64 protein-coding genes and 22 tRNA genes (1 of these 86 only partly in view) are annotated in these 52,246 nt (G+C 55.2%); 52 read left to right on the top strand and 34 right to left on the bottom strand.

What is annotated here, in order from left to right; translation table 11 throughout:
• Positions 1-78 precede the first annotated feature (78 nt).
• A complete protein-coding gene (locus tag C437_RS01385) occupies positions 79-1,389 on the top strand; it encodes an MFS transporter (protein ID WP_049919551.1) in 1,311 nt (436 codons plus the stop codon).
• A 111-nt stretch (positions 1,390-1,500) separates the two neighbouring features.
• Here C437_RS01385 and C437_RS01390 read toward each other — a convergent pair whose 3' ends face one another.
• Both C437_RS01390 and C437_RS01395 read right to left on the bottom strand, forming a co-directional pair.
• Positions 1,501-2,532, bottom strand: coding sequence for an aldo/keto reductase (locus C437_RS01390; RefSeq protein ID WP_004515097.1), 1,032 nt, complete (start codon positions 2,530-2,532; stop codon positions 1,501-1,503).
• 62 nt (positions 2,533-2,594) lie between these two features.
• Entirely contained in the window at positions 2,595-3,014 is a 420-nt protein-coding gene (locus C437_RS01395) for a disulfide bond formation protein B (protein ID WP_004515098.1), read from the bottom strand.
• Between the two features lie 99 nt (positions 3,015-3,113).
• Here C437_RS01395 and C437_RS01400 point away from each other — a divergent pair, with 99 nt between their 5' ends.
• Entirely contained in the window at positions 3,114-3,416 is a 303-nt protein-coding gene (locus C437_RS01400) for a hypothetical protein (protein ID WP_004515099.1), read from the top strand.
• Positions 3,417-3,435: 19 nt separating this feature from the next.
• Here the strand turns inward: C437_RS01400 and hpt are convergent, their stop codons facing one another.
• Positions 3,436-3,984 (bottom strand): hypoxanthine/guanine phosphoribosyltransferase, encoded by a 549-nt coding sequence (gene hpt / locus C437_RS01405; protein WP_004515100.1) that lies wholly within the window; start codon positions 3,982-3,984, stop codon positions 3,436-3,438.
• 97 nt (positions 3,985-4,081) lie between these two features.
• Entirely contained in the window at positions 4,082-5,605 is a 1,524-nt protein-coding gene (locus tag C437_RS01410) for a phytoene desaturase family protein (RefSeq protein WP_004515101.1), read from the bottom strand.
• 149 nt (positions 5,606-5,754) lie between these two features.
• Here C437_RS01410 and C437_RS01415 point away from each other — a divergent pair, with 149 nt between their 5' ends.
• Positions 5,755-6,819: a Brp/Blh family beta-carotene 15,15'-dioxygenase gene (locus C437_RS01415; protein ID WP_004515102.1), complete on the top strand. Its 1,065-nt coding sequence runs from the start codon at positions 5,755-5,757 to the stop codon at positions 6,817-6,819.
• A 78-nt stretch (positions 6,820-6,897) separates the two neighbouring features.
• A complete protein-coding gene (locus C437_RS01420; RefSeq protein ID WP_004515103.1) occupies positions 6,898-8,076 on the top strand; it encodes a GNAT family N-acetyltransferase in 1,179 nt (392 codons plus the stop codon).
• Positions 8,077-8,084: 8 nt separating this feature from the next.
• Here the strand turns inward: C437_RS01420 and C437_RS01425 are convergent, their stop codons facing one another.
• From C437_RS01425 to C437_RS01445, 5 genes are all read right to left on the bottom strand, one after another.
• Positions 8,085-9,464, bottom strand: coding sequence for a hemolysin family protein (locus C437_RS01425; protein ID WP_004515104.1), 1,380 nt, complete (start codon positions 9,462-9,464; stop codon positions 8,085-8,087).
• A gap of 56 nt (positions 9,465-9,520) precedes the next feature.
• Positions 9,521-11,110: an oleate hydratase gene (locus C437_RS01430; protein ID WP_004515105.1), complete on the bottom strand. Its 1,590-nt coding sequence runs from the start codon at positions 11,108-11,110 to the stop codon at positions 9,521-9,523.
• Positions 11,111-11,230: 120 nt separating this feature from the next.
• Positions 11,231-11,875, bottom strand: coding sequence for a bacterio-opsin activator domain-containing protein (locus C437_RS01435; RefSeq protein ID WP_004515106.1), 645 nt, complete (start codon positions 11,873-11,875; stop codon positions 11,231-11,233).
• 230 nt (positions 11,876-12,105) lie between these two features.
• Entirely contained in the window at positions 12,106-14,538 is a 2,433-nt protein-coding gene (locus C437_RS01440) for a methyl-accepting chemotaxis protein (protein ID WP_004515107.1), read from the bottom strand.
• Between the two features lie 6 nt (positions 14,539-14,544).
• Positions 14,545-15,564 carry a glycine betaine ABC transporter substrate-binding protein gene (locus C437_RS01445; protein WP_241431621.1) on the bottom strand — a complete coding sequence of 340 codons (1,020 nt, stop codon included), beginning with the start codon at positions 15,562-15,564 and terminating at the stop codon, positions 14,545-14,547.
• A gap of 326 nt (positions 15,565-15,890) precedes the next feature.
• Between C437_RS01445 and C437_RS01450 the strand changes: the two genes are divergently transcribed.
• The 5 genes from C437_RS01450 to C437_RS01470 all read left to right on the top strand — a co-directional run bounded on the left by C437_RS01450 (position 15,891) and on the right by C437_RS01470 (position 19,407).
• Positions 15,891-16,385 (top strand): hypothetical protein, encoded by a 495-nt coding sequence (locus tag C437_RS01450; RefSeq protein WP_004515109.1) that lies wholly within the window; start codon positions 15,891-15,893, stop codon positions 16,383-16,385.
• 2 nt (positions 16,386-16,387) lie between these two features.
• Positions 16,388-17,359 carry a tyrosine-type recombinase/integrase gene (locus C437_RS01455; protein ID WP_004515110.1) on the top strand — a complete coding sequence of 324 codons (972 nt, stop codon included), beginning with the start codon at positions 16,388-16,390 and terminating at the stop codon, positions 17,357-17,359.
• A gap of 144 nt (positions 17,360-17,503) precedes the next feature.
• Entirely contained in the window at positions 17,504-18,196 is a 693-nt protein-coding gene (locus C437_RS01460; RefSeq protein WP_004515111.1) for a metallophosphoesterase family protein, read from the top strand.
• A 52-nt stretch (positions 18,197-18,248) separates the two neighbouring features.
• A complete protein-coding gene (locus tag C437_RS01465) occupies positions 18,249-18,449 on the top strand; it encodes a hypothetical protein (protein WP_004515112.1) in 201 nt (66 codons plus the stop codon).
• Between the two features lie 46 nt (positions 18,450-18,495).
• Positions 18,496-19,407 (top strand): DUF6610 family protein, encoded by a 912-nt coding sequence (locus tag C437_RS01470; protein WP_074654865.1) that lies wholly within the window; start codon positions 18,496-18,498, stop codon positions 19,405-19,407.
• Between the two features lie 220 nt (positions 19,408-19,627).
• Here C437_RS01470 and C437_RS21270 read toward each other — a convergent pair whose 3' ends face one another.
• Positions 19,628-19,783 carry a DUF7837 family putative zinc-binding protein gene (locus tag C437_RS21270; RefSeq protein ID WP_449271425.1) on the bottom strand — a complete coding sequence of 52 codons (156 nt, stop codon included), beginning with the start codon at positions 19,781-19,783 and terminating at the stop codon, positions 19,628-19,630.
• 227 nt (positions 19,784-20,010) lie between these two features.
• On the opposite strand from C437_RS21270, the gene C437_RS01475 reads away from it, so the two are divergent.
• Positions 20,011-20,286 (top strand): hypothetical protein, encoded by a 276-nt coding sequence (locus C437_RS01475; RefSeq protein ID WP_004515115.1) that lies wholly within the window; start codon positions 20,011-20,013, stop codon positions 20,284-20,286.
• Positions 20,287-20,300: 14 nt separating this feature from the next.
• Here C437_RS01475 and C437_RS01480 read toward each other — a convergent pair whose 3' ends face one another.
• Positions 20,301-21,317: a hypothetical protein gene (locus C437_RS01480; RefSeq protein ID WP_004515116.1), complete on the bottom strand. Its 1,017-nt coding sequence runs from the start codon at positions 21,315-21,317 to the stop codon at positions 20,301-20,303.
• 147 nt (positions 21,318-21,464) lie between these two features.
• Here C437_RS01480 and C437_RS01485 point away from each other — a divergent pair, with 147 nt between their 5' ends.
• Positions 21,465-22,538, top strand: a complete 1,074-nt coding sequence (locus C437_RS01485) for a PDDEXK family nuclease (protein WP_004515117.1) — start codon at positions 21,465-21,467, stop codon at positions 22,536-22,538.
• Positions 22,535-23,242, top strand: coding sequence for a BsaWI family type II restriction enzyme (locus tag C437_RS01490; protein WP_004515118.1), 708 nt, complete (start codon positions 22,535-22,537; stop codon positions 23,240-23,242). Before C437_RS01485 ends, C437_RS01490 begins: the two co-directional genes overlap by 4 nt.
• On the opposite strand, the gene C437_RS01495 is transcribed toward C437_RS01490, so the two are convergent.
• Together C437_RS01495 and C437_RS01500 are read right to left on the bottom strand one after the other, a co-directional pair.
• A complete protein-coding gene (locus C437_RS01495) occupies positions 23,235-23,867 on the bottom strand; it encodes a DNA cytosine methyltransferase (protein ID WP_004515119.1) in 633 nt (210 codons plus the stop codon). The two genes, C437_RS01490 and C437_RS01495, sit on opposite strands and share 8 nt — an antisense overlap.
• 53 nt (positions 23,868-23,920) lie before the next feature.
• Entirely contained in the window at positions 23,921-25,279 is a 1,359-nt protein-coding gene (locus C437_RS01500) for a DNA cytosine methyltransferase (RefSeq protein ID WP_004515120.1), read from the bottom strand.
• A gap of 116 nt (positions 25,280-25,395) precedes the next feature.
• On the opposite strand from C437_RS01500, the gene C437_RS01505 reads away from it, so the two are divergent.
• Genes C437_RS01505 through C437_RS01520 form a run of 4 tightly spaced genes read left to right on the top strand, consistent with a single transcriptional unit; the run spans position 25,396 to position 27,154 of the window.
• On the top strand, positions 25,396-25,650 hold the full coding sequence (locus tag C437_RS01505; protein WP_004515121.1) for a helix-turn-helix domain-containing protein: 255 nt from the start codon (positions 25,396-25,398) through the stop codon (positions 25,648-25,650).
• Complete coding sequence (locus C437_RS01510) at positions 25,647-26,441, top strand: HhH-GPD family protein (RefSeq protein WP_004515122.1); 795 nt, start codon at positions 25,647-25,649, stop codon at positions 26,439-26,441. Before C437_RS01505 ends, C437_RS01510 begins: the two co-directional genes overlap by 4 nt.
• 2 nt (positions 26,442-26,443) lie before the next feature.
• Positions 26,444-26,893: a hypothetical protein gene (locus tag C437_RS01515; protein ID WP_004515123.1), complete on the top strand. Its 450-nt coding sequence runs from the start codon at positions 26,444-26,446 to the stop codon at positions 26,891-26,893.
• Between the two features lie 24 nt (positions 26,894-26,917).
• Positions 26,918-27,154: a MarR family transcriptional regulator gene (locus tag C437_RS01520; protein WP_004515124.1), complete on the top strand. Its 237-nt coding sequence runs from the start codon at positions 26,918-26,920 to the stop codon at positions 27,152-27,154.
• 5 nt (positions 27,155-27,159) lie between these two features.
• Here the strand turns inward: C437_RS01520 and C437_RS01525 are convergent, their stop codons facing one another.
• Positions 27,160-27,528: a hypothetical protein gene (locus tag C437_RS01525; protein ID WP_004515125.1), complete on the bottom strand. Its 369-nt coding sequence runs from the start codon at positions 27,526-27,528 to the stop codon at positions 27,160-27,162.
• Between the two features lie 64 nt (positions 27,529-27,592).
• On the bottom strand, positions 27,593-28,186 hold the full coding sequence (locus C437_RS01530; protein ID WP_004515126.1) for a DUF6884 domain-containing protein: 594 nt from the start codon (positions 28,184-28,186) through the stop codon (positions 27,593-27,595).
• A 249-nt stretch (positions 28,187-28,435) separates the two neighbouring features.
• Between C437_RS01530 and C437_RS01535 the strand changes: the two genes are divergently transcribed.
• Positions 28,436-28,933 carry a hypothetical protein gene (locus C437_RS01535; RefSeq protein WP_139175279.1) on the top strand — a complete coding sequence of 166 codons (498 nt, stop codon included), beginning with the start codon at positions 28,436-28,438 and terminating at the stop codon, positions 28,931-28,933.
• A 516-nt stretch (positions 28,934-29,449) separates the two neighbouring features.
• Here the strand turns inward: C437_RS01535 and C437_RS01545 are convergent.
• The 5 genes from C437_RS01545 to C437_RS20285 all read right to left on the bottom strand — a co-directional run bounded on the left by C437_RS01545 (position 29,450) and on the right by C437_RS20285 (position 31,349).
• On the bottom strand, positions 29,450-29,809 hold the full coding sequence (locus tag C437_RS01545; protein WP_004515128.1) for a hypothetical protein: 360 nt from the start codon (positions 29,807-29,809) through the stop codon (positions 29,450-29,452).
• The gene (locus C437_RS01550) at positions 29,793-30,146 is read right to left on the bottom strand and encodes a hypothetical protein (protein ID WP_004515129.1); all 354 of its coding nucleotides are present in this window, start codon (positions 30,144-30,146) and stop codon (positions 29,793-29,795) included. The genes C437_RS01545 and C437_RS01550 overlap by 17 nt, the downstream gene beginning before the upstream one ends.
• Positions 30,146-30,352: a hypothetical protein gene (locus tag C437_RS20015; protein WP_139175281.1), complete on the bottom strand. Its 207-nt coding sequence runs from the start codon at positions 30,350-30,352 to the stop codon at positions 30,146-30,148. The genes C437_RS01550 and C437_RS20015 overlap by 1 nt, the downstream gene beginning before the upstream one ends.
• A gap of 269 nt (positions 30,353-30,621) precedes the next feature.
• Positions 30,622-31,200 (bottom strand): hypothetical protein, encoded by a 579-nt coding sequence (locus C437_RS01555; RefSeq protein WP_004515130.1) that lies wholly within the window; start codon positions 31,198-31,200, stop codon positions 30,622-30,624.
• The gene (locus C437_RS20285) at positions 31,197-31,349 is read right to left on the bottom strand and encodes a hypothetical protein (protein WP_160163003.1); all 153 of its coding nucleotides are present in this window, start codon (positions 31,347-31,349) and stop codon (positions 31,197-31,199) included. The genes C437_RS01555 and C437_RS20285 overlap by 4 nt, the downstream gene beginning before the upstream one ends.
• A 436-nt stretch (positions 31,350-31,785) precedes the next feature.
• Here C437_RS20285 and C437_RS01560 point away from each other — a divergent pair.
• From C437_RS01560 to C437_RS19710, 24 genes are all read left to right on the top strand, one after another.
• Positions 31,786-31,861: transfer RNA gene (locus C437_RS01560), tRNA-Tyr, on the top strand.
• A gap of 317 nt (positions 31,862-32,178) precedes the next feature.
• A tRNA-Phe gene (locus C437_RS01565) sits at positions 32,179-32,253 on the top strand.
• A gap of 13 nt (positions 32,254-32,266) precedes the next feature.
• Positions 32,267-32,343, top strand: a tRNA-Asp gene (locus tag C437_RS01570).
• Positions 32,344-32,452: 109 nt separating this feature from the next.
• Positions 32,453-32,528: transfer RNA gene (locus C437_RS01575), tRNA-Trp, on the top strand.
• 263 nt (positions 32,529-32,791) lie between these two features.
• Positions 32,792-32,867: transfer RNA gene (locus tag C437_RS01580), tRNA-Arg, on the top strand.
• Between the two features lie 3 nt (positions 32,868-32,870).
• Positions 32,871-32,944 (top strand) — tRNA-Arg (locus tag C437_RS01585).
• A gap of 16 nt (positions 32,945-32,960) precedes the next feature.
• A tRNA-Ala gene (locus C437_RS01590) sits at positions 32,961-33,034 on the top strand.
• A gap of 11 nt (positions 33,035-33,045) precedes the next feature.
• A tRNA-Lys gene (locus tag C437_RS01595) sits at positions 33,046-33,139 on the top strand.
• 98 nt (positions 33,140-33,237) lie between these two features.
• Positions 33,238-33,313 (top strand) — tRNA-Val (locus C437_RS01600).
• Positions 33,314-33,324: 11 nt separating this feature from the next.
• Positions 33,325-33,400: transfer RNA gene (locus tag C437_RS01605), tRNA-Ile, on the top strand.
• A gap of 9 nt (positions 33,401-33,409) precedes the next feature.
• Positions 33,410-33,483: transfer RNA gene (locus tag C437_RS01610), tRNA-Ile, on the top strand.
• A gap of 12 nt (positions 33,484-33,495) precedes the next feature.
• Positions 33,496-33,567: transfer RNA gene (locus C437_RS01615), tRNA-Gly, on the top strand.
• A 343-nt stretch (positions 33,568-33,910) separates the two neighbouring features.
• A tRNA-Leu gene (locus tag C437_RS01625) sits at positions 33,911-33,997 on the top strand.
• Between the two features lie 16 nt (positions 33,998-34,013).
• Positions 34,014-34,098, top strand: a tRNA-Leu gene (locus C437_RS01630).
• Between the two features lie 14 nt (positions 34,099-34,112).
• Positions 34,113-34,188: transfer RNA gene (locus tag C437_RS01635), tRNA-Pro, on the top strand.
• 14 nt (positions 34,189-34,202) lie between these two features.
• Positions 34,203-34,280: transfer RNA gene (locus tag C437_RS01640), tRNA-Glu, on the top strand.
• Positions 34,281-34,506: 226 nt separating this feature from the next.
• Positions 34,507-34,582 (top strand) — tRNA-Gln (locus tag C437_RS01645).
• 7 nt (positions 34,583-34,589) lie between these two features.
• Positions 34,590-34,664, top strand: a tRNA-Met gene (locus C437_RS01650).
• 14 nt (positions 34,665-34,678) lie between these two features.
• Positions 34,679-34,752, top strand: a tRNA-Thr gene (locus C437_RS01655).
• A gap of 15 nt (positions 34,753-34,767) precedes the next feature.
• Positions 34,768-34,841: transfer RNA gene (locus C437_RS01660), tRNA-Thr, on the top strand.
• Between the two features lie 60 nt (positions 34,842-34,901).
• A tRNA-Asn gene (locus C437_RS01665) sits at positions 34,902-34,975 on the top strand.
• Positions 34,976-34,983: 8 nt separating this feature from the next.
• Complete coding sequence (locus C437_RS20020; protein ID WP_139175282.1) at positions 34,984-35,253, top strand: hypothetical protein; 270 nt, start codon at positions 34,984-34,986, stop codon at positions 35,251-35,253.
• 26 nt (positions 35,254-35,279) lie between these two features.
• A tRNA-Cys gene (locus C437_RS01670) sits at positions 35,280-35,354 on the top strand.
• A gap of 47 nt (positions 35,355-35,401) precedes the next feature.
• Positions 35,402-35,791 (top strand): hypothetical protein, encoded by a 390-nt coding sequence (locus tag C437_RS19710; RefSeq protein WP_004515131.1) that lies wholly within the window; start codon positions 35,402-35,404, stop codon positions 35,789-35,791.
• Here C437_RS19710 and C437_RS01675 read toward each other — a convergent pair.
• Positions 35,780-36,034 carry a hypothetical protein gene (locus C437_RS01675; protein ID WP_139175283.1) on the bottom strand — a complete coding sequence of 85 codons (255 nt, stop codon included), beginning with the start codon at positions 36,032-36,034 and terminating at the stop codon, positions 35,780-35,782. The two genes, C437_RS19710 and C437_RS01675, sit on opposite strands and share 12 nt — an antisense overlap.
• Position 36,035: 1 nt before the next feature.
• Here C437_RS01675 and C437_RS01680 point away from each other — a divergent pair, with 1 nt between their 5' ends.
• Positions 36,036-36,758, top strand: a complete 723-nt coding sequence (locus C437_RS01680; RefSeq protein WP_139175285.1) for a hypothetical protein — start codon at positions 36,036-36,038, stop codon at positions 36,756-36,758.
• Entirely contained in the window at positions 36,755-37,312 is a 558-nt protein-coding gene (locus C437_RS01685) for a hypothetical protein (RefSeq protein WP_049919554.1), read from the top strand. The genes C437_RS01680 and C437_RS01685 overlap by 4 nt, the downstream gene beginning before the upstream one ends.
• Before the next feature lie 5 nt (positions 37,313-37,317).
• Here C437_RS01685 and C437_RS01690 read toward each other — a convergent pair whose 3' ends face one another.
• The 3 genes from C437_RS01690 to C437_RS01695 form a co-directional block, all read right to left on the bottom strand.
• Positions 37,318-37,713, bottom strand: coding sequence for a hypothetical protein (locus tag C437_RS01690; protein WP_004515135.1), 396 nt, complete (start codon positions 37,711-37,713; stop codon positions 37,318-37,320).
• 221 nt (positions 37,714-37,934) lie between these two features.
• Positions 37,935-38,060 (bottom strand): hypothetical protein, encoded by a 126-nt coding sequence (locus C437_RS21015; protein WP_275040366.1) that lies wholly within the window; start codon positions 38,058-38,060, stop codon positions 37,935-37,937.
• Between the two features lie 47 nt (positions 38,061-38,107).
• The gene (locus C437_RS01695; RefSeq protein ID WP_004515137.1) at positions 38,108-38,560 is read right to left on the bottom strand and encodes a helix-turn-helix domain-containing protein; all 453 of its coding nucleotides are present in this window, start codon (positions 38,558-38,560) and stop codon (positions 38,108-38,110) included.
• A 131-nt stretch (positions 38,561-38,691) separates the two neighbouring features.
• Between C437_RS01695 and C437_RS01700 the strand changes: the two genes are divergently transcribed.
• The 4 genes from C437_RS01700 (at position 38,692) to C437_RS01715 (ending at position 42,350) form a co-directional block, all read left to right on the top strand.
• A complete protein-coding gene (locus tag C437_RS01700) occupies positions 38,692-39,402 on the top strand; it encodes a hypothetical protein (RefSeq protein ID WP_074654869.1) in 711 nt (236 codons plus the stop codon).
• A gap of 290 nt (positions 39,403-39,692) precedes the next feature.
• Positions 39,693-40,514, top strand: coding sequence for a DUF932 domain-containing protein (locus tag C437_RS01705; protein WP_275040368.1), 822 nt, complete (start codon positions 39,693-39,695; stop codon positions 40,512-40,514).
• 95 nt (positions 40,515-40,609) lie between these two features.
• Positions 40,610-41,083 carry a hypothetical protein gene (locus C437_RS01710; protein WP_004515140.1) on the top strand — a complete coding sequence of 158 codons (474 nt, stop codon included), beginning with the start codon at positions 40,610-40,612 and terminating at the stop codon, positions 41,081-41,083.
• A gap of 661 nt (positions 41,084-41,744) precedes the next feature.
• Positions 41,745-42,350, top strand: coding sequence for a hypothetical protein (locus C437_RS01715; RefSeq protein ID WP_004515141.1), 606 nt, complete (start codon positions 41,745-41,747; stop codon positions 42,348-42,350).
• On the opposite strand, the gene C437_RS20290 is transcribed toward C437_RS01715, so the two are convergent.
• Both C437_RS20290 and C437_RS20295 read right to left on the bottom strand, forming a co-directional pair.
• Positions 42,347-42,511, bottom strand: a complete 165-nt coding sequence (locus C437_RS20290; protein WP_160163004.1) for a hypothetical protein — start codon at positions 42,509-42,511, stop codon at positions 42,347-42,349. The genes C437_RS01715 and C437_RS20290 overlap by 4 nt on opposite strands.
• Before the next feature lie 159 nt (positions 42,512-42,670).
• Entirely contained in the window at positions 42,671-42,838 is a 168-nt protein-coding gene (locus tag C437_RS20295; protein WP_160163005.1) for a hypothetical protein, read from the bottom strand.
• A gap of 468 nt (positions 42,839-43,306) precedes the next feature.
• Between C437_RS20295 and C437_RS01720 the strand changes: the two genes are divergently transcribed.
• Complete coding sequence (locus C437_RS01720; protein ID WP_004515142.1) at positions 43,307-44,713, top strand: ATP-binding protein; 1,407 nt, start codon at positions 43,307-43,309, stop codon at positions 44,711-44,713.
• Between the two features lie 4 nt (positions 44,714-44,717).
• Here the strand turns inward: C437_RS01720 and C437_RS01725 are convergent, their stop codons facing one another.
• From C437_RS01725 to C437_RS01750, 6 genes are read right to left on the bottom strand one after another with little or no spacing between them, the layout of a single operon-like run.
• On the bottom strand, positions 44,718-46,772 hold the full coding sequence (locus C437_RS01725) for a hypothetical protein (protein ID WP_004515143.1): 2,055 nt from the start codon (positions 46,770-46,772) through the stop codon (positions 44,718-44,720).
• A gap of 12 nt (positions 46,773-46,784) precedes the next feature.
• Positions 46,785-47,162 carry a hypothetical protein gene (locus tag C437_RS01730; RefSeq protein ID WP_004515144.1) on the bottom strand — a complete coding sequence of 126 codons (378 nt, stop codon included), beginning with the start codon at positions 47,160-47,162 and terminating at the stop codon, positions 46,785-46,787.
• A 6-nt stretch (positions 47,163-47,168) separates the two neighbouring features.
• On the bottom strand, positions 47,169-47,966 hold the full coding sequence (locus C437_RS01735; protein WP_004515145.1) for a hypothetical protein: 798 nt from the start codon (positions 47,964-47,966) through the stop codon (positions 47,169-47,171).
• Positions 47,963-48,694, bottom strand: a complete 732-nt coding sequence (locus C437_RS20300) for a hypothetical protein (protein WP_004515146.1) — start codon at positions 48,692-48,694, stop codon at positions 47,963-47,965. Before C437_RS20300 ends, C437_RS01735 begins: the two co-directional genes overlap by 4 nt.
• Before the next feature lie 12 nt (positions 48,695-48,706).
• Positions 48,707-49,006 carry a hypothetical protein gene (locus C437_RS20025; protein ID WP_004515147.1) on the bottom strand — a complete coding sequence of 100 codons (300 nt, stop codon included), beginning with the start codon at positions 49,004-49,006 and terminating at the stop codon, positions 48,707-48,709.
• A gap of 12 nt (positions 49,007-49,018) precedes the next feature.
• On the bottom strand, positions 49,019-49,705 hold the full coding sequence (locus C437_RS01750; RefSeq protein ID WP_004515148.1) for a hypothetical protein: 687 nt from the start codon (positions 49,703-49,705) through the stop codon (positions 49,019-49,021).
• Positions 49,706-49,835: 130 nt separating this feature from the next.
• On the opposite strand from C437_RS01750, the gene C437_RS01755 reads away from it, so the two are divergent.
• Positions 49,836-50,321: a winged helix DNA-binding protein gene (locus C437_RS01755; RefSeq protein WP_004515149.1), complete on the top strand. Its 486-nt coding sequence runs from the start codon at positions 49,836-49,838 to the stop codon at positions 50,319-50,321.
• A 225-nt stretch (positions 50,322-50,546) separates the two neighbouring features.
• On the opposite strand, the gene C437_RS01760 is transcribed toward C437_RS01755, so the two are convergent.
• Complete coding sequence (locus C437_RS01760) at positions 50,547-50,822, bottom strand: hypothetical protein (protein ID WP_139175286.1); 276 nt, start codon at positions 50,820-50,822, stop codon at positions 50,547-50,549.
• Positions 50,823-50,948: 126 nt separating this feature from the next.
• Positions 50,949-51,278 (bottom strand): hypothetical protein, encoded by a 330-nt coding sequence (locus tag C437_RS01765; protein WP_004515151.1) that lies wholly within the window; start codon positions 51,276-51,278, stop codon positions 50,949-50,951.
• 221 nt (positions 51,279-51,499) lie between these two features.
• Here C437_RS01765 and C437_RS01770 point away from each other — a divergent pair, with 221 nt between their 5' ends.
• The 3 genes in view from C437_RS01770 to C437_RS01780 are tightly spaced (each overlapping or abutting the next) and all read left to right on the top strand, a layout consistent with a single transcriptional unit that may run on beyond the window.
• Positions 51,500-51,838 (top strand): hypothetical protein, encoded by a 339-nt coding sequence (locus C437_RS01770; protein ID WP_139175288.1) that lies wholly within the window; start codon positions 51,500-51,502, stop codon positions 51,836-51,838.
• Positions 51,838-52,023, top strand: a complete 186-nt coding sequence (locus C437_RS01775; protein ID WP_004515153.1) for a hypothetical protein — start codon at positions 51,838-51,840, stop codon at positions 52,021-52,023. The genes C437_RS01770 and C437_RS01775 overlap by 1 nt, the downstream gene beginning before the upstream one ends.
• Positions 52,020-52,246, top strand: the 5' portion of a protein-coding gene (locus C437_RS01780; protein ID WP_004515154.1) for a hypothetical protein. It continues 67 nt past the right edge of the window; 227 of the gene's 294 nt are visible here — the first part of the coding sequence; it begins with the start codon at positions 52,020-52,022; its stop codon lies off the right edge, out of view. The genes C437_RS01775 and C437_RS01780 overlap by 4 nt, the downstream gene beginning before the upstream one ends.

Below are 52,246 nucleotides of genomic sequence, written 5' to 3' on the forward strand. Positions count from 1 at the left end.
TAGACTCTCTCGTATCAGAGACCGAACTGAAGTACGTTTCAGGAAGACGTTTAGTTACCTGATAGTGACACGTTCCGTATGCTCGGACCGGTATCCGACAGTGGATTAGTGCGCCGGTACTACCTGTACCGTGCCACGATTGCTGTCGGATTCATAACACCTGTTTTCACCCTGTTTCTCCTGCGAACGCTGACCTTCACACAGGTCGGTGCCCTCTCAGCGACCTACTCAGCGTTCTCAGCCGTTGGCGAGATACCAACAGGCTACGTCGGTGACAGGCTGGGGCGGCGAGCAAGTCTCCTCCTCAGCGTGTTTTTCACCGTTCTTTCTCTGACAGGCTTCATTTTCGCTTCGGGGTTCTTCTGGTATTGTCTGCTCTATCTCTTATGGGCGCTGGCACTGACATTTCGCTCAGGCAGTATGGATGCGTGGCTGTACGACATCCTCTCTGAACGACTCGATAGCGGGCAGTTCAGCCACGTTCGTGGCCGGGGTGACGCAGTACAGAACTGGACCGCGGCAGTATCGATGGTTATCGGTGGCCTGCTGTACGGGCTGCACCCAACTTATCCGTTTATCGCTACGGTCGTTTTCAACAGCCTCGGCTCCCTTGCGCTGCTCTCACTGCCGAAGAATCGCCAGTACACTGACCGGGGTGGCGACAGCTGCTCCGGCGACCGTCTCGAGCCACTGGAAACGATCTCTGTCATCCGTACAGCTCTGGCTCGCCCGCCGCTCCGAGCGCTGGTCCTGTACATCGGACTGTTCTATTCTGTCTTGGGCGTTGCTCACTCCTACGTCCAGCCCATGGTCGTCGAGACGTTGGGTCCGTACGCTGCCGGTATCGGCGTTCAGGTTCCTGCTGGAGGAGCGATTACGGCGGCACGAGCAGGTGAGGCCGGCGCGGCGCTTGCGCTTGGCCTGGGCGTGCTGTACGCCGCCATGACAGCCGTCTCATCGGCTGGCGGCTACTACGCCGGCGCAATTGAGGAACGGCTCGGCGTCCGCAAAGCCGTAATCGTCGTGCCAGCCCTGACGGCTGTCGTGCTCGTGGTCCCGCTGTGGATTGCGCTCGTGGCTCTCCCGGCCTTCGCGACGATGCGAACCGCAAAGCCGCTGGTCCAGCCGATTGCCAATGGGTATATTAGCGATCATGTCGAGATGGCTGGGCGAGCAACGTTGCTTTCTGCGGTATCGATGTCGTATATGGGTCTCCGAGCACCACTGGCACTTGCTGCCGGAATGGTGGCAGATACAACCACGGCGACCACAGCAGTTGCAGCGCTTGGCGGCCTGTTTCTCGCCGCTGGCGGCGCAGTCTGGCTGCTCGGGGAGATCGCCCCCGAGACAGCCACCGCTTCGGGTGACAGGGCCAGCAAATCAGCGTGAGACATCCAGCAGCAGTCTGTCGGGAGTTTCCACACCGTGGTTAGATAGAACTCTTCTGCGGGCGAGAAGTGAGCCCCTGACTATAACGGGCCCTGTCCGCTCGTGTCTCCGTCACTCCCTGTGACCCCACCGCTCCCCGTCGTCGCCGTACCGCGCACTCACGATGCGGTTGAACTGGTCGTCGGACAGCGAGATGTCGGCCGCCCCGACGTTCTCGTCGAGCTGGTCGACGGTGCGGGCGCCGACGATAGGGACGCAGGTGATGTCGGGCTGTTCGATGAGCCAGCGGAGCGCGACCTGCGCGGGCGTGGCGTCGAGTTCGTCCGCAACAGCACGGAGTTCGTCGAGCACGTGCCAGCCACGCTCGGAGAGGTAGAAGTCCTCGAAGCGGTCGGACAGCGAGCCGCGAGCGCCTTCCGGCCCCTCGAAGGCCGTCGGGTCGTCGTCGTCCGTGCGCTCGTACTTGCCCGTGAGGAAGCCGCCGGCCAGCGGCGAGTACGGACAGACAGCGATGTCTTGGTCGGCACAGACGTCGAGGTAGTCTTTCACGTCGTCGCGGTAGCCGGCGTGGAACAACGGTTGTGTCACCTCGAAGCGCTCGTAATCCTCGACGTCGCTTTTCCAGAGGGCCTTCGTTAGCTGCCAGGCGGCCATCGTCGACGCGCCGAGGTGATGGACCTTGCCCGCACGGACGAGGTCGTCGAGCGTCGACAGCGTCTCCTCGATGTCGCTGTGCTCGTCCCAGCGGTGGATGTAGTAGAGGTCAAGATAGTCCGTGTCGAGGCGGTCCAGCGTCCCCTCGATCTGTGCGCGGATGTGTTTGCGGCCCAGGCCCGAATCGTTGGGGCCGGGTTCGCCGCGGCCGTCGAAGGGGAAGTACACCTTCGAGGCGATGACGAAGTCCTCGCGGTCGTAGTCCTCCAGCCACTCGCCGATGTACTCTTCGCTAGTGCCGTTTGGGTTGCCGTAGACGTTGGCGGTGTCGATGAAGTTGATGCCCCGTTCCCACGCCGCGTCGAGCAGGTCGTGGGCTTCCTCGCGGTCGGTTTCGACGACGCCGCCGGTCTCCCGGCCGAAGCGCCACGTGCCGAAACACAGCTGTGACACTGTCGTCCCGGTCGAACCGAGTCTGGTGTATTCCATATCGGGGCCACGACGGGCTAGCGGAAAAAGCGACGCGGTCCCGGCGAAGACTGTCCGGTACTCTACGGCCGCTTCACGGACGCCGTGACAATCAGCCCGGTCACCAGGAGAAACGCCGTCAGTGAGAGGTTCGGCACAGTCAGTCCAAGCACCCGATACTGTATCTGTGCACAACTGACCGCTCCGAGGCCGCAGGTCGTCTGGCTCACCTGCAGCCAGGAGTGATACGCGGCGATAGCGGCTCCCGGCACCGAAAGTGGGAGCGCCGTCCGGACGACGCCGGGGCGGCCTTCAACGGCGGCAACGCCGAGAACGACCACCAGCGGATACATGAGGATGCGCTGATACCAGCAGAGCCGGCAGGGCGTGAGTCCGAGACCCAGCGAGAGATAGAGGCTGCCGGCCGTCGCAACGGTCGCGACGACAGTCGCGGCGGCCAGCAGGAATCGAGATCGGCCGGAGACGAATCGGAAGTCGACCACAGCGAAACTGACGACGGCCGGCAAAAAAGCGTTCCGAGACCCGCGTTGGGGTGGCTTGGCAACACTCGCTTTTTCAGTCCCGCCGCCGACAGCCAGCGTATGCCCGACGATTCTGATCCCGAGGCGAACCTCGAACAGTGGAAGTCCGCGATGCAAGAAGAACACGCCGAGGCCATCTCGAACCCGGACCCCGACGAGTCCCATCAGATAGAGGGTGTGGCACAGGTCACGTATCGAGTGACCTTCGACTACGACGCCGAGGACGACGCGCTCGAACGGGCAAGTGCGGAGGAGGTCGACGACCTGACCGACCCCGAACTGCTCTCCTGTGCGTGTGGCGTCCGCGGGATGACGCCCGCGGAAGCCAGAGAGCACATTGCTGCCGCTGTCGAGCGAGAATAAGCCGGTCCGAACTGCCGACTCAGTCGTGGATGGTCACGCCGTCTTGGTCGACCGAGATATCGAGCAGACTGGTCACCTCGTAGTCGGTGTTGTCAAGGGCCGACTCGCCCTGTTTGCGGAAGACGACGACGATGTCCGAGATGTTCGCCCCGATGTCGTCGAGCGCCTCGCAGATGGAAGCCATCGTCCCGCCGGTCGAGAGCAGGTCGTCGACGATGAGCAGGTCGTCGCCCGCCTCGATGTCGTTGATGAACATCTCCGACTCGGAGTAGCCGGTGGTCTTGTGCAGCGGGACCTCGTCTTCGAGCCCGTAGGAGCGCTTGCGGATGACCACGAGCGGGATATCCGTCTGGAGCGAGAGCGCGGTCGCGATGTGGATACCCATCGCTTCCGGTGCAACGATCTTGTCCACGTCGAGATCGGCCGCCCGTGTCACGCCGACGACGACCTCGCGGAGGAGTTCCGGCTCTAGCATCGGGACGCCGTTGCTGAGCGGGTGGACTAGGTAGGAGTATCCATCCTTGTCGATAATCGGGGCCTCGTGTAGCGACTCGCGGAGCTTCTCCATGCCTCCGTTACCTGAAGGGAGATAATAAACTGTTCGAGGGCGGGCCGTGGTGTGCGCCGATTCACGATGGCGGTGCGTTCGACAAAACTGAGCGGCCTCAGTCCGCCGTCGAGGCCGACCGGTCCCCGTTCGTCTCGAACGGGCTGTCCTCGATGATGTCCCGGGCGGTGTGTTCGCCGCTGATGAGACACATCGGCATCCCGATGCCGGGCGTCGTGTAGGCCCCGGTGTAGTAGAGTCCGTCAAGGCCGGCGCGGTGGCCGGGGCGGAGCGGCCCGGTCTGGAACAACGTGTGTGCCAGCCCGAGCGCCGTTCCCTGCGGGTCGCCGAAGCGGTCGGCGAACTCGCGGACACATGCCGTCTCCTCGACGACGATGCGGTCCCGGAGGTCCACGCCGGTCTGTTCGGCGAGGTCGGAGAGCACGAACTCGCGGTACTCCTCGCGAATCTCGGGGCCGTCGTCCAGCCCCGGCGCGATGGGGACGAGGACGACGACGGCGTGGTGGCCGTCGGGAGCGACCGTCTCGTCGGTCTTGGACGTGACTGAGAGGTAATAGGCGGGGTCGTCGGGCCACGCCGGGCGGTCGAATATCTGCTCGAAGTGGCCGTCCCAGTCCGTCGGCAGGACCAGCGAGTGGTGGGCCAGCGGGTCTACGTCGCCCTCGACGCCGAGATACAGCATGAACGCCGACGGCGCGTACGTCTGGTCGTTCCAGTGATCCGGGTCGTGGTCACGAACGGCGGGATCGAGCAGATTCTGTTCGGTGTAGGCGGGGTTGGCGTTGCTGACCACGAGGTCGGAGGCGACGACGCCGTCCTCGGTGGTCAGTTCGAACTCCCCTGCCTCGCCGGCGATGTGCTGGACCTCGGTCCCTGTCTGAATTTCGACGCCGAGTTCGCGGGCCAGCGACCCGAGGCCGTCGACGACGCCGGCGATACCGCCTTCGGGGTAGAACACGTTCATGTTCAGGTCGACGTGGCTCATGATGCTGTACAGCGCCGGGGTGTTGTGTGGCGCGCCGCCCAGAAACACCAGCGTGTATTCGAGCAACTGGCGGAGCTTGGGGTGGTCGACGTAGCGGCTGACGTAGTCGTCCATCGAGCCAAAGAGCCGCGCCCGCGGCGCGAGCGGGAGCAGGTCGGTGTCGACGTAGTCACGCAGCCGTTCGCGACCCTCGTAGACGACCCGCTCCATCGCCAGGTCGTAGTTCTGTTCGGCCCGTTCGAGATACTCGGCCAGCGCGTCGCCGGCCCCCTCCTCGTAGGACTCGAACACCTCGCGGGCGTTCTCGCGGTTCGGCCGCATCGTTACGCGGTCGCCGTCCTTCCAGAACACCCGGTACTGGGGGTCCAGCCGCTCCAGTTCGTAGTAGTCCGCGGGCTCGCGGTCGAAGTGGCCGAAGAATCGCTCGAACACGTCGGGCATCAGGTACCACGACGGACCGGTGTCGAACCGGAAGCCGTCGCGTTCGAGGACGCCCGCGTGGCCGCCGAGGCGGTCGTGGCGTTCGAGCAGTCGCACGTCGGCCCCGGCGTCGGCGAGATAGCACGCGGCGGAGAGGCCGCCGAAGCCGCCGCCGACGACGGTCACCGTTTGGTCGTGGGTGAGCCCATCACGCATAGCAGACGCTAGCGACTATGCCTGAAAAAGGGTTGTCTGGATTCTCAGGACCTCATAACAGACACCGTCATAATTAATTCACTGGTCCGTTCTCAGTTCGCTGGAATCCCTTGTTTCGTTTATACTGAGCTTTTCCCTAGGGTCGCCGTATGCGAACAATCAGCCTGGGGTCCGTCTGGAACCGGCACCGGGACACCGACCGTCACCCGTCGCTCTGGCTCTCACGGGCGAGCCTGCTGATTCTCGCCGTCGCCTTCGGTCTCCTCGGCGCTGTCGGTGTCAGGGTTCCCCTCCGTGCCCAGATGGTCGTGTACCTCGTCGGGATGGTCGCGCTCAATCTCCCGCATGGCGGCTACGAGCACTTCGAGAACCTCCGTCGCCGTCGCCCCTCCTTTCGCTGGCGATACGTCGCGGTGTATCTGGCGGCCATCGGCGGGTTCGTCGGCCTGTTCCTTGCCGCACCCGTTGCCGGCCTCGCGCTGGCCCTGACCGTCGCCATGGCGAAGGGTGGCCTTGGCGGCCTGCAGGTGCTGGCGGCCACGAGCGGCACCGAGCACCTTCAGACACGGTTCCAGCGGGGGCTGGCGGCGGCCGTCCGGGGCGGCGCGGTGATGCTCGTCCCAATCGTGTTCTGGCCAGAGACGTTCCACGCCTTCAGTTCGCTGATGGTCGGCCTCGTCGAACCCGGGGCACTCTCGGCGTACGCAGGCTCGTTCGACACGACCCGGCTCGTCATCGGGTCTGGCTACGGCCTCGCGCTGACAACGCACATCCTGCTGGGTTACGTGCGCGGCGGCGGCCGCTCCTGGCTCGTTGACGCGGGCGAGTCGCTGCTGCTGACGGCGTACTTCGCGTTCGTTCCGGTCCTCGTCGCCGTCGGCCTGTACTTCCCGTTCTGGTACTCCGCCAGACAGGTGGCGCGGACGGCGACCGTCGAGGACGAGCCGGTCGGCGACGAGCGCTGGGACCTGCTGGGCGGCGCGGACCCCTCGACTGTCGCATTGCGCGCCTGGGTCGTCCTCGTCGTCGGGGCGCTTGCCACCTTCGGCGTCCTCGTCGGCGTCTACTGGGCGTTCCCGAACCCGCTGGGCACGAGCGACCTACTCCCCGGCGCGGTGGCGTTCTGGAGTATGTTCATCAGTATCGTCGCGCTACCCCACATCGTCGTCGGGTCAGTCCTGGACCGGGACCGGGGTATCTGGTACGTGCCGTGAGGGCCCACTCCCGCGAAGGACTGTGACACCGACCCGCAGATGACTAGGTTTCTGTAGCTGGCGGACACCTGGAACGATATGTCCGAGCTGCGCCCTGTCCCGGTGACCGACTGTGAAGCCTGCCAGCGGATACTCCAGTACGCGTTTACGCCCGAAACGGGTCCGGTGACACCGGATTCAGACGGCGACTGGCCGCCGTCACTGTTCGACCAGCGAGGCCTTTACCACGACGATAGCCTCCGTGCGGTCTGCAAGCTCTACTATCTCGACACGACCGTTCGCGGCGCGGCGACGACGGTCGGCGGCCTCGGTGCGGTTGCGACGCCACCCGAACAACGCGGACAGGGATACGCCGCCGACCTCTGTCGGCACGCACTGCGTGAGTATCGCGAGGCCGGCGTCGACTTCGTCACGCTCTGGCCGTTTTCGACCCCGTTCTACCGTCGTCTGGGCTGGGGCACGGCGAACACCTATCGGCGCTTCGACCTGCCGCCGTCGGCGCTTCCGGACTCCGACGTTGCTGGACAAATGGTCCGCCTTGACGCTGACGACTGGGAGCGGCTCCGTCAGGTCGAGACCGCGAGGACGCTCTCGCTCCGCCGCTCGGAAGCGTGGTGGCGCGAGCGGACGCTCGCCGACTGGGACGGCGGCGGCGTCCCGTACTGCTACGGCTACGAACGTGACGGGGACCTCCGTGGATATCTCGTGTACACTGTCGCGGACGATGCCGACCGCACGCTCTCGGTTTCGAACTTCGCGGCCGTCGACGAGGAGGCCCGCCGCGCGCTGTTCGCATTTCTCGAGAATCACGGGGCACAGATCGAGCGCGTCACGCTCCAGCTGCCACCCGACGCCGACCTCCTCCACCGCGTCGACGACCCCGGCGCGGTCGACTGTACAGTCGAGTCCGGACCGATGGTTCGGCTCACCGACGTGGGGCATCTCGAACGTCTCGACTGGCCCGATAGTGACCTCGCCTGTACCCTCGCAATCAGTGATCCGCTGCTCGACCGCAACGACGGCCTGTTCGAACTGTCAGTGAACGGTGGCACCGCGACGGTCGACCCGCTTTCGTCCAGTGACTCGACGGCCGACGTGACCGTCGACATTGCGACCCTTTCCCAGCTGGCCGTCGGCACGCACGGCGTCGACGCCGCTGAACGCCTGTCCGGGCTGGAGATACGCGACGAGTCGGTTCGCGACCCGCTCGAAGACGTTTTCCAGCCCGAATCCGTCTATCTGGGCGAGTTCTTTTGAACGGGCCGTCACTCAGCCGACGGCGAGTCGTCGACATCGCCCTCGCTGACTCGGATCGTCGAGATGCGGGTTCCGTCAACGCCTGTCACCTCGAACACGTGTCCGGCCGCTTCGGCGGTATCGCCGACATCCGGCGCGCGGTCGAGCTGACTCAACACCAGCCCGCCGATGGTTTCGACCGCGTCGCTGTCGAGGTCGACACCGAGCGCTTCACTGACTGTCGACAGCGGAACGCCGCCGTCGGCGTCGTAGCTCCCGTCGCTTTGCTTGCGGATGGCGTGTTCGCGGCCGTCGACGTCGAACTCGTCGCGCAAGTCGCCGACGACGGCCTCGACCACGTCCTCGATGGTCGCGATGCCTTCGAGCGACCCCCATTCGTCGATGACCGCGGCCATCTGCCGGCGGTCTTGCCGGAACTGCAACAGGAGGTCGTTGATAGCGGTCGTCTCCGGGACGACCGGTATCTCGTGAGCGATGTCGCCGGCAGTCGTGTTCTCGTTGCCGTCTTCGCCGGCCCGTAGCACGTCCTTGACGTCGATGAACCCGACGATCTGGTCGCTGTCGTCGGCTTCGACCACCGGATAGCGGGTATGGCCCTCGTCGAAAACGACCGACCGGATATCCGACAGTGTGGCGTCGGCCGGCACGCTCACGACGTCGGGGCGCGGGACCATGACTTCCCGGACGACCGTATCGTCGAGGTCGAACACGCTCTCTATCATGGCGACCTCCGCCGCGTCGATGTTCCCCTCTTCGCCGGACCGGGCCAGCACTCGGCGTATCTCACGCTCGCCGAGCGTCTCGTCCGTTTCCGAGGCCGGTGGGACGCCAAGCAGTTGCGTAAAGGCGTTGGCCGAGCCGTTAAACACGACGATACCGGGATAGAACAGGTAATAAAACAGCTTCATCGGCGGCGCGAGCAATCGCGAGAGTCGCTCGGTCCGGGCAATCGCGAACGTCTTCGGCGCGAGTTCGCCGAAGACGACGTGGAGGAACGTGATGATTGTGAACCCGACCGCGAACGCCACGAGATGGAGGAGGCTCTCCGGGAGGACCGGGGCCAGCACAGGTTCCAGCAGCGCCGCCACGGCGGGCTCACCGACCCACCCCAGTCCCAGCGAGGCGAGCGTAATTCCGAGTTGGGTCACCGCGAGGTAGTTGTCTAAGTCCGCCATCACTGCCTGCAGCGAGCCTGCGCCGGCCTTCCCCTCGTCGGCGAGCTGTTCGACAGACGTGCCGCGAACGCGAACGAAGGCGAACTCAGCGGCGACGAAAAAGCCGTTCAATCCCACGAGCACCAGCGCCAAGACGAGCTGTGCCGCCGAAAGCGCGAGATTTACCATCGCAGCCTCCGGGCCGAAAGCGTCAGCGTGTTCATACACACCCATCTCCGTCACCGTACTAAAGTGCTGGAATGTCCGCGCCAGTCCCGCCGTCGACTGCCTCAGCGGTACGCAGCGCGAACAGTGTCCGCGAGAACACTGGGTTTCCGGTAGTGTTTGGTCACCGGGGGAACCTCGCGGTCGAGGTCGAGCATCTCGTAGACGGCGGTCATCGCCGACCGAACGGAGTACTCGACGGTAAACACCACATCCCGCGGCTGTTCGGCGTACTGCCCGAGGAACGCCAGATTGTTCGAGCCGTCCGGGACGACCTCTGGCCTGTCACCGGGCTCCCGGGGCTGGAAGTGCGCCGTAATGAACGGCATCATCGCCGGGATGCAAGTCACATCGTCGAGTAGCTCCGGGAGCCGGTCCTCGCACTGCAGGTGGTAACACAGTTCCTGCAGGATTTCCCGGCCGGTACACTCGGACATCGGTTTCTCCACGTAGTTCCCCTCGCGGTCCGGGAACAGCGCGTAGCCCCAGAACACCTTCACGTCGTCCGGCTGGTTCGCGAAGTGTGGCTGGGCGGCGACGACCGTCGACAACAGCCAGTTCGACCCGAGGTAGGTGACGAGCCCGTTGCCCGGCTCTTCGTTCGTGAAGTCGACGATATGGTCGAACAGCTCGGTGTTGTGCAGGGTGACAGTGAACGACTCCCATTTCGTCTCCGTGACGTTATCAGCAAACACCGATGGGTTGCCGAACTGTGGGTTGTCCTCGGCGATGGACTTCCACAGTTCCCACGACGCGCCGGTTTTGTTCAGTTCCGGGGCCTCGTCCATCCCGCCGATAGACGAGCCGTCGGTCATCGACCCGTTCGTCACGAACACGAGGTCGGACGGCTCGACGGGGACCGATTCGGTGCCGCTGTCGGTCTCACAGTAGAGCCGCTCGACGGTGCGCCCCGCCCGCGATGGGACGATATCCATATCCGTCACCTCGTGGCCGTACTCGAAGGAGACGCCCCTGTCTTCGAGCCAGCGCCGGAGCGGGAGGATCATCGAATCGTACTGGTTGTACTTCGTCCGGTCGATCCCCTCCATGGTGTGCAGGCGCGGGAACTCGTGGAGGAACCGGTACATGTACCGTCGGACTTCGGCGACGCTGTGCCACGGCTGGAACGCGAAGATGGTCGCCCAGACGTACCAGAAGTTCGTCTCCAGGAACGACTCGTCGAACCACTCCTCGATGCGCGTCTCACCGAGTCGCGGTTCGGGCGTGAGAAGCAACCGAACTATCGACTGTCGGTGCTGGCGCGTCAGTCCGTACTCGCCCGCGTCGATTCGTTCGCCCTCGTGCATCAGCCGCGTTTTCGCGTACGAGGGGTTCGCTTCGTTGAACTCGTCCATCACGGCTTTGACCGACCGCGAATCGTCTTCGAGGGATGGAATCGTCTCGAAGAGGTCCCACGTACATTCGTACGTCGGGTAGTTGAACATCCGGCCACCCCGAATGAGATACGCCTCGTCCGGGTCGCCGGCCCCGTCCATCGCGCCACCGACGACGTCCAGCTTTTCGTAGACGTGGATGTTCTCGCCGGGCATATTGCCGTCCCGGACGAGGAACGCTGCGCCGGCGAGAGAGGCGATACCGCCCCCGATGAAGTGGGCGTCGCGGTCAGTGACGTGTGGGTGCTGGTGAATGGTCATATTGGGTCACCGTCATGTAGTGGTACACAAGTCACAGCCCTAACCGTTGCCAACATATGTACAGCAGTTTATAAGAGGTTGAGATATCGCCGAAACAGCCGCTCGCTGGCTAGTTTGCTGTCACTGTTCGGAGCTGGCAATCGTGTGGTCGATCAACTGGTCCGTCCCACGGCGGAGGCGCTCCGAGATTGCGGACGTGGTCGCGTCGAGTTCCGCTGAAAGGTCCGTCAGGTCTGCCCCGCGGGGGACGGTGAAATATCCCAGCCGGTGGGCTGCCAGCAGCGCCTCTCGCTGTGGCGCGCTGAGTCCGTAGTCCTCGCCGCCGTGCTCCGTCTCACAGAGCCGGTGCGGGCGGAACGTGACACTGCGTGACTGACAGGCGTCCCGGAACGCTTCGAGGTCCGCTCGGTTGGCGAACTGCGTGCTCACCTTCCACCCGTGTTCGGTCACGAGCGCACCCATCGGATACGTCTGCCGGTCGACGAGCTGGGTGTACATCTCGACGTAGTCCGTATCGAGGATGACCCGGTACCGGGACTCGACGATAGCCGAGTCCATGGCGACGAACTCAACGACTGACTCGTCGCCAAGCAACGCTGATTCGAGGGCGTCCGGGTCGACACCTGTCGCGGAGAACACGAGCGCCGGTTCCGCAGTCGTTCCGGGGACGACGGTATCCACGATTAGTCGGGTGTCCAGTTCGGCAGCGACCGCACACAGCGGCATATCCGCGGACTGCAACTCGAATTCACAGATGACGCTCATATCTGTTGCTCGGCCGACCAAAATAAAGGCGTACTGGGGATTCTCACGCACCGAAACCGACCGGCGGCATCGGAGTCACTCGGCGAACAGCTATGACGGGACGGACTGCGACTACATCACTAACTGTATCGGGCCGTGTCGCGCGTTGTGGTGGCTACACGTAGCGAAACGGCAGAGAAAAGTGCATACTGGACCGCTTCGAGCGCCAGCCGTGTTCACGCTGTTGTCGATCAGTGGTCCCGGGAGTGTTCGCCCTCGTCGACACTGACCTCAAACTCCGACAGTAGCGTCTTGAGCTGCTCTGCCTGTCCGTTCAGCGATTTGATGCTGTCGTTGATCTCCGACATCGAGGCCGCCTGCTCTTCTGCAGCGGCGGACACGCTCTGGACTTCATCGGCAGTGGATTCGCTGAGGTCAGCGACTTCCTCGGTCATCGACACCGCCTCTTCAGTGCTGGCGGCCTGGTCATCAGTGGTGTCGCTGATCCCCTGAACGCCGGCGTCTGTTTTGTCGGCGTACTCCGATACTTCTGTGAACGCCGCCATGACCTCTTCGACCGCGTCGATGCCTGCCTCCATCGATTCCTCAGCTACTCTGGCTTCGTTGACAGTTGTCTCCGTCTGTGACTGGACATCGGTAATGAGCTGCTCTATTTCGGTCGCCGATGCCTGCGTTTCCCCGGCGAGTTCCTTGACCTCGTCGGCCACGACGGCAAACCCGTCGCCGTCTTTGTCGGCACGTGCAGCTTCGATGTTCGCGTTCAGCGCGAGCATATTCGTCTGCTCGGCGATGTCAGCGATCAGCTCAACGATGGTGCTGATCTCTGCCATTTGCTCGTCCAACTGTTCGACGTTCTCGACAGTTGTGTCGATAGCTTCCTGTACCCTGCGCGAACTTTCGAGCGCGACTCTGGCCGTGTCCTCGCCTTCTCGGGCGACATCAGCGGTCTGATTCGAGTGTTCTGCAACCGAGTCAGCGGACGCGGCTACCTCTTCGATGGCTGCCGAAAGGTCAGTCATCTCTCCCGAGACCGTGTCCAGCATATCGCGTTGCTCGTCGGCGGCAGCCGCGATCTCCTGCACCGATTCGCTGACCTCGCCACTCGCACGCTCGGCGTCAGCCGCCCCGACTTCGGCCTCCTCGCTGGCGGCTGTGACGGTATCCGCGAACTCCTGAATGTCGACGATAGTGCGCTCCCACTGTGCGAGCATATCGTTGAACGACGACGCGATAGCCGCCATCGCCTCGTTGTCGGTCTCGCTTTCGGGGAGACGACGGGTCAGGTCGCCGTCCGCGCACGCTTCCATCACGTCGCTGTATATCTCTGCTTGCTGTTCCAGTTCCGCCGCCAGCGTCTCAGCCTCTTCCTTTGCCTGCTCGGCGCGGGCACGCTCTTCCTCCGCTTCTTGCTGGGCGTCTGTTGCTTGCTCACGGGCAGCCTCAGCTTCGTCGATGTTCGAGACGAGTGCATCGCGCATACTCCCGATTGACGTGAACAACTGCCCGATTTCGTCTCGCCGAGAGCTCGAAACGCTGACATCGTACTCTCCCTGCTCGATGGCAGTGGCGGCCGCAGAGAGCTGTTGCACGGACGTCGCCGTGTTCCGGCCAATCGTTCCACCGACGACGACAACACCACCGAGCGCGAGCAGAATGAACGCCAGGATATCAGTCCGAATCTGCTCGCTCAGCGCGAACGCGTTCGCCGCGGGTGTGTGTTTGATAACGACCCAGTTTGTGCCGGGGATGGTCGCGTACGCGGCGACGTGTTCGGTGTCGAGCAGTTCTTCCTTTGTCGGCGAACTAGTGAAGGTGCCCTGCTCCGTCGCTGTGCTAATCTCTGGGATGGCAGACTGCGACGCGTTCGGGATGTACGGCTGCCCGACAGCATCGGTACCAGCGTCTGAGAACAGGACTTCAGTCGAACTCGACGTCGGACGAACGACCTGTGTGAACGTGCCATCGATACCAGTGCTGAACTGCTTGCTCAGGTCGGTAGCGTCGTACTCGACTACAAGTACGTGTGTGAAGTCGGCGGCGACACTCATCGAACTGACCACTCGTTTGCCGTTCGCGTTCGTGTACGGGTTCGATGAGACTACTGTGTCCCGACCGATAGACCGAGTGCGGTCCACCCACGGATGGCTGTCCGATGTGACGCGCGTTCCGCGGAGCGTGTCGTCAGTGCTCGCCACAATCCTTGCCTCCCCTGCTGTGCCGACCGTGGGATCTGCAAGGTGGACGGCAGCGACGCGGTCGGACTGCAGTTCATCTGCGGCGAGCCTTTCGGTGTAGGCCTGCTGATCTCCGCGAGTCGCGTTGAAACCGAGCAACGGATTGTTTGACGCAACCAGCACCGGCCGCTCGTTGCGCTCAACCCACTCGTTCAACAGGCCGGCTTCGGCGTTGACCTCCTGTACGAGCTGTTGTGCTGTGTCGTCTTCGAGTGTGGCAGTTGCGTTCCCCTGTACCCAGAACCCGCCGGCCGCGATGAGTACCACAATCACGAGCAATGCAACAGCGAACTTGACGAGGTACGACCGAACTGGCAGTAGCGCAATGGCTTTCGCTCGCTCCAGCCCTGTCGTGTCCGAGGCCGTTGGCTCTGTCGGGTCCGCTGATTCGTCGCCACCGTTGCCTGAATGTGCTGTAGATTCGTCCATACTGATTCAGATGAAGCCGTTGGCCTTGAGGTGGTCAACAACCGCCTGCTGGCTGCCGACCTCGGTTGCATGGCTGTTCAGCTCTTGCATCGTCTTCGCGTCAGGAATGGCATCCGGCATCTTGTTCAGTGCCGACACCACGGCGTCCGTTGCGACATCCTCGTGAACAACACCGACCGGGTGGAAAAACGGCCAGAAGTTCCGGTCGTCATCGAGGTACACGATGTCTTCGACGGTTGTGAGCCACGCGCTGGTGCTGTACCCAAAGCTGAGGTCAGCATACCCTTCGTCGACAGCCGTGCCAGCTGCCTGCGCTGACGCCGCCTCGATGAACTCCTGTTCTGCCTCCCAGCGCTCCACGTGTTCGGCCTCAAATCCGTAGTACTTAACTAAGGCATCGAAGCCGTCGCTACGAGTCCTGAATCCGTCGCCAAACGCAGGTCTAATATCGTAGTTCCCGTCGTTGACGTAGCCGGCAAGGTCACTGATTGTCTCGATACCGGTTCCTTCGATAGCGTCCTCGCGGATAAATACGGCCCACGTGTTCTGCCACTCTGCGCGGTCGAGAATCCGAATTGGGTGTTCTGATTCCATCTCAGATTTCAACGCTTCGTACTGCTCGTCAGGTGTCTCGAAGTCGGCTTCGTCGTGACTGGGTGGGTGCGTAGCCCACAGTGACCCCATGTAGTCGTAGTACGCGTGGATGTCGCCGGCCTGATACGCCTCGGCGTGTGCAGCGTTCCCGCCGAAGCCGGTTTCATCCACGAGACTCGCACTCGTGTTGCTGGCGAGCAATTCGTACGCGATGTACCCGAGGTTTAACTGCTCCGTGTAGCCTTTCGAACTGACAACGACTGACAATGAACCGTCGGCGGACCCGGCGGCTCCGGCCCCGCTCTCAGCTGTACTCGATTCTGTGTCTCCGCCGCTCGAGCAACCAACTAGTGTGGCGGTTCCACCAGTCGCGAGCATTCCGAGCAACCGTCGCCGGCTTCCGGTCCACGGCTGCCGTCTTTCATCTACCATTGCTCAACCTGTAGCTAATGAGAGTCAAAAAGCCGTTGCCGAGAGTATCAACAGTGATACTAGAACAGTACAATCGTGTACAATTTAGAGTCTAGCTATCGGCAGTGTCCACAGAGGGCCTCTCTACAGAGGTGGCATCACAATGACTGACGTGCTAAATACTGTTCATGTCCGTTGAAATTGAGATGTTGGAACACACTCGACGAACCGTCGTCAGCTACAGCTACCAGTTGGGGAAAGCCTCGGCACTCATAAGGTATCGAGTTGACACCAATAATAAAAGAATTGACACGCAAACACTGGTAGAGGTGAAGAGGTGTTGTTGAATGACGGATAGCCCCGGCTATGCTACTCGTGCGGAAGACACGGCAGAAGTCAAGATATACCCTCCAGAAGAGGTAGCCGACGAGTGGCGTCAAGAGGCCGAAGAGCACAACAGAAGCCTATCTAAACACTTGCAAAAGCTGATATATGAAGCCCGAAGTTTCAAAGAACACGGACTAATCGGTACGGGAGAGACCAGTCAGAAACGCGTTCAGGAACTGGAGGAAAAAGTCGCCCGGTTAGAGAAACGGCTACAGCAGAAGGAATCCGAGTCTACTGACGCGGTCACGTTCAACCCTGAAACCCTGAAGCAGGAGGTATTGACAGGGCAGTACCAGGAATTGGAGGACATTCTCAGAAACATAGTCGAGTCAGGTATCCTCGACGACGCACTGCGGCAGCCTGTAGAGAATCAGCTGTATTTCTTGGCTGCTGAAGATGAGGTGGAGTACGAGCGTGGCTGGGGCTGGAAACTGAAGCAGGGAGGTGACGAGTAGCGATGCCGAAGAAGCAGAAGCACGAGGTCCTGATGGACGGAGATACGTGGGATGAGAAAGTGTTCAAGAACGAGCACGACATCATCAACCGCTGGTTGGAGAGCAAGGACTCGGTTGACACCTCTCGGCGTACCTTGAACTCGTACAGCAGGACGGCAGCAGTGTTCTTCCACGAGAAGTTTCCGGAGATCTCGCCGGAAGAAGTGTACGTGGAGCACGTGGAACAGTATCTCCGGGAGTTGGATGAACGCGGTGTAGCTCAGAATACGAAGAGGCGGTACGTAGAGTCGTTGTCCAGTTTCTACGACTGGGCCTCGAAACGCCGGTCGACGGATATCTCCTATAACCCGGCAGGCGTCGTCTTAGAGCAATTGGATAAGGTGAAGCGGGAGCGTCCGGAGACCGCTACCTGGGAGAACGGGAAGAAGATTATCCAGGAGATCCCGGACCCTCGTGACAAGACCTGTGCTATCCTGATGGCGAAAACCGGTGTCCGTACGAAGGAGGCGTTGACCGTGACCGAGGAGGACCTGATGCTGGATGATGGTTTCATCCGGTTCACGGATCGGAAAGGAGGTACGACTACGAAGAACCCGGTCGACGATGAAACAGTCAGAGCCGTCAGGCGTCTTCAAGCGGTCAGCAGCGATGACAGCGAGTACCTGTTTACCGCGATTCACGGAGGCCGAGTCAAGAGAGAAAGGATTAGAAGGGAGGTTCGACGTGGAGCTGTCCGTGCCGGAGTCATGGAAGACGAAAACGAGCAGAGATGGCATCACAAATTTACTCCACACTACTACAGGACGATCTTCACGTCCTTGATGCGGAACAGCGAGCCTGGATTGAAGGATCACTGGGTCGGCTACCTCCGTGGAGACAGTGACCAGAGTATCAAAGACCTCTACACCCGGACGCCTCACGAGAAAATCAGGAAACGGTACCTGGAGACCATCAAACCCTTGAACCTGTACTGAACGGAGGTGAGAATCAGAATTGGGAGAACACAGAATTGAACCGGTGAAGAACAGGGACGGCGACGTTGTCGGCGCTCCTGTTTTCCTGTCACCGGAGGAAATAGAGGAGCTTGAAAAGACTGGGAGTGTAGAAATCACACAGGGATGAAGCTCGGCGTTATCTCGGATATCCACGCGAATCTACCTGCCTTGGAATCTGTCCTGAGTGATATGCCCGAGAGTGTGGACCAACTGGTCTGTCTCGGTGACGTGGTCGGGTACAATGCCTCTCCTGCGGAGTGTGTCGACCTCGTCCGTGAGGAATGTGACGTGGTGCTTCAGGGAAACCACGACAGGAACGTAGAGAACCCGGAGACTTACAGCAGTAATAGGCAGGCAGAGGCCGGGCTTCAGTACGCGAAAGAAGAACTGGGTGACGAGCAGGTCCAGTACCTGTTGGAGCGTCCTGAACGCGAAGACGTAGGTGATTTCTTGGCGGTTCATAGCCACCCTGAAACCATGGATGAGTACGTCTTCCCCAGTGATTTCCCGGAGATGAGGACGTATCTTGACAGCTACGACGGGGTTTTCCTCGGGCATACTCACGTCCAGCACGAGGCAGTTATCGACGACAAATTGGTTTTGAATCCGGGTAGTGTCGGTCAGCCTCGGGACGGTACAGCTGCGAGGTACGCAGTGGTGGATACCGAGTCCTTGGAGACTGAACTGTGTTCGACCGGCTACGATATCCAAGAGGCTGTTGAAGCGGTCAAGGATGCTGGTTTGCCGGATGCAACGGCTGAAAGACTTGTACCGGAGCAGCAGGGTAGCCGTCGATCCCGGAACCCGTGGCGATAACCCGGGGTAAGTGGAGCAAATTGTTTATCGCAGTATCTGGTTTATTGTATGTATGAGTGATGGAGAGGCTTTGGAGGAACTGGCGGCAGCGATGTACCATTTGCAGATGGCGGAGGCGGAAGCAGAGACAGAATCAATCCAGAATATGCTGAAGAACTCGCTGGATGATTTGGATATGCAGGCTCAGGAAATCCTGATGATTCTTGGCGAGAAGGAGTACCAGTCCGGAGAAATCCACGACGGGTCAAGCTGAAAAAGACCGGTTCCCACCTTTTGATACCTGAAAAGGTGGTCCGTAGATCGACGTCGACGAAGCACAGCAACTCTCCTACGCAGCAGTATCATTCAGACACCCTTTCAGCACCGAGGCATACGAACTCGGGTTCGCACCCGGCGTCAGAGAAGACTACACGTACCAGGCAGACGACCTGCCGAACGTTGATTTACCGGTTGTATTCCTTGACAACGATTTCCACGACCCGGATCTGGACAGGTTCCTGGAAAAGTTCAACGAGTACGATCCATCAGTGGCCGTCCTTGGGGATGCCTACACAGAAAGTGAAGCACGGGAGTTGAATCAGGCCGCTTGTGAGATACTGGAGGAGCAGCCCTACAAGCATCCAGTGGTGGTACCGAAATGTAGAGAGGCATTCGATGTGCTTGACAGCGAAGTCATCAAAGGCTACCCGAACGGTTACTCAGAACTGAAGCCCGAAGACTACAGCAATATCTCAGACTGGCGCGGCGAACCTGTACACATACTCGGAGGCAGCCCCGAGTTGCAGTGGGAGGAAATTCAGAAGCTGACGCAGCCCAATCTTGCTGGAGACCCTCCTGCTGATATACGTGGGGTTGACTGGAACGGGTTCCAGAAGATCGCTTACCTCGGAGAGTACTGGAGTCCGGATGGTTGGCAGGAAGCTGACCACCTCAGCATCCGTGAAACAGTCAGGAAGAGCTTGGAGGAGATCAAGAAGTACTGGCAGGAAAAGAATGTGTGGCCGGAGACCGTGCCACAGGATATCTACGGTGACGCCGTCGAGGAGCCGGACGAGTACCTGTGGATGGATGACGGCGGCGACCCAATTACTGGAAGAGAAGAACTGGAGAAGGCCTACATCGGAGAATATGAGGAGAAAGGGAAGCTGGCGTTTAAGAGCGAAGCGGAGAAGAAATTCATCGAGTACCGAGAGGACCTGACCTTGGTATAGCAGAGGTCTGTCCCACTGACTCCGGAGTTAAGATACTCTTCACTCAACAATAGTCCATCCGCTGAGTACTAAGTTCAGAACTCATACCTAGCGATATCCTCGAACCCACAGCTGGGGCACTTGTCGGCGGCCTTATCGAGAATTGTTCCGCAGCGCCTGCATTCGTATAATTCGCTGTCTGAAGGTCTGAGAAACTGTTTAACGTCTGCCAGCAACGAACTCATTCTGGGTGGACTACTTCGCTGCAGGCGGGGCACTCTGTCCACACCTCCTCTTCACCTGTCCGGGTTTCGTACCGGATGAGGATATGGTGCGGAAGTATCTCTTCATGGCAGGACGGACAGACTCCGAGCGGTGAAGGTTCCTGAGCAGCCATACTTGTTTTTCTGGAAGAGGGGGAACAGAGGGGTTCGGGGGAGCGTGTGACATTGAGCGCCTCCGATAACGCCCTCTAACAAGGCCTGAATACTGGCTACCACATATAACTCAGGCAACCACAGTGGAAGTAAAGTGGAATTTGCTCTTAGTGATAGAGTAACGAATAATTGCCCAGAGTGCTTAGGAACGACGCCAATGCCGGGTCACGAACCTCGTCAGAAATATATGATCAAGGCCGAACTCGCTGCCGAAGTAGCAGACATGGTCGGCATTGAGTCCTATGACCCGGAAAGGGAAGCACATGGCCCAGCGGATTTTCGTCGGGAGGAGATCGAGCAGATCTACGAAACGATCACTGGTGAAAACGGAGAGGAGCTATCTCAACGAGAAATGAACAACCTGATGATGCGAGAATTAGGTTCAGATCTCCACTCAAAATATCCCTTCGACCTTTCTCGAAAAGACCTCAAGGTTATCCACAAAGCTCTCTCCGGAGACTGAACGGGCGGGCAGATCTATATTTGACTCTGGAAGTTCCCGACAAAATCAGAGTAATCGGTTAGATCTATTTCTCCAAAGTCTACACTCTTGAACTCTGATTTCGGTATCATAAGTGTTTGAGTCCGTCCACCGGTCATTCCTGGGCCGCCGCCCTGAATTTGCCAAGCTGAAGCTCTAACTACATCAGATAACTGGATGGAGTGCCAATCCACAAACTCACGGTTGAATACGTGGAGTTCATCTGCTTCCTCCACCTCTCGGACGATGTAGATTGGATCAAGGCCCTTCGTCAATGCCACACGTAGCATCACGATTAGCCGACTTACGTCCAGCCCGAATAGCTCAGTAGCATCTTGGTACGCTGTCTTTTCCTTGATCTCATAGGGAACGATCTCCGAACCACTGACCAAGAGGCCATCAACGTCGAAATAGGTCCCCGTGAAGCTGTATACGTTCTTCAGATGATGGGAAAAGAAATGCTCCTTGTAGAACATCTCTTTCAGCACATCATCAGAGAAGTCAGACACAGCCTCAGTAAACTCATCTATGTAGTCTCCATCATCTTCAGTACTCCTTCCCCGCGTTCTCCACGCCTCGGTTTCGTCCTCAATATCCACCTGCTCCAGCTCTCCACTATCGAAGTTGTAAGAGCGCCACTCCCACTCTAACTCATGTTCAGGCGGAGTATCTCCTGACCCTCCTCGAAAACTACTCAGGCCTGATTGATCGCTCTCCACTACTGACGGGAAAATAACAGTTGTACCAGCGCTCTCCATCAGCTTTGTGGCCTCAACTTGTGCAGTTGATAGAGTATCTTCCTCCGCTGCATCCAGAATGAATGTGTAGATATTTTCCCACGGTTGGAACTCATCGTTCTCAGGCTTCGGCTGGAACAGCATTACCTCTGAGATCGGCTCGATATCAGTTGCTTCGAGCCTGTTAAGGAAGCGAGCTTCAGCAATCATTCCTACTGCCTTCTGCTGCGCCCAGTAAGTGTGGAGGTACTCGAGATATTCCGTTCGTTCCGTCATAATCGACAGAAGTCGCGCCCGATCCGAAAGAGGAGATTACAAGATACACACTATATACACACAATCTTCTGTATCCTATCTCGTGTGTAAAGAGTGTTTAAGATGTAATCTGTTCTCTTTGCGGTTTAATGAGTCACTTTCGGACAGATGGCAGATTATTCCGGAGACCCCTCCGAGTTCAAGGTGTATTGGTTTGCCCGCGATCTCGTTGCCTCCAGCTATGGTAGTTACGCTACTAAGGAAACACAGACTCTGAAGCAGCTTTCCTCCCGACTGGGTAATGAACTCGAAGGAGAAGGCCTGTTGAACGAAACAGACCTTGAAACGCAGAAACAGCAGATCAGAGACACAATCACCGGCTCCGTCAACAAAACATACGGTGGCGATATCTCGAAGCGCTATAGACAGACCGAGGACCTAGCAGAAAGAATACTGCGAAGAATTGAAGAAGAGGATGATATCCGTGAATTTCGAATAGCGATTGACGCTGTCGTTCGTACCAGCGAAATTCTGGATACAGCTCCAAGCTTTGGAAAACAGGAAATCATCCGTATAGTGAACGAAACCCTCGAAACGGATAGAGGAGATCTTGATCCTTCAAAGGCCTATGATGCACTGTACAACGTCGATTTTGAGGGAGAAGCTTATCAGCTCGGAGCTCAACGAGAACCCCTGATCGACTATGTCTATGAGGAAATGGCAGAACTTCGAGATAGCCCGCACATCGAGCAAAGAGAAGTAGCCAGAATAATCTCTGGGATAGTTCAAGAGTACGAACGTAGAGCCGGTCAGAGCCGGGCCTCTACAGCCGGGAATGTTCTCGAAACCGGTCTCCAGCATATCTTCAATCAATTCCAGATTCCTGCTACTGGAGACCCTGCGCACTTCGGAGACCTTGAAATCGACAACATGGTCGACGGTCCGGAAGGCAGCATCGGGTTCTCCTGCAAACGAACCCTCCGCGAACGTTTCCGCCAGAGCCTTTCGAGAGAGGCGGAGATTGGAGTGGATGAAGTCTGGTTTGTCTCTCTATTGATGGCTGACGTCTCCAAGGAGAAACTGCAGGACATCAGCAACGATGGAAGCAGGATCTACGTCCCACGGGACTCCTTCGTCTGGAACCGATACAACAACGACGACGGTCTTTCCTACACGCTTCGGCCTGCTGACCAGTTTATCGAGGACGTGGTCGAGTTCACAGGGGTTTCAGCCGATCTATGAATGGAGATGTAAAATCTCGGATTGAGCGATACACCTACTGGGATATCTTCGAGGACGACGTTAACCGCAGAACCGACCGTGAAATCCTCACAGATATAGAGGGCCTGATGACCAACGTAGTCGACGAGGTTACAGAACGGGCACGAGAGAATGGAAAAGATGTCTCACAGGTCCGTTCCAACGTTGCTGGGAATTACTTCCAGGCACTGGTCTCATACGCTACAGCCGACGTTGCAGCTGAAAATGGGCTAAGACTCCTTCACAGCAAAAAGCTTGAGTCGACAGAACTAGCGGATGCAGTTCCCATAATCGGTGGAGAAGATGAGACTATCCTATCGCCCGACTCTGATATAGTCTACTACGATCCGGATGGAGGACCTATCTTCATTATCTCGTGTAAGACAAGTTTCCGTGAAAGAATGGCTCAGAGCGGTATGTGGAAGCTGATGTTTGAGGTCGCCACGCATTCCTGTACTGATCCTGATTGCCCTACGCACAACTATTCTTTCTCAGGAGAGTTTGAACGGGATATCTACATGGGATTCGGTACGGTTGATTTCTACGACGACGTCGAATCCAAAGATATTGTAGAACTATTCGACTTCGGATATGCGCCTACAGTAGATGAAGGAACTTCTGGAGTAGCCTATCCCATGGAACGACTGATAGACCACATCGAGGACGAATGGAGCAGCTTTAGATAACTCCGCCCCACTGCTTTGCCATGGCTTCTGCTACACCTGGGAAGAACCTGCTTCTTTCTTTACTTCTTTCTTCGCTGGGGGGCATCCTGTGTACTCTTGCTTCTCTTTTGTCTTCATCCTCGATTACATCTGTAGGTTCGAGTTTGGGAAGATTCTTCAACCATAGACATATCCCTTTTTTCTCGGGTTCTCCGAACTGCCATGGCTGAATGGTTTGTCTCTGTTCCTCAGGGTAGTCTTCAATGCCTGCTACCTTCTTCCCCCATTTGTGCATAACAGGGTTTTCTACCGCTATATGCGGTATTTTTTCACAATTCAGTAATTTTCTGAAGAACACTCCGCCTTCAACCATATCCTGCCATCTTTCCTCTTTCTCATACAACCATCTTACCCCTGAATTACTGAGATAGGTACATGGTGGATGTGCAATCATCAAATCAAACTCTTCGCCTCTCTCCTCTAACAGTTCCAAGACATCTCCCTGAATATGATACTCGCTATTTTTTTCGGTCTCCTCCAGATCACAGCTTACAGCATCAAACCCTTCGTTTCTGAAAGCGTCTCTCACTATTCCTGAAAATTCGCAGGCAACCAGCACTTTACCGCTATTGCTTTCTGCAGCCATATTTGTTTATCTTGAAATTTATTTTTAAATTATTTATTCTAAAACAGAGGGAGTCAATCTGCCTCCTGCGGTTCCTCTTCTTGGATAGGCTGATTGAAGATCTCCGTCCGAATAGCAGTGCCGAGAGCTTGAGCCAGTAACGGCGGAACGGCGTTACCCACCTGTTTGAAGGCGTGAGTGCGTGAGACGGGGAACTCGAATGTGTCCTTGAACGATTGCAGCCGTGCTGCCTCTCGAACCGTGATTGAACGGGCCTCATTCGGATGGATGAACATATGCCCGTCCTTGTAGAGATGTGCCACAATCGTGGTGGACGGTTCCTTCGGGTTCTGCTTTTTCAGTTTATCCGGGAAGATATCAGTCCGGTAGGGCTGGTGCTCCTCTGGGATATCTCCAATGATATACGAGGTCCCTTCTCCAAGAAGTTTGTAGAGAGTCAGGTCACGCATATTATGGCCACGGCACTCGTGGTTCAAGAGATCTTGTTCCTCCCAGTCCTGTTCCTCGTCGAGATCTCTTGCCCAGTACTGGTACTCTGAAACTGGACCTATTTCATATTCTTCTGCTTTGGTTGGCGGTGTCTCACCCTTGGGGGAGACAGGAGGGAGGTCGAAGATACCATCAGCCACAGTGTTCCAGGGCTCTTTATTCCGCTTGTTCTTGCGGAAAGTGGGAAACTCTTCTTCTTCACGGTTGTCGACGAAACCGTCGAGTGTGTGCTGATCTTCTTCGGAGCGCTTGGAGGGATCTTTCTTGTACTTGATTTTCTTCTCTTCCTCATTCTTGGGAGGCCGGTGTGTCTCCCACTGCTCCATATCCGGGTTTTCCGCACCTAATCGGTTTCCAATAAAGAACAGCCGACTCCGGTGTTGGGGTACGCCGTAGTTCGCGGAGTCCAAAAGCTGGACCTTGACATTATAGTCTAGGTCAAGATCCATATCTGCGACCTCTCTTTCGCCACGCATTTGTTCCTTGATGGTGTCGACGACAGGTTTGCCGTCCTCGTTTTCTGCGGAGAGCATACCCTCGACGTTTTCCATCAGGAAGGCCTTTGGCTGATAGTGGTCGACGAATCGAAGAAACTCCTCGTAAAGGAGGTGACGTTCGTCACTCTGGTTATCGCGTCCTTCAAGTGAATTGATCTTGCTGCGGCCGACAAGTGAGAAAGTTGGGCAGGGTGGTCCACCTGCGACGAGGTCCAGTTCGCCTTCCTCTAAGCCGAGGTCTGGTGGCTCTTCTTCACGGATGTCGCCCACCGTCATTTCGCATTCATGGTTTGCATCGTAGGTGGGCTTCGTATTCTCTTCGTGGTCAATTCCCCAGAGAACTTCGAACCCGGCGTCGTGGAGGCCTTGAGATAGGCCGCCGGCCCCGCAGAAGAGGTCGATAGCTGTGAGACGTTCCTCGGTCATCTGTTCAGACGAATGTAGCGGCGGTCGTTTAAAGTTCCTATTCGGGGCATGTGCTTATATTGTGTGTATATTGTAACCAACTTAAATACTTCGCTACGGCAAATTCCCTGTACTGAATGGACGTCGAGGAATATTCGTGGGTGAAAGCCAGCGAGTACCGTGAGAATCTTCTGCTCGCGCTCGAGGATAAACCTCGTACGCCGAAAGAGCTGTCAGAGATGACTGACTACTACCTGAGCCACGTCAGCAATGTTCTCTCAGATCTGGACGATCACGGCCTCGCAGAATGCATAACACCCGACCGGAAGAAAGGCCGTCTATGGAAAGTGACCGAAAAAGGCGAAGAAATAATTGAGGACCTGAAACGGTGACCGAGCAATCATCCCTACCATTTGGAAAGACTGACGTCACCAGCGAAGAACTCAAACAGCTAATTGATACAGAAGAGGCCATCATACAGGCAAAAAAAGGAGGAGTAAAAGATACAGAGCAGCAGATCAGCGATTTTATCAACTGTATTCCTAACCTCTTGAACTGGCTTGAAGACCATGGGCGAAGGTATCCGTGGAGGGAAACAGAGGATCCGTGGAAAGTCTACTTAGCTGAGATTCTCCTCCAGCGAACACGAGGAGATGCCGTTGAGAAAATATACTCGGACGTAATTCAACAGTTTCCGACCCCAGAAGCTCTGAATCAGGCCTCAGAAGAAGAGATTAGGGAAGTCGTTCACTCTCTCGGCTTTGTGAATCACAGACAGAGAACGCTAGAAGAGGTCGGGAGAATTTTCACCCAAGAGTTCAATGGAGAAATCCCGAACTCCATCGAGGATTTGAAGAAACCATGGCGAGTGGGTGACTACTCTGCGAGGGCTACCCAGCTATTTGCAAGGGGAGAACCCATGGCCTTGGTCGATTCCAACTTCGCCAGAGTAATCGGCAGAGTTCTTGGATATGAAATGCCACAGCAACCTCACAAGAGCGATGACGTGTATGCACTGCTGGATGCGCTCACACCAACTGATTCAGATATTACACGGAGTTTCAATTTAGCCGTTCTCGATCTCGGAGCTCTCGTATGCACGCCTGACAGCCCAAATTGTGAATCGTGCCCTATTAGCGCTGCCTGCCACTACTACCGGTTAACAAGGATGGAGGGCGACTAAATATGGCATACTTTTGGCTGAATCAGAAAGGAACTGATGGAAGCAACTACCATGATGAGGTCGGAGAGGTCTACCACTACAGAGGGAACACGCCTGGAGCAAACCAGCTTTCCGAGGGTGACAAATTCATCTACTACCGTCCCGGTGATTATGTGATATTCGGAGCGGGAGAGATAGATCATATTGAGCGAAAAGAACGAGACCTTGACTCTGAATCGGGGGTTGCTGTGGATTACTTCGCGCACATCACCAACTACCAGCCTTTTGAACCGCCGATAAGGCTCAAAGGTGTGAACGAGAGTGCCTTGAAGAACAAGATCTCCTTCCTCAAGGATAAACCGGGGCTAACGGGAGTTCCACAACATAGCATACACCAGATATCCAAAGAGGATTTTAAGGCAATTATTGAGGCAGGAGAGAAAGAGGTCGGCCCAACTGGGGCAAGAGAATAACCTTCTCGGAGACAATATTGATTTATGGGGCAATACGATGTCGCCAAGGTGATTCTCGAGTCTGATGGCGGTCTGGAAAAGTCACAACTTATCCGCCAGATAGACCTTTCCAAGAGTGCCGTCGAAGCGAGTATTCATGACCTCTTGGAGAAAGATTACATCACCGAATCAGAGGACGGGCGACTAATCTGGAATCCAGATATTTCTGAAGAGAAGATAGATAATATCCGTCCACGTTCGCTTAGTGAGCTGGATTTCTGAAGGTATTAGTCCTGTGCTGGCTGTTGTTTTAGTTCCTCGAGGATTGCCCATTCAAGCCCGGCAGCGAGAGATAGTGCAGTGTAGTCGTACCAGAACTCGAAGTCCTGACCTTCGTCGAGGTACTGCATGATGTGGTCGTTAGCTGCGCCGTTGTAGAACTCATCAGTGTAGGCCTCTTCCAGTTCCTGAAGCTCTTTGAGAATATCGCTGGTCGTGTGTTTCATAAGATAGGACTCATGGGTGAGGCTGTGGACTATATCCTCTACGGATTTTTCACTGTTTTCGGCTTTCTTCTTTGCGAGCGCAGCGAACTCTTCCACTTTCTCTTCCATCGAGTCCGCGGTCATCACCGGCTCCCATTCGTCGTTGTACATCGTTGACTCAGTATTGACAGGCCGCCACTTTGTATCTTCGTGTGAACCGCTGAACTGTAGACAGTCAGAACGAGTCCAGTGCGGCTTGGTCTTCGAAACCTGGCAACTCGTAAGGCATCACGAGTTCTCCGTGTTCGATGGCATCTCCGAGGTACTGTTGCTGCTTCCCGATACCCGAGGTTTGCTCGAACGGGAAGTAGGTCTCTGGTTCGGCTTCGTTGAGTAGGCCGCGTAGTGTTCTGCCGTCGCTGGCCTCCGCATCTAGGTACTTCTTCCCGATAAGAACGTAGACCTCGTCGTCGTGGCTCCAGTCGTGCCACGTGTTCAGGTTGTCTTCGACCACGTCCAGCCATTTGTCGTTGTCTACGTCTTCTATGGTGGCGTCGTACTCCCAGATGGTCGTTTCGTTGTGTATCAACCCGAATTTAGCAGATACGATGTACCACTCGTCGCTGAACTCATCGGCAAACCGTTTCTTCTTGTCAAAGTACCCGGAGCTGTAGACATCTCTCGCCGGGGTAATCCCGGTCGCATCCTTCTGTTTTCCGCAGCCGACCAAGACGTACGTCGTGTTCTCGAACTCGGAGAGGCTGCCTTGGTTCTCAAGGTCAAGGTCTTGATAACAAGAACTGCAGTAGGTTGCATCCTCGAAACCCATCTGAGAGAACTGGAGACTGTCACAGCTGTCGCAGAAGGCTTCAGAAATCGTGTCGACGTGACGGATATCATCCCGGTCGATTACTCGTTCCGTGTCGCTGTGCTGGTCTCTGTAGTGCCGGAGGAACTCTTCCCGTTGCCGGTGTTTCCGGTCTAGTTGTTCGAGAAAGTAGCCGGTGAAGTCGAAGAACCCAGGGTACGTGAATTGGCTGTTCCGGGCGTTTTCCAGTGCTTCTTCTAAGTGCTCGCTTTGACGCTTGTACCATTCCTGTACGGCTTCATCAGGTTGCTGTACCTCGTTGAAATCTTCAAGCGTCTCCTCGATTCACGAATCACCTGTCTATTCTTCCAGCAAGTCCTCTACTTTCCAGAATCCAAGGGTTTCACCGGCTTCTTCGTCGTAATAGGCGACAGCTTTCACACCTTCGTCCTCCCGAGTATACAGCAGGTCGTACCGTTCACCTTCTTCCAGTTCGATGGAGAAATACGGCATCGTGCTGCCACGGATTTCGTGGCCGTAGTCGTCAGCCTGGTCTTCGATGATCTCCTCTACGGATTCTACAGGCAGGTTTCTAGGGAAGATGTAGGTGTCGTCAAGGAGTTTGATGCTGCCGCCAAGCGGTTCGTTCAGGTTTTCGTCGTGTTCTGGCTGTGTTATCAGGAATCACCTTCTTCTCCGATGTATTCTAGGAACAGCATCCCGTCCGTCTTCAGCTCGTGTTCCTCAGCAAGGCCGAACTCGTTGTAATTGAACGTCTCCGAAACAACGTGCCATCCGTTCGGAGTCTCCTGCTGCATCAAAATCTCAGTGTGTTCCGTGAGCTGATCGACGAACTCGGTTTTCTCCTCGTCGGTAACGTCGTCGAGATCCCAGATAAAGTACGTCTCGTCACGGCAGCCGGTTTCTGCAACTCACTCTTCCAGTGACTGTCGACCCGCTTGAACTTCCTCGTGGATTCTTCGTGGCCGTTGAAACGGTGCTGAAGCCAGTCATCCATCGTGCCTCGGAAGTTGAAGTGGGCGTCCATCACGTTCCGAGCATTCACGCTGATGTACAGGCGGAACTTCTCTGGACCATAATTCAAGCACGATGACCGGAGCTTGTCGACTTTCCGCTGGATGTCTTTCTCGTCCTTGACTACCTCTCGGAAAACGATTTCATCGGAGTTATTGAGTGATGGGTTCTCTTTCGTCCGTGCAATCGCCATTAACAGGTAGACGCGGTTTTCTCCAAACTCACAGAACTCCTGAAGCTGCTCTATGTCTACGATTCCGTATCACCATCCTCTACAGAATTGCGGAGTGTTTCCAGTATGTCTTTGTGCTGCCAGCAGATACCGAATCCTACTGATTCCGTCAGCAGAGGACCTATCATCGCATCGTACTCTCCTGTGAGCAGAACCTTGAGCCGTTCCCAGAAGCTGAGTCCGAAAGTTACTGTGAACTTCGCGTCTTTGTCATCCAGTGCCTGTGGATCTCCGGTATCAATGAGCAACTGGAAAAAATCAGCAAAAGCCTCGGTGTTCTCGGTGTCCCTGTGGGCTTCGACAAATTCCTCGGGGTCGCCCTGATCTGGGAACTCTTGTTCGATTAGTTCAATGGAATCTCTACTCAGAGCTATCACCTTCCAGTATTTCAGACACGGGCTGTAGATCGGCTTCCTCCCGCGCCCGATCTACGTTCTCTAAACTGGTTGAAGGCCCAGCAGAGAGGAAGACCGCTTTCTTTGCCTCGAAATACAGATCTTCTGGGATCTCGTAGTCATCAAGGACGTCTTCAATCAGTTCTTCCTGCCTGTCCTCGTGCAGATAATGCCGAAGATACGTTGGAGGATTATCTCTGACGGCGTCTCCCGGATCCAAACTGCTGTAGTCCAGACCGGGAATCGCCTCCTCGTAGAGCGTGTCAAGGATTTCAAAGTAGGCGTCCTCCCATTCATCCTGCACATCATCAAGATTCACTACAGCTCGTCACCTCTCCGGGGTATGTAGTAGGGTTCGTTGCTGTCGAATTTCTCTACTCGCTCCAGTTCGACGTCTTCCTCGACGTACTCGTCAATCACTTCCTCAGCTGCTTCCAACGTGATCGCCCCACTCCGTCCGCCTAACTGATCAGGACTGGTACGGTACAGGCAGTCGAGGCAAGGCCCGAATCCGTACTTGTTCATGATTCCAGCGCGGCTGCTCCACGGACCTTTCAGAGTCACTTCTTCACCGTCAACGGTTTCGATGTCGTAGTGGCGTCCTCCGAACCCGTCCTGCTGGCCGCCATCCCAGGCAAAGAACTGTACGTAACCGGATTCGTGTTCTGCGTACCAGAGTCCGAGGTCTTCTGAGCCTTGGAATTGGAGGTCGCTGGTGTCCGGGAGATCGTCGACGTAGACAATGAGTCGTGGGTCGTTCCCGAAGTCTTCCTTCCAGTCGATCTCAGCGTCTTCTATCTCGATTGTGTATCACCTTCTTCCGGAGGTCTGGCAATTTCGCCAGTTCCCTTTTTGCTATCGTGAATGAGATCGCCTAACGGAGTGTAGACTTTGAACTGATGTCCTTCAAAGTACCTGTGCTCCTTCCCAGCTTCTACAGCTTGGTTTTCAGAATCATACTTCCCTGTCCAGTTGCAGTCCTCGTTCCTGCAAACAGTCTCGAAAGGCCCGAGTTCCAACTGTGCATCCAGAGGATCATCATTATGATCTATTCTTGGAGCGATAGCTGCGACAGTATTCGTGTTGTTCTCTGATGCAGAGAAGAGTACAGGAACATCGTTTCCTACCTCTATCATAACTGCACTTTGCCCGGCAGCTTCGAGGTATTCTACTATCTTTCTGAGGAAGGCCACAGAGATGACAGACTTGTTGAGTTCATTGTTCTTTTTGAAGTAAGATAGGTTAATTGAGTCGCAGGGATCGTAGTTCAGTTCGTTCAATTCTTTCAGAAGATCGTTGTTGTCGGTGACTACTTTGTGGATTTCAGCTACGTCTTCAGCCCATTGTCCTGATGTAATTTTTTCCTCACTCACTCGCCTACCACCTTTGAGTATTCTCGGTCAATCCACGTACGGATCTGATTGGTCATATCACGGTTTTTCTCTTCAGCGATTTCTCGGAGCTTGTCTTTGTAGTCTTCTCCGAGGTCAGCATTTAGATAGCTGTCTGATTCATTAGACATAATGACATATTCTTGAAACTATCTTTAAATGTGTTTTCCCAAGAACCCTTCCGCCGTACCTGGATAAGATATAAAAAAGACAGTTCCCTACTACACCCTATGAAATCAGCAGCTACCGCGCACATACTACAGCCGCAGACAGTGGCATTGCCCGTCGAGCGGAGAGAAAGCGGTAGCTGGATCGGCAAAGAACTCCCGGCACATCCCGGGAAGGCCGATCACTACTCCTTCTCGCAATAACTTTTCCAACACCGCCAAAAAACCGGCGTGAGGAAGCGGAAAACACCGTTTCCAACAACGCGGGGTCAAAGCGGTTCCATTGTAGGTGCCCACCACAAAACAACATTTCCTCTTCGTATCTTCGTGTGGGGTCCGCTGAAAACCGCCTGGAGAAGTGGCGACACAAACTGCGGTAGCCAATCCCTCAAACATCATTCCCTGCTTAGTTCAGCTTGGTCCGGAACACCCGCCTGTAGAGCGGGATGCCCCTGGTTCAAATCCAGGAGCAGGGACTACACGGTCCAACTGGTGGGAACTGCTGAAGCTGGCTGAGGCAGCGGTCTGCTACACCGTGCAGATGAAAAATACTGCTCTGGGTTCGATTCCCAGTCCCACCGACCCACTGTACAGGTGGCTCAAACCCTACCGGTGAGGGGACCGGTCTTGAAAACCGGTGAGCACTGCGTCTCTTGTCGGTTCGAGTCCGACAGCCACCGCTAAACAACGATCATGGTGGAGCAGGCCTCACAGGAGCGGGCGCGGAGCTGGAAACTCCGTAGACACCAGTTCTTTGCGAGTTCGACTCTCGCCTCCACCGCTAACCAAACATGGAGGAGTAGCTCAGTTTGGGCAGAGCGCTTCACTGAAGATGAAGACGTCCCCGGTTCAAATCCGGGTTCCTCCACTTCTACTGTATTGCCGAGATGGTCTCAGCCTGTATCTAAGATGGCGGACTGTCTATCCGCAGACCCGGGTTAAAATCCCGGTCTCGGCGCTTCACACTTATCTGGTGGAGATGGGGTAGTTCAGCTAACCTAAGACCTTGTGGCGGTCTTGCCGTGGGTGCAAATCCCACTCTCCGCCCTCTCACGTCTACGGATACAGGGGTTGTAGCCAAGCCCGGTTAAAGGCAGCTGATTCCAGACCAGCGACTTGAAGGTTCGAATCCTTCCAACCCCATCTACGGAAGCAAGGTAGAAAAGGACGGCAAGGGAACACGGGCAAGCACTAAACCCTGTGGCAATCAGGAGAGGAAGCTTGCCTGGAGCAGGCGAATAAAGCACACAGCCCCACCGACTATTCCAACGAAGAAGCGATTAGAGACGGCTGTGTGACGAAGCACTGCTCCGTTAACTCACCCAGGAGCTGAAAAGTGGCAGTAAGCTCTCAACCGAGCGGTCCTCCTTCTACCTTCCTTCCCTCTCTCCTTCTTTTCTTGTTCTGGGACTGTAGCTCAGCTGGATTCAGAGCAAGCGATTTCTAATCGCTCGGCCGGCGGTTCGAGTCCGTCCAGTCCCGACTGGGAGTGTAGCTCAATTCGGAAGAGCAGACGCCTTCGAAGCGTTCGGTTGCAGGTTCAAATCCTGCCACTCTCGCTTCTCCTACAGTACAGGGCCGGTAGCTCAATATAGAAGAGCGTTCCTCTTGCAAAGGAAAGGCTCTGGGTTCTAATCCCAGCCGGTCCACTTCTCTTACGGGGCGAGTAGCTCAGTCTGGTTTAGCAGCAGCCGGCTTTTACCGTTTCTAAGGAAGATACCGGCAGGTCGTGGGTTCAAATCCCTCCTCGCCCATTCTCCTCGGTATCGGATAGGAGCGTGGTCTAATGGTGACGACAACTCCTTTACACGGAGTAGATGGCGGTTCAATTCCGCCCGTTCCTAAATTTTAGAGGGTGCTGGTCGAGCCTGGCTGAAGACATCTCCTTGACGTGGAGAAGAACAGCGGTTCAAATCCGCTGCACCCTATCTATAGCGAAGGAAGCGTAGCTCAGCTTGGCGTAGAGCACCGTCCCTATAAGGCGGCAGTCGGAGGTTCAAATCCTCCCGCTTTCATCCAGTTCCGGAATGGTAGCTCAGTCAGTCAGAGCACTACGCTGATAACGTAGAGGTCGTGGGTGCAATTCCTACCCATTCCATCTTTTCCGTATGCGGGAGTGGTGTTAACGGCAACACGAATCCCTTCCAAGGATTAGCTGTGGGTTCGATTCCCACCTCCTGCACTTCTGCGGAGCTGTTCTAACCTGGCATGAAGCGTCCTTGCCATGGACGAAATCCGAGTTCAAATCTCGGGCTCCGCACTTCTAAAGGGGGAGAACGGGAGATCTGCGCCGCTCCGCATCAAGGGAGTGAGGTAAAGTCCCGACACCCACGATCTGGAGCTTCTACGTGAAAGACGGGCCGGACGCAAGTCCAGGAGCCGAACCTATAGAGACGAGAGTATTTTGTGGAACGCAGGGGAGGCACTCCGATGAGGTGCAAGCACTGAAACATTGTGTGCGTAGGTAAATCAGGTCTTGAATGCACAGAATCGGGCTTAACCACGTTCTCTCCCCTTCCTTTGTTGGAGGATTGACCGAGCTCGGCCAAAGGTGCTCGGCTTAGGACCGAGTCCATAGAGACCTGTCGCAGGTTCAAATCCTGCATCCTCCAATTCACGGGTTTTCTCAGGGGCTTGTCCGAGTCTGGCCGAAGGAGATGGACTTAAGATCCATTCACAGCACCCGTCGAGGGTTCGAATCCCTCAGACCCTATCTGAATGAAAAACGGGGGGATGGTCTAGTTTGGACGAGGACTCCTACCTTGGGCGTAGGAAGTCGCAGGTTCAAATCCTGCTCCTCCCACTTCTACGTATCCTGCTCCCTTAACCCTAGTCAGGACAATGGGCCTCGCCTTTCGAGCGAGACAGTCACGGGTTCAAATCCCGTAGGGAGCATTTGGATTACATTTAAAAAGTTCAGTTCTCCAGTCACCGGTAGAGGTCGGTAACTTGGCTACTGCAGCACGCGGATCCCACGTATCCAGCACTTCTACACGTCTTCTCAACAGCTGCAGCAATATGCAGACGACCCAGCAATAACTGTTCTACGCTCTGCGATAACTCCACGCCTAAGAGTGGACTCGAAAGCAGGGTGTCACTGTTCGTTCTGTCCCGATATCATAGCCCCATACCCTTAGCGGCCAATAGGATCGGTCTTTGGAACCGAATTGTCCCCGGTTCGAATCCGGGTGGGGCTAATCAGCTGACGGGGTAGTTCAGCCGAGAGTGAACGCCGGGCTCATGTCCCGGATGCCGCAGGTGCAAATCCTGCCCCCGTCACTTCGTACTGTGCTTCCAGCGTAGCTCAATCCAGTAGAGCAGCCGCCTTGTAAGCGGCAGGTTGCGGGTGCAGATCCCGCCGCTGGATACCCTCACCTTTCACGGCAGAATGGTCAAACCTGGGTACGACACCTCCTTGGTATGGAGGAGATACGGGTTCAAATCCCGTTTCTGCCTTTTCGAGCGTCTTCAGTGGGTGTGACGTGATGACAGAAATATAGCCTGCCTCCAACTTTTGGAGGGGTAGCCAACGAGGTAAGGCAGCGGCCTGTTGAGCCGCATGGATGCGAGTTCGAGTCTCGTCCCCTCCGCTCCACCTATGACAACCTACGCACGAATACCCGGAAAAGACGAAACAGTAGAATACAGAGAACTGGACTATGTTTCAGCGTCGCTGTTCAAATCAGAAGAAGATGCAGAACTTGAGATTGAAGAGAAGGAGGGAATCCATCGAGAGAAAGACTTGGAAATTTACAGAGAGTGTGATGATTGTGGGAGAGACGACAGGGAGGATATCACGCTTTACAGAGTTGCTCAGTTAGGAAAGGTTGGGGGAGGACACTATTGTCAAGAATGTCTCGGCATATAGTGCTGTAGGCGAGTAAAATAGCCAATAGAGGGGTGGCAGAGTCTGGTCCTATGCAGCCGGCTGCAAACCGGCCTACCCGAGTTCAAATCTCGGCCCCTCTTACATCACACCCCTCAAATTCATAAAAAACGGTTCACTGCTTCTATACATGGCTTTCAACGACTTCGATTCTTCTCACCTGGACGGATGGCAGGAAGCTGAGAAAGTGCTGTACGAGGAACTGGAATCCGGCGAAGACACGGAGATCTCTTTAAGACCGGGTTATGATGATGCTCCGAATCAGCACGACTTACAGAGGTTGTTGAAGCCGGAGGCACAGCGTTTCCAGGAATCTGAGTCTGAAGCAGTGCAGGACTTGTACGAGTTCGTCGACGACTATTTCGCGGAGACGCAGTACGTCGACTGGACTTTCGTTGAAGACGGTTTCGAGGACTTACAGCAGAGAGAAGCTGAGGCCTTCAGCTACGGTGACGGCACAGATCTTGTTGTTGAGGTCTACGAACCCGGAGAAGACGGCCACGACGTCTTACGGCTGTAATCTTTTTCTCTGCACCGGGTTTTTCTCGGCGTGCAGCTTCATCAATTCCCAGTTGTTCTTCATAAAGTCGTAGAGTTCGTAATCGCCTTGTTTGTAGGCTATCAGGGTTGCTTCTTCGATTTTCTGCCAGACTTCGAGGAAGTAGGTTTTGTCGTCTCTCTCGTGTTTTGCCTCTGCGATCTCCTCCAGTACCTCGTAGCGGGCGTCGTTGACCTCGTCTTTGGATGCTTCCTGGTCGAACAACGTGGAATACGGCGTACGCATTTACCATGTAGGTTCATACCGGATTCACCTAAAGGATTACTGTAGCTATACGTGTACAACCCTGTCCTCAGTCTCTGCCTGTCCACTAACCTCTCTGACAAAGGTTGACCAAAAAGTGAAGTGTCTGAAACAGTTAACCACCTTGTATGGTGACCAGGTTTTGATCTTGAAACATCTGGCTGAGTTCTTAGGGAAGACAGATAGGGACACAGCAGCTCACCTATCTGAAGACGATAAAGATGCAGAAGTGTGGATTTTCTCCCTTCACAACGCAGATTACGGGTTCATATTCTCAGTCCACACTGAAGACGAGAAAGTAGTGGATATCCAGGCACGGGATAGGGAGTGGATTCTCCAGCACCTCAGATTCGACGAGTACGTGGAACCGCCGGGTTTTGTCCGTGAAGCTGTCGAGGAACGTGTGGAGTTCGCTGAGGACCCGGATGCACTCGCAACTTTAGAGGATAACTGCTTGATGTGCAGCAAGGAGTACAAAGTGCAGGTTACGCCGAAGATCGACCTGTTGATAGATGGATGGTACGCGCAGCGAGTTATACAGGAGTACTGCCCGGAGTGCGACAGGTCGTTAACTCAGAAGAAGACTTTCAACCCGCCCCGGCAGTATGAAACCGGCTCACCTTACGAGTTCAGCTCGGAAGAAGCTGATATCACCGAGTACACGTGGAGGCACGCACGACGATGACTGAATCAGATACTCATCCGATGACCGTGTTCCTGCACGAGTCAAAGGAAGGGAAGATCGGGTTCAATCCCTCGTCAGAGAGTGATCCGGCAAGGCACTGGATCTTTACACGGGAGAACGCAGGATTCAGATTCTACTTCTTGGTCCACGACAGGGACGAGGTACTGGGTTACAAGATCCGTCCGAGAAGTCTTCAGTGGATCGGCCGGTTCATCTACGGCAGAGAAATAAACTACCTGGAAGAGCCGTGTGAAGAGGTCGCGGAGCTGGTTTCCGAAGCTGTAGAAGTCCGGGAGGAGCCGTTGGATATCGGTTTGATGGAGAAGCACTGTCCTGGTTGCCAGCGTTTCCACGAGGTGACTGTGATGCCGAAGATGGACCTGGCTATACACGGTGTCCCCGGTCAGAGGGTTTTCGAGGAGACGTGCCCGGACTGCGGTGAAAGTTTCGTGGTGAAGAAGACGCTCTGGAATCTGCCAGGTGAAGGATATCCCGAGAACCGGTGTGAACTGGATGAGTCAAGGCTGTGGGAGTACAGCCGTAGAACACCTTAGAGAAGTCAGTCTTCAAACCATTCCTCATTGTTTTCCTCTATACGCTTATTCACCTCGTCTAAACGGTCCAAGGTTTCACGTTGCTCCTGTAACCGGTTTGCTGCGTTCAGCATTTCTTCAAACGCTTTCTCAGGATCTTCTAAAACTTCCTCCGGGTCATGCAGCATCAAGTCCTCAAAGCCTTGGAAATCTTCCGGGGAGAGTTCCCTGAGATCACCTGGTTCAGGGCTGAGGTCAAGACCGTCGAGAAGGCTGCCGGGGTCAGATGATGCTTGTTCTTGCTGGAGTTCGAGAACGGTTTCTTCTGACTTCTTCAGCTCTTCTTCAAGGAACTGTATCCGGTCGTGAAGGAAGTCAATGTACTCTTCGTAGTCTTCTTCTGTGAAGTCGTTGGTGTCCATAGTTTTGGGGGTCAGGAGTCGTAGTTTTCAAAGGCGATGAATGTCAGCGGCGATCCTTTGTACTCCTCGAATTTCTCGTGGAAACAGTGCTCCACGGTGTTGAGTGCGTACATGGAATCAACAAGGAGGCACTGTAACTTAAGTATTAACCAGAAGGTTAACTACACCAAGAACGACACAAATCTCGGGGGGAAGCGGTAGGTCGACAATGGAGGTCAGGGCTACAGTTCCTGTTTCGGCAGGGCTTCTACAGCTTCTCGCTCGCAGTCGAAGACGTGATCTCGGCGGCGGATCATAGAGATATACTCCGTCCCGCTTTCGTGCGTCTCCTGGATAAAGTAGGCCACACCGTTTTTCTCCACGACTTCGCTGACCCTGTCCCCCGCCATAGTTTTTACAGTGTTTTTTCTGCTTCTTCCCAGATGTTCTGCCACGCCTCTGCCTTCAGTTTCTGCTCGAACTCTGTGACGTCGACACCGGCTTCCTCCAGTGTCTCCCGTGTATCCTTTTCTTCCTCTTCCAGCTGCTTCAGTTCTTCCTCCAAGTCTTCCAGTACCGTCAGTGAGTGTTCGGCGTCCTGTTCCAAGAGGTCGACGTACCGGTTTCCCAGCGGCGTCAGTGCGTAGGTTTTCGAGTCTTCCTGCTGCGGCCTGTAGACCAGTTCTGAGTCGATGAGGCGTTCAATGTTTTTCTGGAGGCCGCTCCTGGTGATCCCGAGTTCGTCGGTGAGCTGGGAGACAGGTTCGTCCTGTGAAAGCTGGATGAGGACGTGTAGACGGGTCTTGTTGCCGAGAGCTTGGTAGAGGTCTGCGAGAGCGTTGATATCGTCTGTACTCAAATCACTCATTGATACGAAGCTATACACCGTCCCGTTCTTAAAACTCTGGCAGTTGCGACTGTTAACCTATTACTACACTCCTGCAAAAGGTTTATTGTAGAATAAGGTTAACCATTTGGTTGAGGTGAGCAAAGACTACAATGCCCGGAAAAGTCACAGGCCGCGGAAAGTACTGGAGAGTGATTGTCCTGGCCACTCTGGTTATGATGCCAGTAGCTGCATCAGGTGCTGCTGTTGCACAAACCGCCGATAACTCTACAGCAACGAACGCTACGAGTCAGGAAGGCTGTCAGGTGGATGGTCCGCCGCCCCTGGAGAACACCCGTGTCTACCTGGAAGACAGACAGGTGGAACAAGGTGATCCAGGTAAGATTTCTCTTCAACACGAGCTGGACACTTCCTACAACTGTCCTGTAGTGGTCCTGGCCACGATCTACGCTCCGAGCGGGGTCGAGGTCAGTGTTTCAGGGGGTGGAACAGTGGAGCAGTTCGAGGGAGGTGCTCAGGCACTCTACACGATTGACCCGACTACAGGCGGTACGGTCGGAACGTCCTCGATTGAAGTACATTACACCGGTGAGGTAGAGGATGAGATGGAAGTTGAGATTGAGGGAACGGCTCAGTTGTTCCCGGAAGGCTACCGTAGTCAATCTGAGTACCACACTGATATCGGCGGGATGAACCAGCCGATTGTCATTCTTGAATCAACTAATCCTGAGTCAAATGCTTCACAAGATCAGGGTGTAATTGACACTGTAGATGATCTAACACTTTCTGAGAAGAAGATTATCTTCATGATCGGTATGGTGTTTCTTTTCGTCCTGACCTCCATGATCGTCACCAAACTCTGAACTCACAGGTATTCTCCGAGGTCTGAATCCTTACTTCTCTCCGGGTTGTCGAAACCAGATTTGTTTTATAAAAACCTGTTTTCAAACAACTACCACATATCAGGTGATTCCCTATCCCAAAAGGCGACACTATCCAATTCGAAGGACTCTACGAACTCGAAAAAGCTGCAGAAGACCAAGTCCCAGACGTAGAACGCCACGACGTCTTCGGACACAACGAACAAACCGATGAGTGGCAAGAAGCACCGTACCGAGACTCACTCTGGACCGACGACGGCAGACTAACCGGTATCGTATCCAGCAACGAAGACTTCTACAACGTAATCCAGTACGAAGACATCCTAAAATCAGTCGGTTCAGCGCTCGAACAACGCCCTGAAGATATCGAACCGGAAGGCTGGATCAATCTCTCACCGACAGCCCACAAAATGAGCGCCCGGATCGGCTTGGACCAGACCGTTGAACCAACCCCGGGCGACGTCATCGAAACTGACCTACGGGTACGTTCAGGGCACAGCGGGATGCACGGAGTCAAGTACGAACCAGGGGCTGTGAGACAGGTCTGCAGCAACGGTATGATGGCTTTCGTTGCTGACCAGCAGTACGAGCAAACCCACGGAGAAGAGTTCCAGCCAGGGCTGGCGATGCACGCCGTCGACGCTGTAGTAGAAGGAACTGACCAAGTTGAACAGAGACTGGAGGAGGCACAGAAAAGGACTCTGCGGAACCAGGACGAAGCCCTGCTGATCCTGCAGGACCTTGGTATAGACCGGTACCTGGAAAACCCTACAGCTGACCTGGTTACAGCGGTTAACGAACAGGCCGAAGACGTCGAAGAACCGTCTCTGTACGACACGTTCAACGCTGCAACCTACGCACTGACACACCTCGCAGAAGATGACATCCCACAGTACCAGCTGGATACAGGTTACGAACAAGCTGCAGAACTGTTAGAATATGGAGACGGAATACCCAGCGCCAGAATCCTCGGGGAAAACGCTGTCAGGCGGAGAGCTAACGAACTGATTGAGGATCCTGACGCGGAAGAGTACTGGGAAGGAGAGACTGAGGCTGTCCGTGACCTGATGGAAGAGTACGAGATCCAGGCTTGATCGAAGGGTGATACCTGATTTCCGATGCAGAACTAAGTGAAGAGGATCTTTTCGAACTGCAAAACCTGAGAGACGCGGTTGAACAGCAGGCGCAGATGGAGCCGTACGTCATGAATCTTAGAAACCCGTGGGACGGCCAGATGAAGTATGAGCTCGAGGATCCTGCACCGCACCAGGTTTTCTTTTACAACGAGGCGATTGAGGAACTGGCCGAGGAACTCGGATACGAACCGGAAGACAACGAGTTGATTCCGGACGGAGGAAGCCGGACCAAGTACTACTGGAGCGGTCAAGACGGAATCCTCTACCACACCGAGAAAGGTGAAGACATAGTAGTCCCGTTCTTCAACACGGAAGAAGACGCAGGCGATTTCATCGAGAGACAGGCAGAACTTCACGGCAAAGACAGGTATGAGGGAATGGTTCTCAGGAAGACCGGTGACAGAAAAGTAGCTGAGGCTAAAGACTTCATCTATAATGACTCTCAGCTCACCGATTTCATGACTGATGGAGGCTACGACAACAGCCTGCTAGACCTCGCTGAATCCGCCGGCGAACTCGAATGGTGAACCCTGAATCACGGAAGAATCGGTAGATGAGTTCGGCAGGACACTGGAAGAACAGCTGGTCGACGACATCATCTGGAACCACTGGATCGACCGAGACAAGCACCGGATCCACGAGGAGTATGTCTCCGACGACCTCTACCAGGACGGAGACGAGGACCTGCCGTTCGGCTTCCACGTCACCTATGACGACGGCCCAGAGTTCGCTGTAGAAGAACCGTACAGAGCGCCGTGGCACAAAGACAAGGCCATAGAATTACTGGAAGAAGACGGCTACGAAGCCCTTGTTGAATGGGTTTCTCAACCAGTAGAGCAACCTGAGACAGTACCGGACGGCGGAGTCCCTGAATCAGTCGAGTTCCACGGCACGGAATACAATTTCCTCGGAAAAGACGCCGAGCAAGGATACTTCCACTTCTACACGTACACTCCTGAGCAGGCTGAGTTTGTTCTTGCGAGCAAAGATGAAGAAGGCGAGGTACGGGCAGATGACCGGTTACGGGCGTTTCACGGTGATCCCAAGGCCAGGGTTCAGGAGTACCTGTACCAGCATCCTTGGGAGACAAGTGTAGGTAAAGGTGAAATCAAGGATCACAGTTACCGCAGTCTCTCTGATCCAGGGTTTCGACATGATTTGAATGAAGGACTCGGAGGATCGCTTCTCTTGGATGACTCGGAGTATGTCATACCGTTTCGAGCACCGTTCAACACTGCTGCAGATATACTCGATCAAGCTGTAGACGATACCAGTGATGTCTTTGTGGATTACCGGCCGCAGTACCTGGAACTGGCACCGGAAAACTCACTGGAGAAATACCAGTTAACACCCGGGCTGAGAGGCAGCAACGAAATCACCGGCACCAAGATAATCGACGAAATCAGTATCCTTGACAGAGGCAGCGAAGAAGTCTACGACACATTCCACGTCGACGAACTCGCACAAGACCACTTCATCAAACAGCTTTCTACTGTAGACGGTGTCGACACCGAGCTTGCCCGGCTGCTGATAACCGACGACGGTGAAGGCTACAGGAACCTGAGAACGGTTTCGTGGGCGACAACCAGCGACGTGGAAAATCTGGAGAACAAGTACGACTTGGACTGCCACGAACTCTTCAAAAACCTTGGAGACGCCGGTGTTTACCGGAACGAGAACAGCCCGGAATCCGGAGCACTGCATCTGCCCGAGCACAAGCAAGAAGAACTAGAGGAAGAAGAGGAAAATGGAGAAGAGGATGATTCAGAGCAGGTCGGACTCTCAGATTTCTAATCTCCCAAGTGGCTGTGGAGGATGCCGTCGACAGCTGGCTGTGAAAGCGACGAAAACACCTTGACTTCGTCCTGACTGGAAACCAAGACAACACAGTCGCTACCTGAACCAGTAACTTGCTCCAGTTGAGCAACCAGCTCTCGTATCTTCTCTTCATTCATACAGTGTTATTCACCGTGCTGATACCGATCCGTAGACTGTTTTCCTGTGGCAGTGCTTGTTGTTGCATCGAAAGAGCTTGGCGTGGTGCCCGTTCTCTGTCGCGTCTTCGGCTTTTCCGACGTACTCGAGATCGTGGCCGCAGTTCGGACATTCTGGCACTACCCCTCTTCACCCTCAACTTCAGGCATAAACACCGCAGCCAGCTTGAACGTAGCTCTCCCGAGGTCCACCAGTATTCTCCAAGATATAACGGCTGGCAGGATAACCCAGGAAAACAAGGCGATTGTGGCGTAGAAGACTTGCAAATCTAACTCTTCATCATCCATTTAATCATCACTACGGTTCTCGAGTTTTTCGTGGATTTCAACCTGCTTCTCCAGTAACTCCTTCACCCAGGACACATCTTCTCCCTTCACTACTGGCTGAGGACCGGAAGCCAGCTGTACAAAGCAGATAATGAACGACTCATTTTTGTCCTCGAACTCGCCGTCTTCCTGCTTCTCAACCAGTTCTTCTACTTTCTCCAGGTCATCTTCAGGCCTTTCAGTCGGCTTTATCTGCGGTCTATCGCCGTACTCCTTGAACCACTCAAAACGGCTCTCATGCCCTGGAACAGGGTAATCCGGATTCAGTTATTGTTCACCTCTACTATCTTTTCTCGGGAATTTTCGGCCTTTATTGCCAAGCTGCTGCTTCAAATCCGAGAGCGTAACATTATCTTCCAAAAAACGGCACCTCAGCCTATCATAGAAGTGTGAAAAGCTGTTTTAAATAACTGATCCACAACCGGTTCCGTGGCAAACACCCAGAAACTCCTCCGACTCATCAAAGAAAACAACCTCCAGCACCACCCTCAGATACAGAAACTCCTAGAAGCAGGTATAGCCACAGACAACGACCAGAAACAGAAAACAATCCGGAAGCTCATCGAACTCCACGCAGCAAAACAGCTCAAAAAACCGTTCACCGAAACCACTCCCGACACCTCACTCCTCGACAAACCAATCATACTCGGAAAAACCAGAAACCACTGTCAGACCTACGCAATCCCCGAAGAAAGCCTGACACGGCACATCCTAACCAACGGAGCCACCGGAACCGGGAAAACCACTCTCCACCTCAACATCCTCAACCAGCTCACCACCCCTTACTGGATATTCGACCGGAAACAAGACTACCGCCACCTCACACAGCAACAAGACAACCTGCTCGTCCTGCCTTGGCACAGAGTCCGGTTCAACCCGCTGCAGCCACCGCAAGGAGTCGGACCAGCACAGTGGGCAATGAGCATCTCAGAAATCCTCAGCCACAGCACCGACCTTCTCTCCGGAAGCCGGAACTACGTCCTCACACATATCATCGAACTCTACAAACAATACAACCTGTTCGATGAACACAGCTCGCCGTACCCGACCCTGCTGGACTTGGAAGAACTGATTCAATCCGACAAGGTCAACTACGTCAGGAAGACCTCGAACTACCGGGACACGGTGCTCAGCCGGTTAGAACCGATGACCGAGGTAACGAGACCAGTCTTCAACTGCAGCAGGCACTACCCCTACGAAAACCTGATTCAGCGAAATATGGTCTTCGAGTTCGAAGGCTTGGACCGGGATATCCAGAACTTCATCCAAGAATCAATCTTCGCATACCTGTACCACTACCTGTCCCAAAACGGTTTCCGAGGTAAAGGACTGCACTTGGTCCTGGTGTGGGACGAGGCGAAGAAAGCGTTCAGCTACAAGAAAGAACAGTCAGATGCAGCTGGGATTCCGGAGATGGACGACCTGACCGCGAAGGCTCGAGAGTTCGGCTTGTCTTTGATGGTGTCGGATCAGGAGTCAACGAAATTGACGGAGTCGATAAAGGCGAACACGGAGACAAAGGTGTTGCTGCGGCCGAGCGACTACAACCAGTTATCGTCGATGGCGGATTCAATGGGCTTGGACGAGCTGCAGAGAAGTTACGCGTTCAACCTTGATGTCGGACAGGCTATCGTGAAGCACGCAGGATGCAGGCCGGTACCGGTGGATACCAGGGATTTCGACTTGGATAAGAACGTTTCTGACGAGGATTTACGGAGGTCTCAGGAGGAGCAGTGGGAGAGCCTTGATTACAGTTTGAGGGATAGAGATCCGTTGGAGAAAGGTTCTTCAAGTGGTTCTGAAGGCGTTGACCTATCCGACTACCTTAAGAAATAGAATGTCAGCGTGGCGAGTAGACCTGGCTCTCATTCCCGTGCCTCTCCACCATTTCTTCTTTCAACACCTCTTTCTCCAGAAGCTGATCCAAAAGCCGCGTGGTCTTACTCGATCCGAACGGCGCATCATCCGGCCTGTAACACTTCGACTTCGACGGCCTCTCATCATTCCGCTCAATGTACTCTCTGATATACTGCAGCAGCGTTTCCTCGTCCTCGGTCAGCTTCGGTTCATCGGACTCTTCGGCAGAACTCTTTGACTGGGCTACGGTATCGCCACCAGACCCACCGACTTCAGGAAGGTCGCTATCAAACCGTTGCCCGATACTCTTCAGCTCGTCTTCGGTGGGGGCGGTCGGCTTTGTAAGTGCCTCCCGGACATCCACTAGCAGCTTCGGGAAGTCCCGTGCGTGAATGATCGCATGACCTGTCTCCAGTTCATTGATCTTCTCTTTGTCATCAAGGAACTTCTCAGCGTAGTCGAAGTACTCACCGTGCATGAAGACCGAGACTGTGTTTTCACGGACGTGCTTGTGGTTCCGGGAGAAATCCATCGGGCTTTGAGAGACGATCACGACGTGAACCCCGAACTTCCGGGCTTCCCTCACTAACTCTTGGATTGCATCCGCTGCCTCACCCTTCGTGAAGTTGTGCGCCTCCTCCAGGAAGACGAACAGCGGTGTGTCACGCCGGTCGACCTCCGCCAAGGCCGAGAAAACTTCATCGACGAAACTCTGCTTCTCACCGCTGTCTAACCCTTTCAATGTGACCGCGTTCACGCCGGAGAACAAGTCGTGGACGTCGTCAGGCCTGTCCAGCAACCGGTCATCCCCTATCCAGTACTGATCCACAGCCAAGCCTGTACCATCTTCGTGGTCAGGATTCGGCAGTGACAAACCGACTTCCTCCCGGTCGGAAGGAGAGATCGAGACCACGTCGTAGCCCAGTGACGCGACATTCTCCAGGAAAACCTTCTTGAGATAAGACTTACCACTCCCAGTCTCTCCCGTGATGTAGTAGTGCGGAAGCTCTGCCGGGTCAAACCCGACAACCTGGTTCGTGCCGAGTACAGTACCCAGCATAGGGCCGTCGTTCGGTACTTCGTCGGCTTGAGCCACTTTCTCTGCCTTCAAGTCCTGGAGGACTGAGTTCACTGCCCGTGACGGCGTGGCCTTCGACCTTTCCACAGTGGATTCGTTGACCTCTACGTCGTTGAGAGCGGTCGCCATGTACTGTTCTGCCGACGCCCTGCGGACCTGCTTCAAGGAGTCGGCCATGTCCTCTCCGGCCTGTTCCAGTAACTGGTTGAAACCTTCCGGATTCAGTAACCCGGTATGCTCTAACCGGTTGAAGACCCGGGGTTCCTCGAGTTCTTCGACGTGCAGCTTGAACTTCGGTCCCTGCAACACCTGCTTCACCTTCCTGCGGTGCAGGTCAAACGCTTCATCGACGTGCCGCTGAATAGCTTCTCCGACTCTGTCACCGGTCACTACTTCTGGGTCTGTGGAGAAAGTGAACAGGTACGCCAGGGAGACACCGTTTGCTTGCCACTGATCGACGGCCTGCTTCTTCTCCCTGATTACTTCGAGGATCTGGTCGAGCCGTTTCTGCACCTGCTGCACCTCCTGATTCACGCCTTCGTACCGGTTCTCCATCTGCTCCTGGAGGCTGTCAACGCCGTGTTCTACGGAGACAGCCAAGGTTTCACGTTTCTCCCGCAGCTGTTTCACCCGTTCCCGGAGCTGATTCGCCTCCTGGACAAGTTCTCCGGCCTCTTCTTTTTCGTCGAGGATCTCCTGGGAGACGGTGTCGCAGTAGTCGACGGTCAGGGAGAAGCTGGAGAAGGTCTCGGCCAGGTAGTCGTTCATACCGGTCAGGTTCCGGTCCCACATCTCCTGGCCTTGAGAATCCTGTTTCACCAGTCGGTAGGATTTGGAGGCCCGGACGAGGTACAATTCAGTGTCCAGCTCTGTGATTTCTACTGTGGATTGTCCGTCGCTGTCCCAGAAGAAGTCGGTGCAGGGTTCGAGATTGGTGCTGCCGATGTGAACAAGATCCATGATCCTTGTTTTTTAGAACCGGTCAGGGCTGTACGGGCAGTCCGGGAGGACTCCTTTTCCACCTCTCCAGGTATGGAAATCTCCCCCCATCAGGTTCCAGCCTTCTATCGGGCCGCTGCACACCGGTTTCTGCTTCCCGTCCTCTGGGTCCGGACGCATCGACAAGGCGCACATGTAGACCGTGTCCAGTGGTTCGTCCGGGTCGTCGCACGGGCATTTGATCAGTGCCTCGTTGTTTCCCAGGGTTATCTGGCCGCGTTTGATGACTTCTTCAGCTGCCTCCTTCTTCGTCATGTTGGAGAGATCGACGTCGGTACCGCTGTCGCTGTTGTTGTCGTCGTTGCTGTTCACCAGGTCGCTGAGGTCGAGGTCTGGTTCGTCAAGTCCCATTGTCTCTTAGTTATCGAACTGGTCTTTCAACCAGTCAGGCCGCTCATCACCGCTGTTGTTCCTGTTGCTGTACTCTTTGCCTTCGGTGAACGCGCCGCTGCCCTCGAAACCTGTACCGTCCGTTAAGCCGCCGCCGTCTCTGAAGCTGGCTCCGTCGCTGTCATTTCCAGCACTGCTCTGGTCTTGATCGGCTCTGTCCAGTAGCTGGATGACCGTGTTCCAGTCCTTCCTGATCTGCTCCCTCTGCTGCCGGACCTCCTTCAACTCCAGTTCCTTCCGCTGCTTCTCCTCCTTCAAACGCTTGTCCAGCTTCTCCATTTCTTCACTGTGCTCCTGCTGCCGTTCCTCCATTCCGCGTTCAAAACTGAGGTCTTCTTCGACGTCTTCGAGGCAGTCTTCGCAGTACGAGTTGTCCTTCAGCCCGTGGCCGGAGGCGTGTTCCGGGCAGAAAACCTTGTTACAGCCCTCGCATTTGGACTGGTTCCGGTGGCACGTCAGTTGGTTGCAGATCGTACATTCTCCGGCGAGGGTGTTCGGTTCGTCTTCTTCAGCGAGGACGTGGCCGCAACTCGGGCACTCAGGTCGGTGCTTCACCGTGATGGAGAGCTGGTCGCCGTCGTCGAGGACGAAGTTGTGTGTCTCGTTTTTTAGGACTCCTTCGTCGGGTTGGAAGGGTTGGATGACGGCGGCTTCCCGTGCCTCCATTTCGATGCCGTCGACGCCTTCCGAGTCGGTGAACCCGTCAGGCTGTCCTTCTAAGTCCAGGTCGAACTCTTCAGCCAGTTCTTGGATGGTGTCCCTCACAGGTCTCCACCTCCGACGTCGCCGCCAAGACCACCATCACCGCCGCCAGATCCAGAACCACCGCTTCCACCACTACCGCCGTCGCCGCCTCCGTTTCCGCCGGTGCTGTAGCCACTGGGTCCGGTAGGCCCCAAGTCTCCTGCATCTGCCGTGGAGACACTGCCGTCGAAACTTGCGGCGTCGGAAGCAGCTTCAGCAGCACTCGTCGAACCACCAGAGGCTTCACCGCCGTCACCACCGGCTTCGCTTCCTGTGCTGGATACGTTGCCGTCGGCGTCGACGTCTAACCCGTGAGCTTCGACTGCGTCACTGATCTTCGCCCACCCCGGATTCTGGTCAGCTACCTTGACCACTGCCTCTGTTTCTCCGCTTGCGTCCACCAAGCCGGGATCATCTAGGATGTCCCCGAGGATGTACGGGTTGTCCGAGGCCCGGTCAGCGATCTTCGACGGGCTTTGACCGCTGTACGTGTCGTACCGGGAGTTCTCCAAGGCTTCACTCCCGCTGCGACTCAGCTTTTCCTCCTTGTCTTTGAACCGGTACTCGTCTTTCTTGTCGTCCGGCAAGTCCTCGTAGTCGACTACTGAAGCACTGCCGTCCCTGATTAACAGGTACTTGTGCCGTACGTTTCGTACCAGGGTGACACCTTTACTGAAGATTTCTTTAACGGCGTCTATGGCGTCAGGTATCCAGCCGTCATCCAGTTCACGTGGGTGAGGTCCAGTCATTATCCTGTTTTCTCAGATCCTTTCTCTCAAGTCCTGGATGCGCCTCATCGTTTCATCGTGTTTTTGACGCTCTTTCTCGACTGTTTCCTCATCGACATGACCTGAAGCCACCAGTTTGTCCTCTACATCCCGGATTTTCTGCATCGTGGAGCTGGTGGATGTCCTCGTGGAGGTTTTGGAACTTGAGGAGTTGGATTGACTCCAATCAGTGGTTGTACTTGTTTGTTGAGTTGTGTTGCTGAACGTGGTTTCCTGCTGGGAGCTTTGCTGCTCCAGTTCATCCAGCAGTTTTGTGACTTCTTCTCGGGTCATGGATTTGCGTTGTTAGTTCTCGCAGAATTGTTCGATTGCTGCGTCTATCTGGTCGAAGAATCCGACTCTGCCGCCGGAGTGATTCCGCGGTCTGACAGGGGAACTATTTCCTCCACTGGTTCTGATGGTGGAGCCGCTGGAATCGACGAAAAATTCTGCTACCTTGTCGTAAAACTCCCATCCGCTGCTCGTTTCTTCAATGTAGTTCCTCATCAGCAAATCTGCGTCTCCGATGTGGTCGCTGAACTCCGAGTCAGCGAAGTAATATTTCTTGTTGTCGACTTCCAGCCAGAGGATTTTGCTTGGCCTGGAGTCGAACAGTTCTTCGTACGTGTTCCTGACTTCGTCAGTGTCTTTTTCCAACGGTGTTTCCGGGAGGTGTACTAGTGGGAGGATGTGGCATTGATCTTCTCCTTTCTTGCCGAGGATGACCATGTAGATGTCGAGTCCGGCGGCTAACAGCATCGAACCGAGCAACACGGTCTGATCCTGGCAGTCACCGGATCTGTTGACCACCATTTTCTCAGGTTTTTCCACAGTTGACCCTGAGCGGTGGTAGTCCAGTTCCTCGGAGGCTATTTTGTGGAGTACAGCTGCGTTCCTGTACTCGTCCGGTGTGGATGTGTGGAACCGTGAGTCGATCTCGTCAGCGATGTACCGGAATTTCCCGGGTCTCAGCTTCTGTTTGTAGTTGACCATTCTTTTCTTCGTTAGGATGTGTGCTGGTGCCGCTGCTTAAAACTTTTCCAGTAATAAAGGATTCAAGGATTCTTTGAATCAGGGGAATCATTAAACTCCGGTGTCTCGTACCTCCGGGGAAGAAAAAGAGATGCCTGAGGTCACTGAGGATATGGAGAGGGAGAGTGAGTTTATCGTACAGTTCTTTGACCGTGAGGAGCCGAGTGACGACCCTGAATTGGAGGAGTTGGAGCGTCTGTCGAATATTTTCTCGGTGCTGGATAAGCCTGCGAAGCTGAAGGTTTTGACTGGGATTCGCCGGGGGAAGTCTTTGACAGAGATTAAGGAAGAGGTGGATGTGTCAGGGACTTCTGTTCATAATTATGTGAATGAGATGATTGAAGCCGATCTTGTTGTGAAGGATAATAGAGAATATCATTTGTCGTCGCTGGGGGAGTGGGTGTTGATGGCTGTTGAAGGCGTGGATCAGGTTGTGAAGTATTATGCTATCAAGACGACGCTGATGGAGATGCCTGGTGAGCTGGGTGAGGAGATCGTGGATCAGGCGTTGAAGGATGAGAATATCGGCAGCAGTGAATTGAGTATAGGTGATTTGAAGAAGTGGGGAGAGTTCTGAAATCCTTGATGCAGGGGTGTTCTACTCGGCGTGAATCAGGGGGTGGTTCACAGGTGTTCCAGAGAAGTGGTTCACCTCTACACGAATCACGGGACGGCGGCGTGATCCACGTCAGAACACGGTGCGTGGTTTTCCGGGTCAGGCCACGGATCAGAAGTACGTCGTAACTGAAGAAGAGAAGAGGAAAAGTGAGAAGTTCGGCGGTGAGATCGAGGATGAATTGGGTTAGAATGGAGGTCTGTTTTCCTGAATCTCAGCTACTGCTGAGTGTTCTTCTACGGCCTGTTCAAAGTCTTCGTATTCACCTTCTTTGAGGCCGATTAGGATTTTCTCAGCTTCCATAAAGTTGTCCACGGCCAGAACGTCTTCTCGGTCGTCGCTTTTTATCCAGTAATACTTCTCGCACGGTTCTAATCCGTCAGCAGTAGAGATACTTCTCTCCACCTGTTCCATTTCTTCGTTGTAGGTGGCCCGGACGTAGTGGGGTTCGTCGCACTCCAAACTATACATTCACGTATCACCTTCTTCGATTGTTTCACCGTATTCCTCCATCTTCTGGTGGAACTCACGGGGTTTGTCGATACTGTTCAGAAGGTCAAGGGTCTTCTCAGCGTCATCCATAATAGATCACTGTCTCATCTCTGGTGCTTGATTTCTACGCTGGATTTCTCCTCTGTCCCACGTATAGATGTAGAGGAAACCCGGCCCGGTTGTCCCTATTTCTACAAGTACTTTTCCGGCGTATCCGGGGCATCCGGTGATGTAGTCGGGGAAGACGGCGTAATAGAAGGATTCGACGTGTTTCTTCGCTTCTTCGTGGCTTAGACCGTCTTCTTCTATCTTGTGTTGGATTACTTCGTTGAGTTCTTCTTCTGTGGGTTCTCGGATTTCGTACTCTGCTTTTTCTATGTCGGGTTCCCCGATTGTGGCCTTGAGCAGTTGTTTTTCCGCACTCACTGCGACATCACGGCTTTTTACAGGTTGAACGGGTTTTCCCGGTCGATGTTTTCAAGATTTTCAGGTAGGTCGTCGTCACGCACGTGTCCGTGCTGGTCTACGTACTGGTTTTTCCCGAGTTCGGGTTCAAAACCGTGGTTGTTCTCTCGTTGCAATGTTTTCACCTTAAGTTACATATGGGAGGTTATATTTATAAAAATTAAACAATACTGTAACTTTAGGTGACAAAACCACCTATGGAACTACCTGAAAACGAAAAAATCCGCCTAATCAAAGGCATCAGCGGTGTATTCCACACACCCAAAATCATAGAAGGCAAAACCTCAAGCACCGGAAAAACAATCAAAGTCGAAACCGACCGAAGCACCTACCGTCTCGACACAGAAGAAATCCTCAGCGGCGGCCTCGAAGTCAGAAGAGCAACGACATTCAAGCTCTACACCCCTGAAGCCTACGTCAGGCAGAAAAAATCGAATTACGACCCAGCGAACGGCAGAAATCTCAAAGCCTTCAAAGAAGACTGGGATTTGCCAGAAGCAACCCACGAGGCCGTTAACTGATGGAAATCGAAGAACAGGTTCTCACAATCGGTTCAGGGCACAACTGTATGAAAAGCACCTGCCACCAACCAGCAGACTACCGCCTGAAAGCAGAACACTACAACGTCACCGCGTGTGAAGAACACAAAGAGGAAGCTAAAGAGAAAATCCGCGAATCACTGAATACAGAGGCTGATAACCAGTGACTTCAAACTTCGCGGTATTTCGCACCACGGCAGATGACGGCCTGAACTACTGCGATATAGTGGAGGCAGAGACCCAGAAACAGGCCATAAAGAAGTATATGGCGACGAGCGGAACACAGCTCGAAACCGTGGATACAGGAGAGGAAGACACGGTCGGATTGAAAACCGTTGAAGGAGTCCCATACGACTCAAATCTTCACAGAACCGGAGAAGGAGAGGAGGC

The sequence above is a fragment of the Haloarcula vallismortis ATCC 29715 genome (genome assembly GCF_000337775.1).
GTDB lineage: Archaea > Halobacteriota > Halobacteria > Halobacteriales > Haloarculaceae > Haloarcula > Haloarcula vallismortis.

Bases quoted from the DNA above. Each gene is read 5' to 3' on its own strand.
- C437_RS01775 (WP_004515153.1), top strand. From the start codon at position 51,838: ATGGAAATCGAAGAACAGGTTCTCACAATCGGTTCAGGGCACAACTGT.
- C437_RS01730 (WP_004515144.1), bottom strand. From the start codon at position 47,162: ATGGGACTTGACGAACCAGACCTCGACCTCAGCGACCTGGTGAACAGC.
- C437_RS01430 (WP_004515105.1), bottom strand. From the start codon at position 11,110: ATGACCATTCACCAGCACCCACACGTCACTGACCGCGACGCCCACTTC.
- C437_RS01440 (WP_004515107.1), bottom strand. From the start codon at position 14,538: ATGGACGAATCTACAGCACATTCAGGCAACGGTGGCGACGAATCAGCG.
- C437_RS21270 (WP_449271425.1), bottom strand. From the start codon at position 19,783: ATGGCTGCTCAGGAACCTTCACCGCTCGGAGTCTGTCCGTCCTGCCAT.
- C437_RS01505 (WP_004515121.1), top strand. From the start codon at position 25,396: ATGGACGTCGAGGAATATTCGTGGGTGAAAGCCAGCGAGTACCGTGAG.
- C437_RS01465 (WP_004515112.1), top strand. From the start codon at position 18,249: ATGAGTGATGGAGAGGCTTTGGAGGAACTGGCGGCAGCGATGTACCAT.
- C437_RS01480 (WP_004515116.1), bottom strand. From the start codon at position 21,317: ATGACGGAACGAACGGAATATCTCGAGTACCTCCACACTTACTGGGCG.
- C437_RS01435 (WP_004515106.1), bottom strand. From the start codon at position 11,875: ATGAGCGTCATCTGTGAATTCGAGTTGCAGTCCGCGGATATGCCGCTG.
- hpt (WP_004515100.1), bottom strand. From the start codon at position 3,984: ATGGAGAAGCTCCGCGAGTCGCTACACGAGGCCCCGATTATCGACAAG.
- C437_RS01755 (WP_004515149.1), top strand. From the start codon at position 49,836: ATGCCTGAGGTCACTGAGGATATGGAGAGGGAGAGTGAGTTTATCGTA.
- C437_RS01695 (WP_004515137.1), bottom strand. From the start codon at position 38,560: ATGAGTGATTTGAGTACAGACGATATCAACGCTCTCGCAGACCTCTAC.
- C437_RS01750 (WP_004515148.1), bottom strand. From the start codon at position 49,705: ATGGTCAACTACAAACAGAAGCTGAGACCCGGGAAATTCCGGTACATC.
- C437_RS20020 (WP_139175282.1), top strand. From the start codon at position 34,984: ATGACAACCTACGCACGAATACCCGGAAAAGACGAAACAGTAGAATAC.
- C437_RS01500 (WP_004515120.1), bottom strand. From the start codon at position 25,279: ATGACCGAGGAACGTCTCACAGCTATCGACCTCTTCTGCGGGGCCGGC.
- C437_RS20015 (WP_139175281.1), bottom strand. From the start codon at position 30,352: ATGAACAAGTACGGATTCGGGCCTTGCCTCGACTGCCTGTACCGTACC.
- C437_RS01710 (WP_004515140.1), top strand. From the start codon at position 40,610: ATGGAGCCGTACGTCATGAATCTTAGAAACCCGTGGGACGGCCAGATG.
- C437_RS01485 (WP_004515117.1), top strand. From the start codon at position 21,465: ATGGCAGATTATTCCGGAGACCCCTCCGAGTTCAAGGTGTATTGGTTT.
- C437_RS01530 (WP_004515126.1), bottom strand. From the start codon at position 28,186: ATGGGTTTCGAGGATGCAACCTACTGCAGTTCTTGTTATCAAGACCTT.
- C437_RS01520 (WP_004515124.1), top strand. From the start codon at position 26,918: ATGGGGCAATACGATGTCGCCAAGGTGATTCTCGAGTCTGATGGCGGT.
- C437_RS01425 (WP_004515104.1), bottom strand. From the start codon at position 9,464: ATGGGTGTGTATGAACACGCTGACGCTTTCGGCCCGGAGGCTGCGATG.
- C437_RS20025 (WP_004515147.1), bottom strand. From the start codon at position 49,006: ATGACCCGAGAAGAAGTCACAAAACTGCTGGATGAACTGGAGCAGCAA.
- C437_RS19710 (WP_004515131.1), top strand. From the start codon at position 35,402: ATGGCTTTCAACGACTTCGATTCTTCTCACCTGGACGGATGGCAGGAA.
- C437_RS01700 (WP_074654869.1), top strand. From the start codon at position 38,692: ATGCCCGGAAAAGTCACAGGCCGCGGAAAGTACTGGAGAGTGATTGTC.
- C437_RS01475 (WP_004515115.1), top strand. From the start codon at position 20,011: ATGATCAAGGCCGAACTCGCTGCCGAAGTAGCAGACATGGTCGGCATT.
- C437_RS01410 (WP_004515101.1), bottom strand. From the start codon at position 5,605: ATGCGTGATGGGCTCACCCACGACCAAACGGTGACCGTCGTCGGCGGC.
- C437_RS01460 (WP_004515111.1), top strand. From the start codon at position 17,504: ATGAAGCTCGGCGTTATCTCGGATATCCACGCGAATCTACCTGCCTTG.
- C437_RS01420 (WP_004515103.1), top strand. From the start codon at position 6,898: ATGTCCGAGCTGCGCCCTGTCCCGGTGACCGACTGTGAAGCCTGCCAG.
- C437_RS01685 (WP_049919554.1), top strand. From the start codon at position 36,755: ATGACTGAATCAGATACTCATCCGATGACCGTGTTCCTGCACGAGTCA.
- C437_RS01415 (WP_004515102.1), top strand. From the start codon at position 5,755: ATGCGAACAATCAGCCTGGGGTCCGTCTGGAACCGGCACCGGGACACC.
- C437_RS01450 (WP_004515109.1), top strand. From the start codon at position 15,891: ATGACGGATAGCCCCGGCTATGCTACTCGTGCGGAAGACACGGCAGAA.
- C437_RS20300 (WP_004515146.1), bottom strand. From the start codon at position 48,694: ATGACTGGACCTCACCCACGTGAACTGGATGACGGCTGGATACCTGAC.
- C437_RS01495 (WP_004515119.1), bottom strand. From the start codon at position 23,867: ATGGCTGCAGAAAGCAATAGCGGTAAAGTGCTGGTTGCCTGCGAATTT.
- C437_RS01690 (WP_004515135.1), bottom strand. From the start codon at position 37,713: ATGGACACCAACGACTTCACAGAAGAAGACTACGAAGAGTACATTGAC.
- C437_RS01455 (WP_004515110.1), top strand. From the start codon at position 16,388: ATGCCGAAGAAGCAGAAGCACGAGGTCCTGATGGACGGAGATACGTGG.
- C437_RS01385 (WP_049919551.1), top strand. From the start codon at position 79: ATGCTCGGACCGGTATCCGACAGTGGATTAGTGCGCCGGTACTACCTG.
- C437_RS01400 (WP_004515099.1), top strand. From the start codon at position 3,114: ATGCCCGACGATTCTGATCCCGAGGCGAACCTCGAACAGTGGAAGTCC.
- C437_RS01490 (WP_004515118.1), top strand. From the start codon at position 22,535: ATGAATGGAGATGTAAAATCTCGGATTGAGCGATACACCTACTGGGAT.
- C437_RS01725 (WP_004515143.1), bottom strand. From the start codon at position 46,772: ATGGATCTTGTTCACATCGGCAGCACCAATCTCGAACCCTGCACCGAC.
- C437_RS01445 (WP_241431621.1), bottom strand. From the start codon at position 15,564: ATGGTAGATGAAAGACGGCAGCCGTGGACCGGAAGCCGGCGACGGTTG.
- C437_RS01390 (WP_004515097.1), bottom strand. From the start codon at position 2,532: ATGGAATACACCAGACTCGGTTCGACCGGGACGACAGTGTCACAGCTG.
- C437_RS20295 (WP_160163005.1), bottom strand. From the start codon at position 42,838: ATGGATGATGAAGAGTTAGATTTGCAAGTCTTCTACGCCACAATCGCC.
- C437_RS20285 (WP_160163003.1), bottom strand. From the start codon at position 31,349: ATGTCTAATGAATCAGACAGCTATCTAAATGCTGACCTCGGAGAAGAC.
- C437_RS01515 (WP_004515123.1), top strand. From the start codon at position 26,444: ATGGCATACTTTTGGCTGAATCAGAAAGGAACTGATGGAAGCAACTAC.
- C437_RS01525 (WP_004515125.1), bottom strand. From the start codon at position 27,528: ATGTACAACGACGAATGGGAGCCGGTGATGACCGCGGACTCGATGGAA.
- C437_RS20290 (WP_160163004.1), bottom strand. From the start codon at position 42,511: ATGAATGAAGAGAAGATACGAGAGCTGGTTGCTCAACTGGAGCAAGTT.